Raw genomic sequence first — 57671 nt, 5'->3', positions numbered from 1 at the left:
GTCCGCATCCAACGCGAAGCTGGAAGCGCGCCTGTCCGCGCTGCGCCAGTTGCAGGAACGCGTGCAGACGCAGGGCAAGGTCCAGCCGTGGCTGCAGAAGCACGAACTGGACAAGCTGCCGCGCCTGTGGCAGAAGCTCGACATCGAGACGGGCTGGGAGACGGCGCTGGAATCCGTGCTGCGCGAGCGCACGGGCGCGCTGGAAGTGTCGAACCTCGACTGGGCGCGCGGCTTCTTCGGCGATGCGCCGCCGGCCCGCCTCGCGCTGTATTCGCCGGCCACGGGCAGCGGCGCGGCGGTCGACCACCACGGCCTGAAGCCGTTCGCGAGCCTGCTGAAACTGAACGACCCGGGCCTGCGCGGCCTGCTGGACGACTGGCTGTTCGGCGTCTACGCGGCCGACGATCCCGGCACCGCGCTCGCCCAGCGCGGCAAGCTGCCGGCGGGCGGTTGCTTCGTCACGCCGCAAGGCCACATGGTCACGAGCGGCAGCGTGCGCTTCTACGCGGCCGACGCCGAGCAGGACGGCGTGCTCGCGCGCCAGCACGAGATCGACAACATCGGCAAACAGCTGCGCGCCCAGGTGCTGCTGCTGGACGAGGCCCGCACGCGCGCCACCCGCGCCGACGCTGCCGTGAGCGACCTGCAGCGCCGCCTGCAGGACGGCCGCCAGAAGGTCGCGACGTTGCAGCGCGAAGTGCATGCGCTGCAGATCGAGGTGGTGAAACAGGCCGAGGTCGAGGCGCGCTTCAACCAGCGCAGCGGCCAGATCGCGGCGGACCTCGACGAGATCGCCGCGCAGGAAGCGGAGCAGCGCCAGGCCAAGGCCGAAGCGGAAGCGCAGTTCGAAGAGCTGGACATGGAACTGGCCGAGCTGCAGGGCGCCCACGAGGATGGCCAGGTCGAGTTCCAGGAACAGGAGCGCGTGCTGGCCGAAGCGCGCCAGCGCCTGCGCGACCTGGAGCGCGCCGCGCAGGAAGCCGTGTTCGCGGAAAAGACGCAGCGCACGCGCATCGAGGAACTGCGCCGCACGATCGCCACGGCGCAGCAGCAGGCCGCGCAGGTCCTGGAGAGCATCGGCGCCGGCAAGCTGGAACTGGAAGCGCTGGAATCCGGCGCGGCCGCCGAAGGCCTGCAGGACCTGCTGGCGCGCCGCACCGAACAGGAAAAGGCCCTGGCCGATGCGCGCCACGAACTGGACCAGCTCACGCAGCAACTGCGCGCGGCGGAAGAAGCCCGCATGCAGGCGGAGCGCGGCCTGCAGCCGCAGCGCGAGCGCATCACCGAGATGCAGCTCAAGGAGCAGGCCGCGCGCCTGAACCAGGAACAGTTCGCGGAAGCGCTGTCCGCCACCGGCGCCGACGAGGCGGTGCTGGCGGAAAAGCTCGATCCCGACATGAAGCCGTCGTACCTGCAGGGCGAGGTGACGCGCCTGACGAACGCCATCGCGGCGCTGGGCGCGGTCAACCTGGCCGCGGTCGAGGAACTGGCGCAGGCGACGGAGCGGAAACGCTTCCTCGACGCCCAGAACAACGACCTGCAGGAGGCGATCGCCACGCTGGAAGGCGCGATCGGCCGCATCGACCGCGAATCGCGCGACCTGCTGCAGGATACGTTCGACCGCGTCAACGCGAACTTCTCCGAACTGTTCCCGATCCTGTTCGGCGGCGGCACGGCGAAGCTCGTGATGACGGGCGAAGAGATCCTCGACGCCGGCGTGCAGGTGATGGCCCAGCCGCCGGGCAAGAAGAACGCGACGATCCACCTGCTGTCCGGCGGCGAAAAGGCGCTGACGGCGACCGCGCTCGTGTTCTCGATGTTCCGCCTGAACCCGGCGCCGTTCTGCCTCCTCGACGAGGTCGACGCGCCGCTGGACGACGCCAATACCGAGCGCTTCTGCCGCATGGTCAAGCGCATGTCGGACCATACCCAATTCCTCTTCATCTCGCACAACAAGATCGCGATGGAGATGGCCAACCAACTGATCGGTGTGACGATGCAGGAGCAGGGCGTGTCGCGCATCGTGGCGGTGGACATGGAGTCCGCCGCGAATTTCGCTACTGAGGCACAAGCAGCATGACAGACTTTCAAATGAGCCTGATCGCGGCCGGCGGCGTCTTCGTCGTCGGCGTCATTAGTTACAACAAGTGGCAGGAATACAAGGCCCGCAAGAGTGTCGAGCGCGCGTTCGCGCACGACCACGACGACGTGCTGATGAAAGGCGGCGCCGCGCCCGAGCGCGATTTTTCGCCGGACGCCCTGCGCCAGGAGCCTGTGCTGGACGGCGCGCCGGAACCGAGTCACGACGTGCTGACCGAACCGGCGATTTACGCGGAGCCGCTGCAGCACGCGGCGCCGGGCCCCGCGCCGGCCGCCGCGCCGGTGCCGGCGGCCGCCGCCGCGCTGGACCCCGTCGCCGAGCTGCCGGCCGTGAAGCCGGACACGCCGCCCGCGCAACTGGCCGAGAACCTCGTCGATCCGCTGATCGATTGCCTCATCCCGCTGAACTCGGAAGGCCCGCTGCGCGGCGACCGCATCCTGCCGGCGCTGCTGCAACTGCGCCGCGTGGGCAACAAGCCGGTGCACTTCGTCGGCCTGGCCGTGAACGGCGACTGGGAACCGATCGTGCACGGCGGCGTGTACACGAAGCTGCAGGCCGGCGTCCAGCTGGCCACGCGCACGACGGCCTTGAACGAACTGGAATACTCGGAAATGGTCACGCGCCTGCGCGCCGTCGCCGACGAGATTGGCGCCGAGCCGGAAGTGCCGGACATGATCGAAGTGATGAGCGAGGCGAAGACGCTGCACCGCTTCGTCGCCGGTCACGACGCCCAGCTGGGCGTGAACCTGGCGTCGAAAGGCGCGCCGTGGGCGATGGCGACCCTCATCGGCGCGCTGGAAAACGCGGGCTTCGACGTGCGCCCGGACGGCAAGTTCGTCATGGCGGACAAGGAGGAGGGCAGCGGCACCCTGTTCACGCTGTCGACCAACGTGACGCTGGGCGCCGACACGACCTCGCGCCTCACCCTGCTGCTGGACGTGCCGTGCGTGGCCCCGGCCCGCGACGGCTTCGGCAAGATGGTCGCCTGTGCGAAAGACCTCGTGCAGCGCCTGGACGCCGCCGTCGTCGACGATTTCGACCAGCCGCTGACGGACGAGGCGCTGGAAGAGATCGCGGGCCAGGTGCGCGAGTTCTACCAGGAGATGGACGCGGCCGACATCGCGGCCGGTTCCACGCGCGCGCTGCGCCTGTTCAGCTGAGGTGACGATGGGCGATTTGGACAATGCGCTGGAACGGATGGCGTGGCTGGTCAAGGAACTGAACCACCACATCTACAACTACCACGTGCTGGACGCGCCGACGATCCCGGACGCCGAGTACGACCGCCTGTTCCGCGAGCTGCAGGAGCTGGAAGCGCAGCATCCGCAGGCCGTGTCCGTGGACTCGCCGACGTCGCGCGTGGGCGCCGCGCCGATCCCGGAATTCAAGCAGGTCACGCACGCCGTGCCGATGCTCTCGCTGAACAACGGCTTCAGCGACGACGACATCGACAACTTCGACCGCCGCGTGCGCGACGGCCTGGGCCACGCGCACGTCGCCTATGCGGCCGAACTGAAATTCGATGGTCTCGCGATGAGCCTGCGGTACGAGAACGGCGTGTTCGTGCAGGCCGCCACGCGCGGCGACGGCTACACGGGCGAGGACGTCACGGCGAACATCCGCACGGTGCGCGTGATCCCGCTGCGCTTGCGTGGCGAGGAGGTGCCGGACGTGCTGGAAGTGCGCGGCGAGGTCCTGATGTTCAAGGAAGACTTCGAACGCCTGAACCAGCGCCAGCGCGACGCTGGCCAGAAGGAATTCGCGAACCCGCGCAACGCGGCCGCGGGCAGCCTGCGCCAACTCGACGCGCGCATCACGGCGCAGCGCCGGCTGCGCTTCTTCGCCTACGGCATCGGCCTGCTGGAGGGCGCGGCGCTGCCCGAGTCGCATTCGAAGGCGCTCGACTGGCTGGACAGGCTCGGCCTGCCCGTGTCGAAGGAACGGGCCGTGGTGACCGGGTGCGAAGGCATGCTGGGTTATTTCCGCGACATCGGCGCGCGCCGCAAATCGCTGCCGTACGAAATCGACGGCGTCGTCTACAAGGTCGACCGCCTCGCGGACCAGCGCGAACTTGGGTTCGTGTCGCGCGCGCCGCGCTTCGCGCTGGCCCATAAATTCCCGGCCGAGGAAGCGCTGACGACGGTGTCCGCCATCGACGTGCAGGTGGGCCGCACGGGTGCGATCACGCCGGTGGCGCGCCTCGTGCCCGTCTCCGTCGGCGGCGTCACCGTCACGAATGCGACCCTGCACAACGAGGACGAAGTGCGCCGCAAGGACGTGCGCGTGGGCGACACGGTGGTCGTGCGCCGCGCCGGCGACGTGATCCCGGAAGTGCTGTCCGTCGTGCTGGAACGCCGTCCGGCGCCGGAACCCGCCATGTACGTGCTGCCGAAGACGTGTCCGGTGTGCGGCTCGCACGTGGTGCGCGAAGAGGGCGAGGCCATCGCGCGCTGCTCCGGCGGCCTGACATGCGCCGCGCAGCGCAAGGAAGCGATCCGCCACTTCGCGGGCCGCCGCATGATGGACATCGAAGGCCTGGGCGACCGCTACATCGACAGCCTCGTCGAATGCGACCTGATTCACGGCGTGGCCGACCTGTACCGCCTCACGCTGGACGACCTTCTCAAGATGAAACGCCTGGCGGATGAACGCGACGGCACGACCCCGGAGACGGTCAAGCAGGGCAAGGTCGCGACCAAGTGGGCCGACAACCTGCTCGCCGCCATCGCCGCGAGCAAGAACCCGCCGCTGGAACGCCTGCTGTTCGCACTGGGCATCCGCCACGTGGGCGAATCGACGGCGAAGACGCTGGCCGACTGGCTCGGCAGCCTGGCCCTCGTGCGCCGCGCGCCGGCCGCGCTGCTGCGCGTGCTGCCCGACATCGGCGGCACGGTCGCGGAAGCCATCGCAGAGTTCTTCGCGGAGCCGAAGAACCAGCAGGCGTTGAACGACCTGCTGGCGGCCGGCGTCGCGCCGCAGGGAGAACACGCGCCGCGCGCGCAACTGCGCGAAAAACTCGACGACGTGGGCCTGTTGACGGCACTCGCGATTCCGAAACTGACGGAGCCGCGCGCGCGCCAGCTGCTGGCCGACGGCCGCACCCTGGACGACCTCGCGCACCTGAAGATCTTCAGCGTGTTCGGCCTGCCGGACACCGTGGTGACGGCGCTCGAACAATGGATGGCGCTGCCCGCCAACCGCGACCTGCTGGCCGCGATAGCCAGCCTGCGCACCGAGCTGCTCGCGCTGCTGCCGCAGGACGCGCTCGACGCCGCCGGGCCGCTGGCAGGCAAGACGTTCGTGCTGACGGGGACGCTGCCGACGATGTCGCGCGACGCGGCGGGCGCGCTGATCGAACAGGCGGGCGGCAAGGTGTCCGGTTCGGTGTCGAAGAAGACGTCGTACGTCGTCGCGGGCGCGGAGGCGGGCAGCAAGCTGGAAAAGGCCGAGGCGCTCGGGGTGACCGTGCTGGACGAAGCCGGATTGCTCGCGCTGCTGGGCGGCGCACAGAATTCAACCCAATCAATTTGACGGAGCACGAATGACCGTAATCAAGAAAGCCGTATTCCCGGTCGCAGGCCTCGGCAGCCGCTTCCTGCCGGCCACCAAGGCGCAGCCGAAGGAAATGCTGCCCATCGTCGACAAGCCGCTGATCCAGTACGCGGTCGAGGAGGCGGTCGCCGCCGGCGTCACGGAACTGGTGTTCATCACGGGCCGGAACAAGCGCGCCATCGAAGACCATTTCGACAAGGCCTACGAACTGGAATCCGAGCTGGAAGCGGCCGGCAAGAATGAATTGCTGAAGCTCGTGCAGCAGGTGATCCCGAAGAACGTCAACTGCATCTACATCCGCCAGCCGGCCGCGCTGGGCCTGGGCCACGCCGTGCTGTGCGCGCGTCCCGTGATCGGCAACGAGCCGTTCGCCGTGCTGCTGGCCGACGACTTCATGGACACGGCCGAGGGCCACAAGCCCGTGCTGGCGCAGATGACGGACCTGTACGGCTACGAGAAATGCAGCGTGCTCGCGGTGCAGGACGTACCGCGCGCGCACACCCGCCAGTACGGCGTCGTCAGCGCGAGCGCCTACCGGCCGGACCTGGAGCTCGTCTCCGGCATCGTCGAGAAGCCGAAGCCCGAGGACGCGCCGTCGACCCTGGCCGTCGTGGGCCGCTACGTGCTGTCGGGCGCGATCTTCGAGCACCTGGAAAACCTGGGCACGGGGGCGGGCGGCGAGATCCAGCTGACCGACGGCATCGCCTCCTTGATGACGCGCGAACGCGTACTCGCGTACCGCTATGCCGGCACCCGCTACGACTGCGGCTCCAAGCTCGGCTACCTGAAGGCCACGGCCGCCATCGGCATGAAGCACCCGGAGACGGCCGAAGGCTACCGCGAATTCCTGACGCAGTTGTGCGCGGGCCTGCCGACATGACGATCCGCGATATCCTCAAGATGGGCGACCCGCGCCTGCTGCGCGTGGCCGAACCCGTGCGCGACTTCGACACGCCCGAGCTGCACGCGCTCGTCGCCGACATGTTCGAGACGATGCACGCCGTGAACGGCGCGGGCCTCGCCGCGCCGCAGATCGGCGTCAACCTGCAGCTCGTGATCTTCGGCTTCGGCAAGAACCAGCGCTATCCGGACGCGCCGGCCGTGCCGGAGACGGTGCTGATCAACCCTGTGCTGAAGCCCTTGTCGGACGAGATGGAAGAGGGCTTCGAAGGCTGCCTGTCGGTGCCGGGCCTGCGCGGCAGCGTGCCGCGCTACACGCGCCTGCACTACGAGGGCGTCGACCAGTACGGCCGGCCGATCAGCCGCGACGTCGACGGTTTCCATGCGCGCGTCGTGCAGCACGAGGTCGACCATCTGCTCGGCATCCTGTACCCCATGCGCATCCGCGATTTTTCCCGCTTCGGCTTCACCGAAGTGATGTTCCCCGATCTCGACCCGAAGGCCGACGATTGAAGCCGCACCGCCTCATCGCCGTGCTGACACTGGCTTGCGCCGGCGCGGGCGCGCACGCCGACGACCTGTTCACGAAGATCCCGGCCGACCCGCAGCGCGAGCTGTGGGTCGACAGCGGCTTCGCCACGTATCACTTCGACCGGGACAAGAACCTCAACGGCGGCAATCGCGGCATCGGCGTCGAATACCGGTTTTCCGACACGATGGCGGCCGCCGCCGGGCGCTTCGTCAACAGCGACCGCTTTTATTCGAATTACGCGGGCGTGTTGTGGCAGCCGTACGCGCTGGGTCCCGTGCGCCTGGGCGCGGCCATCGCGGCGTTCGACGGCTATCCGAAGATGCGCGACCGCGGCTGGTTTCCGGCCGTCGTGCCGACGTTCACGTACGAGTACCGGCGCGTTGGTGTGAACGTCGGCGTGATCCCCAGCTACAAGGACCGTCTGTACGGCGGGATTTCCGTGCAGCTGAAGGTCAGGTTATTCTGACGATCGCGTGTCGGCCGGATACGGCGACTTCCCGCCTTCCGCGATGAACGTATCGATCCGCGCCTGCAACACCGGCAACGGCACGGAGCCCAGCTGCAGCACCGTGTCGTGGAAGGCGCGGATGTCGAATTTTTCGCCCAGCGCCGCCTCGGCTTTCCTGCGCGCTTCCATGATCGCCATCTCCCCCAGGTAGTACGACAGCGCCTGTCCCGGCCAGGAGATGTAGCGGTCCACCTCCGTCTCGATCTCGTGGTCGGACAGCGCTGTGTTGTCGTGCAAATAGGCCTGCGCCTGCGCGCGCGTCCAGCCCATCGCGTGGATGCCCGTGTCGACGACGAGGCGGGCGGCGCGCCAGGCCTGGTAGCTCAGCATGCCGAACGTTTCGTACGGCGTTTCGTACATCCCCATCTCGCTGCCCAGGCGTTCGCAGTACAGGGCCCAGCCTTCGCCGTACGCCGAGATGTACGCGCGGCGGAACGGCGGCACGCCGTGCTGTTCCAGCGCCACCGGCATCTGGAACGCGTGGCCCGGCGCCGATTCGTGCAGGGTCAGCGCGGGAAGGCTGTACAGCGCGCGCGCCGGCAGGTCGTACGTGTTGACGAGGTAGATGCCCGGCCCGCCGCGCGCCGACGTGTAATAGGGCGCCTGGTCCGGCGGCACGGGCACGATGGAAAAGCGGCGGCGCGGCAGGTAGCCGAAGTACTGGTCGGCCTTGCCGTCGAATTTCTTGGCGATCCAGGCGGCGCGCATCAGCAATTCCTGCGGCGTCTTCGCGTAGAACTGCGGGTCGCTGCGCAGGAAGGCGAGGAACGCGGGCAGGTCGCCCTTGAAGCCGGCTTGCTCCATCGTGTGCTGCATCTCGGCGCGGATCTTCGCCATCTCGCTCAGGCCGATGGCGTGGATCCGCTGCGCGCTCAGCGACGTCGTCGTGTACTCGACGATCTTCGACTGGTAATACGCTTTCCCGTCCGGCAGGCTCTCGGCCGCGAGGGTCGTGCGGGCCTTGGGGACGTACTCGTCGCGGAAGAATGCGAGGGCCTGGGCATAGGCCGGTTTGACGGCGCTCTCGATCAGCGCGACGCCCTGCGCGCGCAGGCGCGCCTGTTCGTCCGCGGGGATTGTCGCCGGCATCGCCTTGAATGGCGTGTACCACACCGTGTCCTCCGGGTTCTTCGCGTTCACGATGTTCAGCAGCGGCGCGTCGCGGCCGGCCAGGGTGACCTGCGGCGGCGTGAAGCCGCGCGCGAGGCCGGCCCGCAAATTGTCCAGTTCCTCGCCGAAGTAGCGGGGCAGGTCGCCCAACTGGCCCAGATAGGCGCGGTATTCCGCCGCGGTCTTGAGCGGGCGGCGCGCGATGTAGGCGATGTCGGACCAGAACGCGCTGTCCGCGTTCACGGGCTGTTCGAATTCGCGGAAGCGCTGGGCCTCCACGAACGCGGCGATCTGCGCGCGGTACACCGCGTAGTTGATGCGTTCAAGCGGCGCCAGGTCTGCCGCGCGGACGCCGTCCAGCCGCCGCAGCACGCCTTGCCACTGCGCGAGGCGCGCGGCCTGCGTGCGCGCGTCGACCCAGGGCAGTTCGGCGCCGGCGTCGCGCGGCTCGTCCTCGTCCCACGCGAGCCGCTGCTTGACGCGCCATTGCCACTCGGCCCGGTAGATGGCCTGGAACTGCTTGTCGGCGCGGGTCGCCGCTTTCGCGGAAGCGGGCGCCGGCGCGGCGAGTGCCGGCGGCGCGATCGGGGGCGAGAGGGCGAGCAAAAGGGTGGCGGCAAGCAAGGTCTGCTTCATGGATGTCCTGTGGTCGAGGTCGTGTGCGAGGCATGGTATTGCCTCATCACACGATATTACCCGGCCGGCCCGGCCGCCGCCAGTCTTGCTCATCGTTTGGCGCACTGCGGCCGCTCAACCGCGGCCCGCGCACCGCATGCCAAGATGGCGCGTCCCAATCCGCGTCCGAACGATCGCCGCCGTCGCCATGCGCGAACCGACCAGGCCCTTGCCCCCTTTGATCCCCACGCCCGATGGCGGCTGGCGGACCACCACTGTCCTGACGCCCGTCTCGTTCACGACACGCGGCCTGGCGTTGATGCCGCCGAGCAGTGTTATCCCCGTCATCGTGGTTCCGGGGATCATGGGCACGAATCTCAGGGCGAAGGCGCAGCCGCGCACGCGGGATGAAGTGAATCGGGAGGTCGAGCCCGGCAAGGCCGTCTGGCGCCCGCCGAATACGATCCCCGGCGGGCTGTGGGACGCGTTTGCGTGGGACAACTGCACACCCAAGCAACGCCAGCGCCTGTTCGATGTGGACACGATCGAGGTCGACGACGGCGGCCCGGCGCACATCCCGCACGGGGACGGGCGCCTGCACGTCCATCCCGCCCTGGCGCGCGAGCGCGGCTGGGGCGAGGTGCACGCCGATTCCTACATCGGCCTGCTGTGCGCGCTGCAGACGCGCCTGAACCAGACGTTCCTGCACGACGACCCCGACGGCGAGCGCCAGATCCGGCCGCACTGGCAGGCAGTGATGGCGTGCGATCCGGCCAGGTGGGGCATGCCGCGTATGAAGCCGCTGACCGAGGCCGACCTCGACAAGCACGCGCGCCACCATTACCCGGTCTATGCGGTGGGCTACAACTGGCTCGAGTGCTGCGACAAGGCGGCGCGCCGGCTGGAGCGGCGCATCGTCGAGATCATCGAGGCATGGCGCGGCATGCAGCGCCAATGCGACCGGGTCATCGTCGTCACGCACTCGATGGGCGGGCTGGTCGCACGCGCGTGCGCGAAGCGCATTCCGGACCGGATCGCCGGCGTGATCCACGGCGTGATGCCCGCGCTGGGCGCGCCCGCCGCCTACCGCCGCATGACGTGCGGCACGGAGGCCCAGGACATCGTGGGCAAGTTCACGGCCATGATCCTCGGGAAGACCACGTACGACACCACGCCGGTGCTGGCCACGTCGCCGGGCGCGCTGGAATTGCTGCCGACTCATTCGTATCCGGGGCCGTGGCTGCATGTGGGCGTGGCGCAGCCGTCGGGGCGTGGGGATGGGGGTGAGACCGTGCATGATTTCCTGCATTTGCCGAATGAGGCGGTGCCGAATCCATACGATATTTATCGGAATACGCGGACGTGGTATCGATTGGTCGATCCTGCGTTGGCTGATCCGGCAGGCAAATTTCTGGCAAGGAAAGGGGGCATTACAAAAGCGATTAAAGATGCGATAAGTACTGCGGAATGGTTCCATAAGGGCGTTCTTGGCGACTATTACCATCCCAATACTTACGCTTTTTACGGTGCCGATTCGAGCCAGCTCGCTTTTGCACACGTACGTTGGATTGGACGAGAGGAATCGGGAGCGCACACGGTTCTGACCGCAGCAAACGTTACCAAGGCCCGATTCGCCGGCAATGCTTCTGAAGGAGGCCGGCGCGTCGAGATCGAACCGGGCAGCACGATGTTCTTCCGGCCCGAGCCTCCGGATGCATGTGGTGACCGCACGGTGCCCTACCAGTCCGGCGCCGGGCCGGCGGGCAAGGTCGAGCACCTGTTCGAGACGCGCGGCTACGACCACCAAGGCTCGTACAAGAACGACGACATGCTGATGCTGACGCTTCGGTTGGTCGTCAGGATCGTCCAGGGAATGCCATGAACAGAGATTTCAAACGGAAATGGATTCGGGCCGTCGCCGCCGTGGTTGCAGCCCTGGCAGCCACGTGGGCCACCGGCGCCGTGTGGGACACGTACAAGGTGATGAAAATGACCGGAGAGATGAAAACGGTGTGCGTCGGCAGGATCTTGATCGATTTGCCGAAAGAAGCGCAGGTGGAACTGTACGGGCAATGGATCGAGGGCTTCGACATCGATGCGTTTGCCGAAAGCGAGGAAGCGTTCACCAAGCGGGTGGCAGCGCGCGAAGCGGAAATTCGCGCCAAGCCCGACCGGCTGGGCGGGAATAAGAATATGGAGGCGGTCAGCGAGGTCAAGACGGAGAGCGGTCTGGCAGGAAAGATTTTCGTGCATAGCCGAAACGTCTCCGAAGGAACGGAATCGGACGGTTTAACAATCGAGCGCTACCACTACGAAGGCGTCGCCCTCGAAGCCCACGTCCACGGCAACGGCGTCAGCATCGACCTCACGGCAAAGGACTACGATCCCGATCTCGCGGCGAACCTGCCCAGGCTCGTGTCCCAGCTCGTCCCCAACCCCGCCAACCGTATCCCCACCGACCCCGGCTTCTGCCTCGACCGCGCCTACGTCCGGGAACCCCTCACCGCGAAGCAGGGCGAGCGCATCACGATGGCCGTCGGCCTGCCCGGCCACCCGGACATCGGGATCAACGTCGACACCATCGCCGGCACCAGGCCCGATCCCCGTACGCTGCTCGAACGTAACGCCGTATCGCGCGCGCGGCGCCCGGCCGCGTTGAACCTGCTCGCCACGGAACTGCGCGCCGCGCCGCGCACCATCGCCGGTTTCGCCGGCGACGAGCTCGTGCGGCAGGTGATCGAGTCGAACGGCGTGTTCGTCTACGGCTTCGAATGGGAGCTGAACGGCACCGAAGACAACGTGCTCGTGCCGGACATCAGGCTGGCCATGGTGACGGGGCGGGGCGACGGCGGGCCGGCCCCGTCGTCGCTGTCGGCGCCCGCCGCGATGGCGTTGTGGGACCGGATCGCGTCCAGCCTGCGCGTGCGGCCGGCGGCACGGCCGCACTGACGTCAGCGTTTGACCTTGCCGTACGCCTCGCCTGCCTTCCACGCCGGCATCGACGGCGCATTGGCCACCGCATAGCCGAGGTTCAGCGTGAATTGCGCCTGCTGCACCATGCCCGACAAGTCCCACGCCGGGTCGTACTGGTCGCTGACCTGGTGGTAGTCCTTCGTGAAGGCGCGCATCTTCGCGCCTCCCGCCGCCTGGTCGTGCTCGAACTCGAAACGGCCGTCGCCGGAAAACACGGCGGAGCCGACGTTGAAGGCGGGGACGCCGGCCTTGGCGAAGCTGAAGTGGTCGGCACGGAAATAGGCGCCGCCGAGGTCCGGCACGGGCGCGGCCAGGTGCAGGCCCATCGCCCTGGCCACCCGTTCCGACGTCGCATACAGCGAGCTGCGCTCGGCGCCGGCCACGCCCATGTCGCGCGTGCGGCCGACGAAGTTCATGCTGTCCAGGTTCAGGTCGGCGGCTGTCCTGGCCAGCGCCCACACCGGATTGCGGACGTAGGCGAGGCTGCCCAGCAGGCCTTGCTCTTCCGCGCAGGGCCACAGGAAGATCTGGGTGCGCTTCGCCGGATGCCGGACGGCGGCCTGGGCCATCGCGAGCAGGGCGGCCGTGCCGGAGGCGTTGTCGATGGCGCCGTTCCAGATGTGATCCGGCTTGCCGTTGTCCGGGTCGATGCCCAGGTGGTCCCAGTGCGCGGAATAGATGACGGCCTGGTCGCGCAGCTTCGGATCGCTGCCGGGCACGATGCCGGCCACGTTGTACTCGACGATCGTGCGCACGGCGCTCTGTACGTCGGCGTCGATGCGGGCGTCGAGCGGCACCGGCCTGAAGCCGCGCACCTCGGCGCGGGCACGCAGCGTGTCGAGGTCCTGGCCGGCCTGCGCGAACAGCGTGCGCGCCATGTCTTCGCTGATCCAGCCCTGCAGCGCGTTGCCGGGGCCCGCCAGGTGGAATTGCTCGTGCGAGAAGCTGTTCACAGGCACGCTCCACGGGTAGGAAGCGGATGCGGTCGTGTGGATCAGCAGGATGCCCGCAGCGCCCTGGCGCACGGCTTCCTCGAATTTATACGCCCAGCGCCCGTACCACGTGAGCGACTTGCCGCCGAAGCGGTCGGGCTCCGCGGCCGTGGGCTGCGGATCGTTGACCATCGCGACGAGCAGCTTGCCCTTCACGTCGGCGCCGTCGAAATCGTTCCAGTGCTCGCCGGGCGCGTCGATGCCGTAGCCGACGAAGACGAGGGGCACCGTCACGTGCGTGGCCGTGGTGCCGGCGGCGTTGGCGTACACGACGTCCTTGCCGAACGTCGCGGGCAGGGTCTTGCCGCCGGCCTCGAAGCGCAGCGTGCTGGCGGGCAGGGTCTTCTGGCCGACCAGTTCGACCTTCTGGCGGTAGCCGCCGTCGGCCAGCGGGCGCAGGCCCAGCACGGCGGCCTGGGTCTCGAGGTAGCGCACGGTGAGCGCGCCGCCGCGCTGGCCCGTGCCGCGGCCTTCCAGCAGGTCGTCGGCGAGGAAGGACAGGTGGGCACGCAGCGGGGCCTCGGCCACGGGCGGCGCGGATTGCGCCCGGGCGCCCGCGCTCGCGGCGCCCAGCAGGAGCGCGGCGGCAAGGGGGGCGGCGCAGGTACGGAAGAGGGAAGCGGGCATCGTGGACGGCTCCTGAGTGGTACGAGGGTGCGATGGTAGCACCGCCCGCCGCGCGGCGGAAAGTGGGCGCGACGACGGGATGTGCTGGCAGTATTGACAACAATTTAAAGAATTTAACGTTGCGTCTCACGTTATAATCCCGGTGACGCGCGTGCCAGCCGAGGCCACGCCGCATGGCATGAGAACCCCGACATCACCCTGCATGGATAAAGACGAAAACAGAGCGCAGCCGGTTGCCGCCGATACGACGTCCGGCAGGAAGGCCGACATCGCGCGTCCCGGCCATGCCCAGGCGCTCATCCGACCCTGGTCGAGGCTGGGCCGGCAACTGGTGCCGCTGATCGGCGAAGGCGGGTTCGTCGCGTTGTTCACCCGCTCGGCGCGGCTGCTGGCGCCGCCCCGGCCGTGGCTCAGCGTCGACCTCGGGCGCCGGACGAGCACGCTGCTGCTGACCGCCCTCGAGAACGACCTGGCGGGCGCCGACCCTGCCGAGGCGGCCGCGACACACGAGGAATTGATGGGCATTTTCGTGCGGCAGCTGGGGGCCCTCATCGGCCCGGCATTGACGACACGGTTGCTGACCGAAACCGGGGCGGTCGGTACGCCGCAGAAGAATCAAGAGGAGCAGAAGCAATGAGCGGAAAAGTAACCCTGGAGAAATTGTGCACAGGTGTGCCAGGGCTCGATGTTCTTCTCGGCGGCGGCCTGACCGAGTTTTCGTTCACGCTGATCGCCGGCGCACCCGGCAGCGGCAAGACGACACTCGCGCACCAGATCATGTTTTCGCTCGCGACCCCGGAGCGGCGCGCCCTGTTCTTCACCGTGCTGGGCGAGCCGCCGCTGAAGATGCTGCGCTACCAGCAGCAGTTCTCGTTCTTCGACATGGACAAGGTCGGCTCCGCCATCCGCTACGTCAACCTGGCCGACGACCTGCGCGCGGGCGATTTCAGCGGGGTGCTGGAACGCATCATGCGCGAAGTGGAGGATTTCGCGCCGAGCCTCGTGTTCGTCGATTCGTTCCGCTCCGTCGTGCAGACTGCCCGCAGCGGCAACGAAGGCCTGTGGGACCTGCAGCACTTCGTGCAGGAACTCGGTTCGCGCATGGCGACGTGGCAGGCGACGACGTTCCTGATCGGCGAATACACCCAGGCCGACGTCGAGGCCAACCCGATCATCACCGTCGCCGACGGCATGATCGCGCTGTCGCACAACCTGGACGAGGATTCGGTGGTGCGCAAGATCCGCATCATCAAGATGCGCGGGCAGGCCCACATGTCCGGCGCGCACACGCTGCGCATCACGGACGACGGCATCCGCGTCTATCCGCGCCAGCTGACGCCCGGCAGCGGCGCCTACCGGACCGTCGCCACCTCGGCGCGCCCTGTCCCCACCGGCGTGGCCGGGCTGGACGACATGCTCCACGGCGGCCTGCCGCAGGGCCACACGATGCTGGTGTCCGGGCCCACCGGGATCGGCAAGACGATCCTCGGCACGCGCTTCCTGCAGGCCGGCGCGGCCCAGGGCGAGAAGGGCGTCGCCGTGTTCTTCGAAAAGCATACGGCGCGCCTGCACAACGCGGCCCTCATCGAGCTGGTGCAGGACGGCCAGGTGACGGTGCTGGAATCGCTGTCGCTGTCGCTCACCGTCGAGGAACTGCTCGACCAGTTGACGGAAGCGATCGAACGCACCGGCGCGACGCGCGTCGTGATCGACTCGCTGTCCGAGATCGGCCTGTACCTCGCGCCGGAATTCCGCTACGACCTGCGCCTGGCCGTGTTCCGCACGCTGTCGCTGCTGTCGCGGCGCGGCGTGACCGCCCTCGTCACGGTCGGCTTCGAAGACAACGCGCCGAACTGGCGCTTCTCGATCGACAACCTGTGCTTCCTGGCGGACGCCGTGCTGTCGATGCGCTTCGCCGAAGTGGAAGGGCATGTCTGCAAGTTCATGACCGTCATTAAGGTGCGCGGCACCGGCCACAGCAACGAGCTGCGCGAATACCGCATCACCGATGCGGGCATCGAGGTCTCGCCGCACGTGACGAACCTCGATGCCCTGATGACGGGCTACCCCACGCGGCGCGAGCCGCACAAGTAAAGGACGACGATGGGAACGTACCGACAAGAGCCGCCCGCCGCGGCACCACGTTCCCGGGAGGATGTCGTGCGCGACGGCCTGGACGACGCGCGGTCCGACGCACACCTGCTGCGCCGCATCCGCGCGCTGGAGGCCGAGGTGGACGCCGCGCAGCTGCTCGCGCGGCGCGAGGCCGAGGAACGGCTGGCGCTGGAATCCGCCCTGGCCCGGCTGCGCGAGGCCAACGAAAATCTGGTCCTCGCCACCGTCAACGCCGAATACCAGCGCGAGGATGCCGAAGCCGTCAACCGGCGCCAGAACGAATTCCTCGCCATGCTGGCGCACGAACTGCGCAACCCGCTGTCGCCGCTGGCGATGGCGGCGTCGCTGCTGGAGCGCGACCCGGGCGCCGCGCCGCAGCAGCTCAAGCTGGCGCGCGTGATCGGCCGCCAGGTCGACCACATGGCGCGCCTGCTCGACGACCTGCTCGACGCGGCCCGCATCAGCAGCGGCAAGATCACGCTGGACGTCGAATCGCTGGCGCTGGCCGACGTGCTGCGCCACGCCGTCGAGACGGTGCAGCCGCGCATCGCGGAGCGCGGCCAGGCGCTCGACGTCGCGCTGCCGTCCGCGGACGTCGCCGTGGCCGGCGACAAGGTCCGCCTCGCCCAGGTGTTCACGAATTTGCTCGGCAACGCCTCGAAGTACACGGGCGACGGCGGGCGCCTGCGGCTCGCGGCGCAGGCCGGGCCCGACGACGTCGTGGTGACGATCGCCGACAACGGCACCGGCATCGCGCCCGACGTGCTGCCGTATATCTTCGACCTGTTCACGCAGGGGCCGCGCTCGCTGGCGCGCTCGGAGGGCGGGCTCGGCGTGGGCCTGAACGTCGTGCGCAACCTCGTCGGCATGCACCGCGGCGTCGTGGAGGCGCACAGCGACGGTCCCGGATGCGGCAGCCGCTTCACGGTGCGCCTGCCGCGCGCCGCCGGCCTGCCCGTCGCGCCCGTCCGGTCCGAGCCGGCCCAGGCCACGCGCCGCCGCCGTATCCTGCTCGTGGAAGACAATGCGGACGCCTGCGCCACCCTGGCCGACATCCTGGCCGTCGAAGGGCATGACGTGGTGTGCGCGGCGGACGGCCGCGCGGGCCTGGCGCACGCGCTCGGCGAGCGCTGGGACGTGATCGTGTGCGACATCGGCCTGCCCGAACTCGACGGCCTCGCGCTGATGCAGGCGCTGCGCGCACAGCAGGACGGCGCGCGTCCGTACGCCATCGCGCTGACGGGCTACGGCCAGCCGGCCGACGCGGCGCGCGGACTGGCGGCCGGCTTCGACCGCTATCTCGTCAAGCCGGTCGGCGCCAGCGCGCTGCTGGCCGTCGTCGCCGACGCGCCCGCGCCGGACGCAACCTTCAGCGCCTGAGCAGGCGCGCCAGGCGGTCGACCGCCTGTTCGATCCGTTCGTATTTCGTGGCGTAGGAAAAGCGCACGTGCCGCTTCGGGGCGGCGAAGCCGAAGTCGTCGCCCGGCACGATCGCCACCAGCGCATCGCGCAGCACGGCCATGCCGAACGCGCTGCTGTCGTGCGCGTCGCGGTGGGCGACCTGCCCGATGTCGGCATACACGTAGAACGCGCCGTCCGGCAGCACGGGCACCTGGAAGCCGAGGTCGCGCAGCGCGGGCACGAGGAAATCGCGGCGGCGCCGGAATTCCTGGCGCCGTTCCTCGAACACGCCGATGGCTTCGGGGTCGAACGCGGCCAGCGCCGCATGCTGGGCGATCGCGGGCGCGCAGATGAACAGGTTCTGCGCCAGCTTTTCGACGGCCGGTACGAGCGCTTCCGGCAGCACGAGCCAGCCCAGGCGCCAGCCGGTCATGCTGAAGTACTTCGAGAAGCTGTTGACGGTGATGACGTCGTCGCCGAACGACAGGGCGCTGGTCGCGCGGTCGCCCGGCTGCGCGCCATAGTAGAGGCCCTGGTAGATCTCGTCGACGATGGAAAAGCCGCCGCGCGCGCGCACGGCCGCGACGAGGTCGCGCGTCTGGTCCGGTGTCATCGAGGTGCCGGTCGGGTTCGAAGGCGACGCGACGATCACGCCGCGCGTACGTTCGGTCCAGCGCCCGGCCACCTGGGCGGCCGTCAGCTGGTAGCGCTCGGCCGGACCGGACGGCACGAGCACGGCCCGGCCGCCGAACGCGCTGACGAAATGGCGGTTGCACGGGTAGCTCGGGTCCGGCATCAAGACCTCGTCGCCTTCGGCCACGAGCGCCGCGCAGGCCAGCAGCAGGCCGGCCGACGCGCCGGCCGTCACGACGATGCGCTGCGGCGCCACGTCCAGGCCATGGGCGCGGGCGTAGTGGGCGGAGATGGCGTCGCGCAGGGCCGGGAGGCCGAGCGATTCCGTGTATTGCGTGGCGCCGCGCTGGATGGCGTCCACGGCGGCGCGCGCGACGATGTCGGGCGCCGTGAAGTCCGGTTCGCCGACGCTCATGCTGATGACGTCCTGGCCGGCGCGCGCCATCGCGGCCGCGGCCTTGACCATTTCCATCACGCGGAAGGGTTCGATGGCGTCGACGCGGCGCGCCACCTGGATTCGATTTTCTGGCATACCGCTATCTTAGCCGATTCACGCCGCCGCCACCGCTGCCCCGGCCAGCAGCGCCGCGCACCCCTGGGCCGGCAGCGGGCGGCTGACGTAATAGCCCTGGATCTCGTCGCAACCGTATTGCTCCAGTGCGCGCAGCTGCGCCACGTTCTCGACGCCCTCGGCCACGACCTTCAGGCTCAGGGTGTGCGCCAGCCGGATCACCGCATTCGTGATCGCCGCATCGTCCGCATCGTCCGGCAGGTCGCGCACGAAGGTGCGGTCGATCTTGAGCGCGTCCAGCGGGAAGCGTTTCAGGTAGGCCAGGCTCGAATAGCCGGTGCCGAAATCGTCCACCGACAGGCGTATGCCGAGCGTCTTGATGCGGGTGAGGATCTCGACGGCCGCTTCCGGGTTCGCCATCAGCATCGACTCGGTCAGTTCGAATTCCAGCAGCGCGGGGTCGACGCCGGCGCGGACGACGATGCGCTCGACGGCCCCGGCCAAGTCGGCCTGCTGCAACTGGCGCGCGGACAGGTTGATCGCCACCGGCCGCACCGCCATGCCCTGCGCCTGCCACGCCTTGAGCTGGCGGCAGGCCTCGCCGATCACCCATTCGCCGACGGGCAGGATCAGGCCCGTGTCTTCGAGGATGGCGATGAATTCCAGCGGCGGCACGAGGCCGCGCTGCGGATGGTTCCAGCGCAGCAGCGCCTCGAAACCGCTGATGATGCCGGTGGCCAGGTCGAGCTTGGGCTGGTAGTGCAGCAGGAATTCGCCGCGCTCGAGCGCCTGGCGCAGCTGGGCTTCGGTCTGCAGGCGCTGCGTGGCATTCTCGTGCATCTCGGCGACGTAGAACTGGTAGTTGTTGCGGCCGCCGTTCTTGGCGCCGTACATGGCCGTGTCGGCGTTCTTGAGCAGGCACTCGGCGTCGCGCCCGTTCTCGGGATACGTGGCGATGCCCACGCTGGCCGACACGAACAGCGGCTGGCCCTCGAGATAGAAGGGCTGCGCGAGCGCCTCGATGACGCGCGCGGCGACGGCCGCGGCGTCGCCGTCGCTGGCCAGCGCGGGCAGCACGAGCGCGAACTCGTCGCCGCCCAGCCGCGCCACGACGTCGGCGTCGCGCGCGCAGCCCAGGAGGCGCTTCGCGGCCTGCACGAGCAACTGGTCGCCCACGCCGTGCCCCAGCATGTCGTTGACGTTCTTGAAGCGGTCCAGGTCGATGAACATGACGGCCGCGCGGCCGCCGTCGTTCCCGGCCCGGGCGATGGCTTCCTCGAGGCAGTGGGCGAGGCGGCGCCGGTTCGGCAGGTTCGTCAGGGGATCGTACTGGGCCAGCCAGGTCAGGCGGTTGCGCGCCTCGTGGCGTTCCACGGCCGTCGCCAGGATGTTCGCGACGCCGTGCAGGAAGTTGGCGTCGTCGGTGCCGAAGCGGCGCGTGCCGTCGGCATAGACGCCGAGCACGCCGAACATCCGCTCGCCGCACACGATCGCGGTGTCGATGCCGGCCGCGATGTTGTGCACGGCCGCCAGCGGCGCGAACCACTTGCGGCGCGCGGCGCGCTCGCCCGCGGCGAGCGGTTCGCCCGGCACGTCGCCCAGCTGCAGGCCCGCGGCCGGCGCCAGCCAGCCGGCGCCGGCGCGCAGCAGCATCCCGTTCGCCGTGATCTCGAACAGGCCGGCGCAGGGCGCGCACAGGCCGCGCGCGGCGGCGGCGGCGGCGTCCGCGAACAGTTCCTCGAGGCCGTTGGCCGCCAGCGCCTTGCGCCCGAGTTCCGCGATCAGGGTCTGGCGCTGCGCGTTCTCGACGATCGTGCGCTCGAATTCCTTGCGCTCCGTGATGTCGATGTCGATGCAGATGTAGCGCTCGACGCCGCCGGCCGCGTCGAACATCGGCACGATGGTGCGATACCAGTGGCGCCGGCCATGGCGCCCGGCGATCACGACTTCGCCGTTCCAGACGCGGTCCGACGGCTGCCACGGCAGGCGCGCGCCGGCCGGGCGGCCGACGTCGGCCAGGCGCTGGCCCACGACCTCGGGGCGGGTGAAGCCGCTGCTCGTCACGAACAGGTCATTCACGCCGTCGATGACGCCGGCCGCGTCGGCCTCGCACACGATCGCGGCCTGGTCCATCGCGCTCTTGTGCTGCATGAGCGAGTTCATCAGCGAGTCGATGCGCTGGCCGAACTGGTCGCGCAGGCTGGCGGCGCCGCGATTGACGGCGCGGATCGCTTCCTGGATTTCCGTCGGCGCGTCGGCCAGCAGCGCGGCTTCGGCGGTGACCCGGCCGGCTGCCACGTCGTTCTCGAACGAGCGCAGGCGGCCCAGGCTGTCGAGCCAGCTGCGCACGAGCGTGCGCATCAGCGCGAGGCTGGCCATGAACACGACGAGCGCCACGCCCGCCGTGTCGAGCACGAGGCTCCACAGCTGGGCCGCGAGCTTCTCCTCGTCGAACTGCAGGCGCACGACCCCGTAATCCTTGCCGCCCACGTTGGCGATCCGGTTGACGTCGTACAGCTTGTCGGCGATGAGGGCCGTCAGCCAGCGCGGGGCCAGGGCGCGCGTCACGCGCGGCGCGTCGACGCGGATCGTGCTGCCGGCCACGTCGATGAATTCGGCGCGCTTGAACGGCGACTGGAACAGCATCTTGCCGAGCGTGCGCTTGACCGTGTCGTAGTCGCCGATCACGACGCTGTCCTCGATCGTCTGCGTGGCCACCTCGACCAGGGTCAGCGCGGTGTCCTGCGTTTCTTCGACGTGCTGCAGGAACTGGTAGCGGTAGAACAGGCCCAGGCCCGTGCCCATCGACAGCAGCAGGGTGAGGCTGAAGACGGTGAACACGCGGCCGACGAGGGAGCGCGGCAGCAGGCGCGCCAGCAGTTCCTGGACCGGACGCAGCCGGCGCGGGAGCGGGGATGGACGGGGCAGGTTCATCGTACGTCGAGCGGCGCGTTCGTGTAGAACGCGCGGTAGGCCGCGTAGTCGGCGTCGCTGGCGGCGACGAACGAGAGGGGTGTCTGCGAGTGCACGAGCTCGGTCGCGGCGGCGAGGATGCGACGGCCTTCCGGATCCTTGTCCATGCCGAAAAAGGCCTGGGCGACGGCGCGTACCTGGTCGGCCGGCACCCGTGGCGAGGCCATCAGCGCCAGGTCGTTGAACGGCTCGGAACTCCACAGCACGCGGAACGATTTGTGCTCGCGGCCGTAGTAATTCTGCACGAGCTGGGAATTCGCGCCGGCGGCCTGTGTCTTGCCGGCGACCAGCTGGGCGAAGGCGGCGTCCATATTGCCGGCGAAGACGACGTCGACGGCGATGTTCCGGCGCAGCAGCTGGGCGTACGACACCCGGTACGCGAGCAGCGCTTCCGGACCCGGAAAGACGACGGTGGTGCGGGCCAGCTCGTCCAGGCGCCTGATGGGCGAATCGGCGGGCACGACGATCTGCGCCTGCACGGGCGGCGCGTTGCGGCGGCCGAACACGGTCCAGCCCATCCTCGTGCGTTCCGGGCTGAACAAGTGGTTCGTGAACGCGAAGTCGACCTCGCGCGCCAGCACGTAGCTCGTCGTGTCGGCCGACGTGCGTCCCAGCTTGAGGTTCAGGTGCACGCCGCTTTTCTGCGACACGTAGCGGATGACCGGATTCCAGAAGCGGGCCGACACCTGCAGGTTGTACTGATTTACGGGCGAAAAATTATAGGCCGGCGCGTCCGCGCGCGCGGCGCCGGCCGCGAGCAGGGCGGCGACGACGGCCAGAACGGGACGTATGGAAAAAAGTCGGTGCATGGGTCGTTGACGTAGCGCCGGCGGGACGTCCGGCCGGACGGGTGGACTATAACATATTACTAGTTTGCAATAATACGAAACTTTTTGCCAATGTTATTGCTGCACTGTCCGTACGACGCGCATGGCATGAAAATCCGGTAATGCCGTGTAAGCGGGCTGTGCTGTCGTGCCGAAGGCGCAATCGCGCGCCGGGCATCGGCCGGACGCCGCCGCGCCGGGATGCCCCATCCGGAACGGCGGGCGCCACCCGGCCTCCCGCGGCGGCTTGCCGCGCCGTTCAGGCCGGCATGCGGCACACCGGGCGGGCGCGCTTCAGCACGCCCACCAGGCCCAGGCCGAGGGCGAGCATGGCCCAGCTGCCGGGCTCCGGCACGGCCGAGATGAGATCGAGGCGCACGGCGCGGCAGTCGCCGAAGACGCCGCCGTAGCAGGCCGTCGCCGCGATCTGCTGGGCGTCGTTGATGCCGTTGGCGCTCGTGATGACCCAGCCCGACGCCGGATCGATCAGCGTGTTCAGGTCGACGAGGCCGGCGCCCGTCCACAGGAAGCCGTGGTAGCCGTAATGGTCGGGGTCGATCGTCACGGCGGCGCTGCCCACGATCTGCTTGAGGTTGTTGATGTCCCAGGCGATGCTGTCATCCTGCGCCGGATCGAGGATGCCGAGGTCGGTGATCGTGCCGTGGTCGTACAGGAAGGCGTGGGAGGCGTGGATCATCGTGGACATCGGGATGCCGCCGACGGCCAGGCCGTCGTCGTTCAGGCCGTAGATCGCGCTGTCGCCCAGGTCCGACGCGCCGATCGAGTGGGCGGTGCCGCCGCTGAACGTGACGGCGTGAAACGGATATTCCGGCACGGTGAACGGCCCCTCGAACGACGAGCCGCCGATCATGCCCTTGTTGTTGATGGCATAGGCGGTGCTGCCCAGTCCGCCGGGCAGGGTGCCCAGGTCGGTCATCGTGCCGCCCGAGTAGCGGAAGGCCTGCGCGAAGCCCATCGTCGCCGGGTCGCCGTTCAGGGCGTCGCCGACGATCACGCCGTGGTTGTTGATGCCGAATGCCTCGCTGCGGTCGCCGCCCAGCGTGCCGAGGTCGCTCATCTTGCCGACGGCGTAGGAGAACGCGTGGAACTGGCCCGCGCCGTTGTCGGACCCGCCGACGATCTGGCCGTAGTCGTTGATGGCGTTCGCGCTGCTGTTGGTGCCGCCCAGCGTGCCGAGATCGGTGTACGTGCCGCCGGCGTTGACGAAGCCGTGGGTGACGCCGGCACTGGTGATGCTGCCGACGACGTCGCCCCAGCGGTTGATGTCGCTGGCGGAACTGCCCGTGCCGCCCAGCAGGGTCAGGGCGTACAGCGGGTCCGCCAGGGCCGCCGCGCCGGGCAGAGCCAGGGCCGCGGACAGGATCAGCCGGGAAATTTTTGATGACGTGCGCATGCTAGCCTCCGGGATGGGTTGTTGGATTCCGAGGCCAGCTTAGGGGAGTCGCAGCATCGCTCCCTGATGAGAATCAGAGGTATGCGTGATGGGTATGTGGCGTGTGCCCCACAGGATGCGTCAAACGCACGCCGCGCGCCAGTCCGCGCGCGCCAGTTCGTGCACGGGGACCAGTGCGCCATCCCATTCTTCGATGCCGGTAAAACGCATGCCCAGCTTGTCCATCACACGCAGCGAGGCCGTGTTGTCCGGGTGGCGCACGGCGCATAGGCGGGGAGCGTCCAGCACCGTGAAGGCGTAATCGGCCAGCGTGCGCGCCGCTTCCGTCGCCAGGCCCAGCCCCCAGCTCGCACGGCGCAGGCGCCAGCCGATCTCGTGCGGGTTGGCGCGGTCGCGGCCCAGGTGCTGGATGCCGCCGGCGCCGACCAGCTCGCCGCTTGCGCCGTCGATCAGCGCCCACCACGAATAGCCCCACTCGGCCCAGCGCGTGCGCACGCGGGCGATCATGGCGCGCGTCTCGTCGGGCGTCTCCGGCCGGCCGAGGAGATAGCGCATCACGTCGGCATCGCGGTTCATCGCATGCAGCCCGTCGAAGTGCCGGTCGGCGATGGGCTCGTAGCGCAGCCGGCCGCTCGTGAGGATCGTCATGGCGGCCGGCGCTCAGTTGTGCGCGTGGTGCGTCGCCGACAGGCGGCGCATCAGCGGCAGGACGGCCAGCGCGATGCCGGTGCACACCAGCGCGCCGACGCCCAGGTGGTTGAACAGGCTCGTGTAGATCGGCAAGGTCTGCACCGGGTTCGTCACGTCGCTGGGCACGCTGGCCAGGTTGGCGACGACGCCGCCCAGGTATTGCGAGATGCCGGTGGCGACGTAGTAGGCGCCCATCATGAAGCCGCTCATGCGCACGGGCACGTAGCGCGCCACCATCGCCAGGCCGAGGCCCGACACGAGCAGTTCGCCCAGCGAATACAGGCCGTAGCCCGCGACCATCACCCACGACGAGGTCTTGCCGTCGACGGCGAACAGGCCGGCCACGCCGTAGGCGAAGAAGCCCAGCGCCACGGCGAAGAAGCCGAGTGCGAACTTGCCGGCGATCGACAGGTCCTTGCCGCTGCGGCCGGCGGCCGAATACGCCCACGCGAGCACGGGCGACAGCACCATGATCCAGATGGCGTTCAGCGCCTGGAACTGGGCTGGCGCCCAGTCGAACAGGTGCGCGCCGAACAGCGAGAATTCGAGGTCGACGTTGCGCAGCGCGAACAGCGACAGCGACGTCGACATCTGCTGGTAGAAGATGAAGAAGAACACGGACTGCAAGGTCAGCACGAGGGCCGCCGTGAGGCCGGCGCGCTCGTTCGGCGCGCTCTTGCGGATCAGGTGGATGAAGATGCCCAGCACGACGAAGCCGGCCAGGTAGACGAAGATGCGGGCCAGGGTCTGGTACTCCAGGATCACGGCCGACATGCCGACCATGACCACGCCGCCCGCCAGCACGGCGCCGAGCTTGCCGACGTCGAGCGGACGCTCGTCCGGCAGCGAGCCCACGTGGGAAATGGTGGCGCGCATGATGAAGACGTTGAACAGGCCGACGACGAGGCCCACGCTGCAGGCGCCGAACGCGATGTGCCAGCCGAGCTCGCCGCCGTAGGTGGCGTTCACGTAGTCCTTGATCCAGGGCGTGGCCAGCATCGAGATCGTCGAGCCGACGTTGACGGCCATGTAGTACAGGGTGAAGGCGCTGTCGATCTTGGAATCGTCGCCCTCGTAGATCCGGCGCACGAGGTTCGCCGTGTTCGGCTTGAACAGGCCGTTGCCGACGACGACCACGCCCAGGGCGCAGAACAGGAACCACGTGTTTTCTGTAGGCACGGCCATCAGCGCGTAGCCGACCGTCAGCACGAGGGCGCCCAGCACCATCGAGCGCTTGGTGCCCAGGACCTTGTCGCCGATCCAGCCGCCGATCGCGGGCGACACGTAGATCAGCGCCGCCGCGGCGCTCCAGACGAGGTTGGCGCGGCTGTCGTCGAAGCCGAGGCGCTGGACCATGAAATACACGATCAGCGCCTGCATGCCGTAGTAGCCGAAGCGTTCCCACATCTCGATCAGAGCGATGGTGAGGAACGAACGGGATTGGGTGGGGAGGGGTGGGATTTCGGGTTTCATGACTTTCCTGAGGGGCTGCCGACGGCCTCGTGAGCCCGGCAAAGCGTGGATGCTACGCCAGAGAAAGGGATCGTGCAACAAGGGAAAAGCCTGTACTGACAGGGCGTATGCAATTATTTCAATTCCCATGATCCAATCAGATCTTGCTGAATATACAATCGGAAGATTCGGATTTCCGACATCGGACACCATGAGAGTGCGTACGCATCTGGCCCTGCTGGCCGCCGCCGTCTTCCTGCCCGTGATCCTCGGGTCGGCGATCGCCATCCGGCTGCTGCTCGATGCGGAACGCCAGGCGGTGTTGCGCAGCATGCAGGAACTGGCGCGCGCCACCGCGTTGACGATGGACCGGGAGCTCACGGCCGCGCTGGCCAGCGGCCAGGCGTTGACGACGTCGCTGACCTTGTTCCGCGGCGATTTCGCGACGTTCTACAGCCAGGCCAGGAGCGCCAACGCGGGCACCGGCCGCGATACGGCCCTGCTGCGCGCGGACGGCGAGCAGGTGTTCAACACCGCCCGTCCGTACGGCGCGCCGTCCGCCGCACCGTCGGCCGCCACGCGCCTGCGGGTGCGCACGGTGCTCGAGGGCGGCGTGCCGGTCGTGTCGGACCTGATCGTCGGCAGCACGGCGCGCCGCTTCGCCGTGGCGGCCCAGATCCCCGTGACGCTGGGCGACGGCCGCGCCATGGTGCTCGGCCAGCGGATCGACGCGCGCCGCCTGAACGCCATGCTGCCCCGCGACGTGCCGGGTTCGTGGCTGATCTCGGTATTCGACCGCGCGGGCCGCACCATCGCGCGCAACCGCGGCTGGGAGGCGTACGTGGCGGGGCAGCCGCGTCCCGCGGTGCTGGCTGCCCTGCGCGCCGGCACGGCGATCGTGCGCAGCGAAAGCCGCGAAGGCACGCCGATGTACGCGGCGCTGGTCCGCTCGCCCTTGTCCGGCTGGACGGCCGCCGTCGGCGTGCCGGTCGCGGAACTGGAGGCGACGGCCGCGCACGCCGTCTCGCTCACGGCCGGCACGCTGTTGTGCGCGGTGGCGCTGGCGTGCCTGGGCGCGCTGCTGTTCGCGCGGCGCCTGCTGGCCGCCACGGAATACCTGGGCGCGGCGACGGAGGGCATGGTCGATGGCCGGCTGCCGCCGCCGGCCGACCTGCGCATCACGGAGCTGAACGCCCTGCAGAAGGTATTGCACGCCGTGTCCACCCGCCTGATCCGGCTCGAGAGCGCGCGCCAGCGCCACCTGGCGGAGGCGCAGGCGGCGCGCAGCCTCGCCGAGGCGCAGAACCGCGCGAAGGACGAATTCCTCGCCATGCTGGGCCACGAGCTGCGCAATCCGCTGGGCGCGATCAGTTCCGCGATCGCGCTGATCCAGATGGGCGCCAGCGGCCAGGCGGCCGAGCGGGCGCATCAGATCATCGGGCGCCAGAGCCGGCACCTGGGCCACCTCGTCGACGAACTGCTGGACGCGAACCGCGTGCTGAGCGGCCGCGTGACCCTGGCGCCCGTGCCGCTCGACCTGGCCGCGGCGGTGCGCGACGTGGCCTCGACGTTGCAGACGCAGGGCACGACGGCCGAGCACACGGTCGAACTGGACCTGGAGCCGGTGTGGGTCCATTGCGATCCGACGCGGCTGCAGCAGGTGATCGGCAACCTGATCGAGAACGCGGCCAAGTACACGCAGGCCGGCGGCCGGATCCGCGTGTCGGTCCGCGGCGCGGGCGGCATGGCGGAGCTGGCGGTGGCCGACGACGGCAAGGGCATCGACGCCGACCTGCTGCCGCGCATCTGGGACGTGTTCGTGCAGGGCAAGGTGCTCAGCCGCGCGAAGGGTGGCCTCGGGATCGGCCTGGCCGTCGTCAAGTCGCTCGTCGAGCAGCACGACGGCAGCGTGGCCGTCGCCAGCGGCGGGGCGCAGCAGGGCAGCACGTTCACGATCCGCCTGCCGCTGGCCGGCGCCGCGCTTCCCGGCACCGGCGCCGGCGACACGACCGTTCCCGCGCCGCCGCCGGGCCGGCGCGTGCTGCTGGTGGAGGACAACGACGACCTGCGCGACATGACCTGCGCCCTGCTGCAGGCGCGCGGCTGCACGGTGCTGACGGCGGCCGGCGGCAAGGCCGCGCTCGCTCTGGCCGCGCGCCACCGGCCCGACGTGGCGTTCGTCGACATCGACCTGCCGGACATCTCCGGCTATGACGTCGCGCGCTCGCTGGCGCGCCAGGGCGGCATCCGGCTCGTGGCCGTGACCGGCTACGGCCAGCCCGACGACGTGCGGCGCGCGCTGGACGCCGGGTTCGACCTGCACCTGAAAAAACCCGTGCGCCTGGACGAGCTGGAGCGCGCGCTGGGCGAGGCCGATCCCGTGCGCTGAACGCCGGCTCTTTTGATTATGACCGCCATGTGATCGCGCGACGCGGTTGTTATCGCTATCTGTTTTGTAACGGTGAAATGGAACGCTGGTCACGCGGCCAGGGCTATTTGGCGGCTTCGCCACAATTCCGACGGGCGCCGGCGCCGAATTCTTTAAATTTTGTTAAACATGGCGAACACGATTGAAATTCGATTGGCGGTGATCGGATTGTCAAGTAATCTGGGGTTGCAGAGCGCAGGCAACCAATAATCGACAACCATGGCCGACTCGACACCCGACGCACCGACCGGAGCCCGCGACGACGGGATCGTGGACGCCGTCCTGCGCGAACGCACCGCACACCTGCCCGCGCACGACGGGGCGGAGGAAGCCGGTGCGCTGGCCGGGTTGGCCCAGGCGCTGGCCGACGACCCCGCGCACGCCATGCAGCGCCTGGCCGATGCCGTGCGCGCGCTGTGCGGCGCCGATGCCGTCGTCGTCGCGGTGCGCGATGCGGCGCCGGACGGGGCGGACACGGTGCGCTGGTGCGTCGTGTCCGGCGCGCTCGCCGGGCGCCAGGGCGAACGCTGGCCGCTGGATGTCTGCGCCTGCGGCGCGGCCATCCTGGCCGACGGCGCCGTCCTGTTCGCGCACCCGGCCGACCGGTTCCCCTCGCTGCGCGCCGCGGGCCCGGTGCCGGGCGAATTCCTCGGCGTGCCGTGGCGCGTCCACGGGGACGTCGTGGGCGCGCTGGGCGTCGTGCTGGGCGAGGACGGCGGCGCGCATTTCGACGCCGACGACCTGCGCCTGCTGCGGGCCTGCGCCGCCTTCGCCGCGGCCGCCCACCAGGCCGGCGGCAGCAAGGCCGTCGACGGCGTCGAGATCGAACGCAAGGTGGAGGAGCGCCTGCGTCCCGTCCTCGAAAGCAAGGAACACCTGGAGCGCGAGGTCGAGGAGCACCGCGCGGCCGAGCGGCTGCTGCGCGAGCACAAGGCCCTCATCGACGCCACCCTCAGCATCAGCACCGTCGGCGTGCTGTACTTCGACATCGACGGCACCGTCCGCGACGTCAACGCCGCGTTCGAACGGATGACCGGCTACACCTGCGCCGAGCTGCGCACGATGCCGAACTGGCGCGACATGACGCCGCCCGAATTCCGGGACGCGTCGGCGCGTGCGCTGCGCGACCTCATCGAGCACGGCGTCACGCTGCCGTACACCAAGCAGATGACGCGCAAGGACGGCAGCCGCTGGTGGGGCCTGTTCGCGCCCGCGCGCATCTCGGGCGAGGGCGCGCAGGGGCGCTGCGTGCTGTTCGTGATCGACGTCACGGCCAACAAGGAGACCGAGGCGCGCCTGGCCGAGAGCGAGGAGCGCTTCCGCGCGATGGTCGAGGGCTTCGCGCAGACCGTGTGGGAGACGGATGCGCACGGCCGCCTCAACATGGGCTCGCCCAGCTGGACGACCTACACGGGGCAGTCGGAGCCCGCGTCGCTGGGCGTCGGCTGGATCGACGCCGTGCATCCGGACGACCGCGCCTACGTGCTGCGCGAATGGCGCGCGGCCGTCGGCACGCGGCGCATATTCAACGCCGAGTTCCGCGTACAGGCGGCGTCCGGCGGGTGGCGCTGGAGCAATGCGCGCGCGGCGCCGCTGTTCAACCCCGACGGCAGCGTGCGCAAATGGGTCGGCATGCACATCGACGTCGACGAGCGCCGCCGCACCCAGGCCGCGCTGGCCGAGAGCGAACGGCGCTACCGCATGCTGTTCGAGGCGATGGACGAGGGCTTCCTGCTGGCGACGGTGCGCTTCGACGACGCGGGCAAGCCCGTCGGCCTCGATTACGCCGAAGCGAATCCGGCCGCCGTGCGCATGGCCAACATCGCCTACGTGGGCCCGGGCCAGTTGCGCATGCGTCCCGAGCACGAGCCGTGCTGGCTGGACGCCTGCGCGCAGGTCGTGCGCACGGGCGTGTCCAGCCGCTCGCAATGCTTCTCGCAGCCGCTGGCCAGCTGGTACGACTTCTTCGTCTACCCGGTCGGCGGGCGCCAGGTGCCGCGGGTGGCGATCCTGTTCCACGACATCACCGTGCGCAAGCGTGCCGAGGATGCCCTGCGCGAGAGCGAAGGCCGGTTCCGCGCGCTGGCCGACGCGTCGCCCGCCCTCGTGTACCAGTTCGACGTGGACGGCAACGTCATCTACCTGAACCAGCGCTGCGTGATGCACGAGACGGCGGCCGGGGAAGACAAGGGCGGCTGGAAGGACATCGCCCGCCCGGACGACATGGATGCGTATCTGCGCGCCGTGTACGACGGCATCCGTACGCGCGGCGCCTTTACCCAGCGGCTCCACACGATGGTCAGGGACGGCAGCTGGCACTGGTTCGAATCCCATGCGTCGCCCTGGCATTCGGGCGACGGCGAACACCGTGGCTACGTCGGCATTTCGCTCGACATCACGGGGGCCGTGCAGGCCGAGGAGGCCCTAAAGGAGGCCGATCGTCGCAAGGACGAGTTCCTTGCGACGCTGGCCCACGAACTGCGCAATCCCCTGGCCCCGATCAGCAACGCGGTGCAGCTGATGCGCCGTCCGGACGGGCGGCGCCAGTCCGACCGCGTCGTCGAGATGGTGGGGCGCCAGGTGCGCCAGATGGCGCGCCTCGTCGACGACCTGATGGAGGTGTCGCGCATCACGCGGGGCAAGATCGACCTCAAGCTGGAGCGCGTGCCGTTCGCCGAGATCGTGGCCAGCGCCATCGAGACGAGCCAGCCGATGATCGACCGGGCCGGCCACCAGCTCGCCGTGGCCCTGCCGGAGCAGCCCCTGTTCCTCGACGCCGACCGCGTGCGCCTGACGCAGGTGTTCTCCAACCTGCTCAACAACGCCGCCAAGTACACGGACACGGGCGGCCGCATCTGGTTCGACGTGCGGCGCGAGGACGGCCAGGTCGTGGCCACCGTGCGCGACACGGGCATCGGCATTCCGGCTGACGCGCTGCCGGGCGTGTTCGACATGTTCACCCAGGCGCACCGCTCCGCCGGGCGCGGGCAGGGCGGGCTCGGCATCGGCCTGACGATGGTGCGCAGCCTCGTCGAGATGCATCACGGCACCGTCGAGGCGCGCAGCGCCGGGGCGGGCCAGGGCAGCGAATTCATCGTGCGGCTGCCGCTCGCGTCCGACCACGACATCGGGAACGACGTGCCGCAACTGGGCCAGGCGCGCCCGTCCGCGCCGTTTCACGGCCAGCGCATCCTCGTCGTGGACGATAACCGCGACGCCGCGGATACGCTCGGGCTGCTGCTGGAAGCGGACGGGGCCGAGGTGCGGGTCGTGTACGACGGCCGCGCTGCGCTCGCGATGGCGGAAAGTTTCCTGCCGACCAGCGTCCTGCTCGATATCGGCATGCCGGGCATGGATGGCTACGAGGTCGCCCGCCGGCTGCGCCAGGACGAGCGCTTTGCCGGCCTGCGCATTGCGGCACTGACGGGCTGGGGCCAGGACGCGGACCGGCGCCAGACCCGCAACCGGGGCTTTTCGCACCATCTCACCAAACCCGTCAGCATCGAGGAGCTGCACAATATTCTTGTCTGAAACTGTTGGCATGAGATTGCCGAAACAATCGGTTACAAATTTGTGACATATGCGCCCTGCATTTTGTTCCGCTCTGTGCGTTAGCGAACGTCAATACCAACATCGCCTGAGTAGACTGAACTCAACGTCAACCGATGTTGGGAGGCAGCGATGGCGTGGATTTCACAATTTGTCAGATACCTGGGCGTCTTTGGCGACCCACAGTCACACCCGGAAACGATTTCGGACCTCCCACCATTCGCGTTGCGCCAGACACTCGAGGCGTTATTGCGTACCGGCTGGATGAAGACGTTCGAATACGATGCGGACGATGCCTGGGTCGACTACGCGCGGGTGGACTTGCGCAGGGGCCGATCGAAGCTGAGGCTGGAGTGGGACCAGGACAGCGGCGGCACCGTCGAAGGGCCGCGCGCCGTGCTGGATGGGCTGCGGGTGCTCGACCCGTGGACGCAGATGCGGCACGCGCATTGACGGTCAGAACTGCTCGTCCGCCCCGAGGTAGCGCCACTGTCCCGGGGGCAATTCACCGAGCTTCACGCGCCCGATGCGCACGCGCTTGAGGCCGATGACCTTGAGGCCCACCATGTCGCACATGCGGCGGATCTGGCGCTTGCGGCCTTCCTTCAGGGTGAAGCTGAGCTGGTCGTCGTTCTGCCAGCGCACCTTCGCGGGCAGCAGCGGCTTGCCGTCCATCCACAGGCCGTGGTTCAGTTTCCTGAGGTCGGCGTCCGGCAGGCGGCCCGGCTTCGTGTACTGCACGCGCACGAGGTATTCCTTCTCGATGGACGTGGCCTCGCCGATCAGCTGCTTGGCGATGCGGCCGTCCTGCGTCAGCACCAGCAGGCCGACGGAATCGATGTCCAGGCGGCCGGCCGGCACGAGCGATTTCAACTGGGTCGGGTGGAACTGTTCGGGCGACGGATCGTCGGCCCAGCGGTTTTCCGGCTTCACGAGCACCACGGCCGGCTTGTAGCCATCCTCGGCCTGGCCGCTGACGAAGCCGACCGGCTTGTTCAGCAGCACCGTCACGCGCTTCGCCTGCTGGGCGGCGGCCTGGCGCTCGACCGTGATCTTTTGGTGCGGCAAGACTTTGCTGCCGAGTTCGGACACCACCTGGCCGTCGACGCGCACCCAGCCTTTCGCGATCCATTCATCGGCCTCGCGGCGGGACGAGAGGCCAAGTTCGGACATGCGTTTGGAGAGGCGTACGGGGTCGGTCATGATACTGATTCTGAAATAATGAACCGTCGTCCCCGCGGCGGCGGGGATCCAGTTTTGCTCGCGTTATCGCAACGCGGAAGACCTGGGCCCCCGCCTGCGCGGGGGCGACGTTGGTTTAGGTTATCGATATTAAATCTTTACGGCATCCAGCAGCTCGGTCTCCAGCTGCACCTGCACGCGCTGGTTGTTCAGCGCCTGGCCGTCGATGAGGAACACGTCCTCGACGCGCTCGCCGAGGGTCATGATCTTCGCGGTGTGCAGGTTGATGCGGTAGCGCGCGAGCACGCTCGCGATTGTGTACAGCAGGCCGTTGCGGTCGTTCGCGCCGATGGACAGCACCCAGAACTGGCCGCGCTCGTCCGGGCGCATGTCGACCGTCGGCGTGATGGGAAAGTGGCGCGACATGCGCGACAGCCGGCCCCGCAGCGGCGGCGACAGCGGCTCCTGGTGCACGAGCACTTCGCACAGCTCGTGCTCGATCAGGTTGATGATGTCGCGGTAGCTGTTGGCGAAATGCTCGTCCGTGATGAGGAAGGTGTCGAGCGCATAGCCGTCCTTCGTCGTGTGGATCTTGGCGTCGAGGATGGAAAAGTTCTTGCGGTCGAAATAGCTGCAGATGCGCGCGAACAGGTCGGGCTGGTCCTTCACGTACACCGTCACCTGCAGGCCTTCGCCGATCGGCGCCAGGCGCGATTTCACGACGGGTTTGTCGCGCCCCAGCTTGTCGACCAGGCAGCGGGTCTGCCAGGCGATGTCGGAGGCGTCGTGGCGCAGGAAATACGCCATGTCGAGCTGCTTCCACAAGGCCTCGTGCGCATCGGCCGGGAGGCCGAACAGGCGCAGCGTCGCCAGCGCTTCCTGCTGGCGCGCGCGCAGTTCGCGGTCGGCCGACGGCGGCTCGCCGCCGAGCACGCGCAGGGTCATCTTGTACAGGTCTTCCAGCAGCTTCGCCTTCCACGCGTTCCATACCTTCGGGCTCGTGCCGCGGATGTCGGCCACCGTCAGCAGGTACAGCGCGGTCAGGTGGCGCTCGTCGCGCACGAGGCGGGCGAAGGCCTGGATCACGTCCGGGTCCGACAGGTCCTGCTTCTGCGCGACCACCGACATCGTCAGGTGGTGCTCGACGAGGAACACGACCAGTTCCGTGTCTTCCTCGGACAGGGCGTGGTCGCGGCAGAATTCGCGCGCGTCCGTCTTGCCCAGTGCCGAGTGGTCGCCGCCGCGGCCCTTGGCGATGTCGTGGAACAGCGCGGCCACGTACAGCAGCCAGCGGTCGCGGAAATTGGCGATCAGCTGGCTGCAGAACGGGTATTCGTGCGCATGCTCCGTCATCGTGAAGCGCCGCATGTTCCGCACCACCATCATGATGTGCTGGTCGACCGTGTAGACGTGGAACAGGTCGTGCTGCATCTGGCCGATGATGCGGCGGAAGTTCGGCAGGTAGCGGCCGAGGATCCCCATGTCGTTCATGCGGCGCAGCGCGTGCACGAGGCCGGCGGGCGCCTGCAGCACGCGCAGGAACAGGGCGCGGTGCCGCGGGTCGGTGCGGAAGGCGTCGTCGATGAGGGTGCGCGCATGCCACAGCGCGCGCATCGTGCGGGCCGTCATGCCCTTGATGTCGGGGCGTTCCGTCATCAGCACGAAGATTTCCAGCACGGCGGCCGGCGTGGCCTCGAACGTGTCGTCGGCGGCGATGTCGATGAAGCCGCCCACCTCGTTGAAGCGCGGGTTGATCGCGACCGGCTGCGACGGCGTGGGGAACAGTTGGGCCTCGATGTTCTGCAGCAGGATCGTGTTCAGCTGGGTGACCGTCTTCGCGGCCCAGTAATAGCGCTGCATCAGGAATTCGCTGGCGCGGCGCGCTTCCAGGCCTTCGCCCGTCGACGTGAGGCCGAACGTTTCCGCGATCGCGGTCTGGACGTCGAACACGAGGCGGTCTTCGCGCCGGTTCGTCTGCAGGTGCAGGCGGATGCGGATGTCCTTGAAGGCGCGCTCCTTTTCCATCAGCTGGCGCGCTTCCTCGCGCGTGATCAGGCCGCGGATCGCGAGCTGGCTCCACGAATTCGCGAGGCCCGCCGCCTTGGCCACCCACAGGATCACCTGCAGGTCGCGCAGCGCGCCCGGGCTTTCCTTGACGTTCGGCTCCAGCGAGAACGGCGTGAATTCGTACTTGGCGTGGCGCAGCCGCATCTCGGCCGTCTTGGCGTGGAAGAACGCCTGCGCATCCATCGCGGCGTCGTAGCGGTGCAGCAGCGCGTTGAACACCGCCTCGCTGCCCGTCACGAGGCGCGCTTCCAGCAGGCTCGTCTGGACCGTGATGTCGGCGGCGGACTCCGTCATGCACTCGTCCACCGTGCGGATGCTGTGGCCGATTTCCAGGCCCAGGTCCCACAGGAGCTGCACGAAGTTTTCCAGCTTTGCCTGCACGATCGCGTCCGGCGCGCTGCCCAGCAGGATCAGCAGGTCGACGTCGGAATGGGGGAACAGTTCGCCGCGGCCGTAGCCGCCCACGCCCACGAGGGCGGCGTTCTGCGGCAGCCCGCCCGCGTGCCAGGCATCCGTCAGCACGCCGTCCACGCTGTGGCGCAGACCGCGCAACAGTTTTTCCGGCTTGCCGTTCTCGCGGAAATCGGCGATGACGAGCTGGCGCTCGGCCTTCAGGCGCTGCTTGAGTTGCAGCGGCTGCAGGGGCTGGGGCGGGGCGATGGTGGCGGTCGACATGGCGGCGCGGGCTGGCGGTTCGCGGTCAGGCCGCGACGGTGTCTTTCGGCCGCACGATGGCCGGCGGCGGCGGGGTCCCGGCCGACGTCGTCAGCACTTCATAGCCGGTCTCCGTCACCAGGATCATGTGTTCCCACTGGGCCGACAGGCTGCGGTCCTTCGTCTTGATGGTCCAGCCGTCCGGCATTTCGCGGATCTCGCGGCGGCCCGCGTTGATCATCGGCTCGATCGTGAAGATCATGCCCGCCTTCAGCTCCTCGCCGGTGCCGGGGCGGCCGTAGTGCAGGACCTGCGGCTCTTCGTGGAAGACCTTGCCGATGCCGTGGCCGCAGAATTCGCGCACGACCGAATAACCCGCGTTTTCCGCATGCTGCTGGATCACGTGGCCGATGTCGCCCAGGTGCGCGCCCGGTTTCACTTTCGAAATACCCAGCCACATGCATTCGTAGGTGATGTCGGCCAGGCGGCGCGCCAGCTTCGACGGTTCGCCGATGAAGAACATCCGGCTGTTGTCGCCGTGATAACCATCCTTCGTGATGACGGTGACGTCGATGTTGACCACGTCGCCGTTCTTGAGGACCTTGTCGCCCGGAATGCCGTGGCAGATGACGTCGTTGACGGAGGTGCAGACGGCTTTCGGGAACGGCGGGTAGCCCGGCGGCGCGTAGTTCAGCGGGGCGGGGACGGTGCCTTGCACGTTGACCATGTATTCATGGCAAAGGCGATCCAGCTCGCCCGTCGTGACGCCCGGTTTGACGAAGGGGGTGATGTAGTCGAGCACCTCGGCACCGAGGCGGCCGGCGATGCGCATGCCTTCGATGTCTTCCTGGGTCTTGATGGAGATGGTCATGGTGATCCGTTCTGCAATATGTTCTGTATCGGCCATTATATGTGATTCGGAAGCCGGTCGGGCCGTGGGGCGGCCGGGCCGTGGCCGCCCCATGGCGTGCGGCCGGAGAAGCGCACGCGTGCGCAAGCTTGAAATCCGCGTCGAATCCCGCTAGAATCTCGGGTTGCTCGTGTTCGTATCGGGCAAGCTTGAGAAATTACGCTTTTTTTAAATCGCGAATGCGGCCGACAAGGGTGCCCGGAAGGGTGGCTGGCCGTCGTTCAAGAACCAACCCTGGAGAATTACAATGTCTGTCACTATGCGCGAAATGCTGGAAGCCGGTGTTCACTTCGGCCACCAGACCCGTTTCTGGAACCCGAAAATGGCCCCGTTCATCTTCGGTCATCGCAACAAGATCCACATCATCAACCTGGAAAAGACCATGGCGATGTATCAGGATGCGATGAAGACCATCAAGCAGATCGCCGCCAACCGCGGCACGATCCTGCTGGTGGGCACCAAGCGCCAGGCCCGTGACATCATCGCCGCCGAAGCGCAGCGCGCCGGCGTGCCGTACGTCGACCAGCGCTGGCTGGGCGGCATGCTGACCAACTTCAAGACCATCAAGACCTCGATCAAGCGCCTGAAGGACATGGAAGCGCAGATCGAATCGGGTGAAGTCGAGAAGATGAGCAAGAAAGAAGCGCTGATGTTCTCGCGCGAACTGGAAAAGCTGCAGAAGTCGATCGGCGGCATCAAGGACCTGCAGGGCGTGCCGGACGCGATCTTCGTCGTCGACGTCGGCTACCACAAGGGCGCCATCACCGAAGCCGGCAAGCTGGGCATCCCGGTCATCGGCGTGGTCGACACCAACCACTCGCCGGAAGGCGTGACCCACGTCATCCCGGGTAACGACGATTCGTCGAAAGCCATCACCCTGTACGCACGCGGCGTCGCCGATGCGATCCTGGAAGGCCGTGCGAACGCCACCAACGAAATCGTCGAGATGGTCAAGTCGGCCGACGACTTCGTCGAAGTTTCCGAGCAAGCTTAAGGTCCGGCGGGCGCTGGCCCGCCGAGCAGCAAAGGGGCGCCGAGCCTAAGTCGAGCGCCCCTTTTTGCAAGCAATTCCTGGATAGATTAACAATATGCAAGACGTCGCAACCGACGGCTTGTTCCGCTTTTAGGAGAAATGACATGGCAGCGATTACTGCAGCGATGGTTGGCGAACTGCGCGCCAAGACCGACGCCCCGATGATGGAATGCAAGAAGGCACTGAACGAAGCCGAAGGCGACATGGCACGTGCCGAAGAGATCCTGCGCGTCAAGCTGGGCGGCAAGGCCTCGAAAGCCGCGTCGCGCATCACCGCCGAAGGCGTGGTGTCCGCTTACGTCGCCGGCAACATCGGCGCGCTGGTCGAAGTCAACAGCGAAACCGACTTCGTCGCCAAGAACGACGACTTCCTGGCCATGTGCAACCTGGCCGCCAAGCTGGTCGCCGAGAACAACCCGGCCGACGTCGCCGCCCTGGCCGCCCTGCCGGTCGACGGCAAGACCTTCGACGACGTGCGTACGGCGCTGATCGGTAAAATCGGCGAGAATATGACCGTGCGTCGTTTCCAGCGCTTCGAAACCACCGGCAAGCTGGCGTCGTACCTGCACGGCACCCGCATCGGCGTCATCGTCGACTACGACGGCGCCGACGAGCAGGTCGGTAAAGACGTGGCCATGCACATCGCCGCGATGAAGCCGGTCGCCCTGTCGTCCGAGCAAGTGCCGGCCGAGCTGATCGAGAAAGAGCGTTCGGTTGCTCAGCTGAAAGCCCAGGAAGACGCCGACAAGGCCGTCGCCGAAGGCAAGCAGCCGCAATCGGCCGAGATCGTCGCCAAGCGTATCGACGGTTCGGTGCAGAAGTACCTGAAAGAAGTGTCGCTGCTGAACCAGGCGTTCGTGAAGAACGACAAGCAGAGCATCGAGCAGATGCTGAAGGCCGCCAACACCACCGTGAAGGCATTCACGATGTACGTGGTCGGCGAAGGCATCGAGAAGAAGGTCGACGACTTCGCAGCGGAAGTGGCAGCACAGATGGCTGCTGTCAAGCAGTAATAAAGAGAACGGGCCGCAAGGCCCGTTTTCACAACCGGCGGTATCCCGGCCGGCGTAGTACCGAATTCGAAACATCCAATGACCTCAGGAGCCCCATTCATGACAAAACCAGCCTACCAACGAGTCCTTCTCAAACTGTCTGGCGAAGCGCTGATGGGCGACGATCCGTTCGGCATCAACCGCGCCACCATCGAACGCATGGTCGCCGACGTCGCGGAGGTGTCGAAGCTGGGTGTGGAACTGGCAGTGGTGATTGGCGGCGGCAACATCTTCCGCGGCGTGGCGCCTGGTGCGCAGGGCATGGACCGCGCGACGGCCGACTACATGGGCATGCTGGCCACCGTGATGAATGCGCTCGCGCTGGCCGACGCCATGCGCCAGCAGGGCATCACCGCGCGCGTGATGTCGGCCATCGGCATCGAGCAGGTGGTCGAGCCGTACGTGCGTCCCAAGGCGCTGCAATACCTGGAAGAGGGCAAGGTCGTCGTGTTCGCCGCGGGCACGGGCAACCCGTTCTTTACCACCGACACGGCCGCCGCGCTGCGCGGTTCGGAAATCTCGGCGCAGATCGTGTTGAAGGCAACCAAGGTCGATGGCGTATATACTGCCGATCCCAAGAAGGACCCGCACGCGACCCGCTACGAGTCGATCTCGTTCGACGAAGCGATCGCCAAGCACCTGCAGGTGATGGACGCCACCGCGTTCGCCCTGTGCCGCGACCAGAAGCTGCCGATCAAGGTGTTCTCGATCGTCAAGCCGGGCGCGCTCATGCGCGTGATCATGGGCGAGGACGAGGGTACACTGGTACACGTTTAACTCAATATTCAGAAACACAGGAGAGCAGCATGTCCGTCGCTGACGTTAAAAAAAGTGCCCAGGACAAGATGGCGAAGTCCATCGAAACCCTGAGAGGCAACCTGGCCAAGGTTCGCACCGGCCGCGCCCACACCGGCATCCTGGACCACGTGATGGTCGATTACTATGGCTCGCCCACCGCGCTGCCGATGGTCGCCAACCTGACCCTCATCGACGCCCGCACCATCGGCGTTCAGCCCTACGAAAAGAAGATGCTGAACGTCATCGAAAAGGCGATCCGCGAATCCGACCTGGGCCTGAACCCGTCGACGTTCGGCGAGCTGGTCCGCGTGCCGACCCCGGCCCTGACGGAAGAGCGCCGCAAGGAAATGGTCAAGCTGTGCAAGTCGGAAGCGGAAGATGCGAAAATCGCGGTGCGTAACGTGCGCCGCGATGCCAACGAACAGTTGAAGAAACTGGTCAAGGACAAGGCGATCTCGGAAGACGACGAGCGCCGCGCCCAGGACGATGTCCAGAAGATGACCGACAAGGCCGTCGTCGACATCGACAAGCTGGTTGCCGAAAAAGAAAAAGAAGTCATGACCGTGTGATCCGTATTGCGGCGCCCGTTGCGGCCGCGTATCGTTGTGGACGTCGGACCGGCAGGCAAGGCCTGACCGGTCCGTTCCACCTTTTGTCGCAGTTCATTTGCAGTCCGTTAGACCACCGCCGCCATTTGGCCAGATTTATGATTTTCAAAAGTTCGACCACCGCAGTCCCGGAAGCGCCCAAGGTGCCGCGTCACATCGCCATCATCATGGACGGCAATGGCCGCTGGGCGACCAAGCGCCTGCTGCCCCGCGTGGCCGGCCACGTCAAGGGCGTGGACGCCGTGCGCAAGATCGTCGAAGCCTGCGTGGATCGTGGCGTTGAATACCTGACGCTGTTCGCGTTTTCGTCGGAAAACTGGCGCCGTCCGGCCGACGAAGTGTCCTACCTGATGGGCCTGTTCGTCACGGCGCTCGAGCGCGAAGTGTCGAAGATGCACGCGAATAACATCCGCCTGAAGGTCGTGGGCGACCTGGCGCGCTTCGATGCGAAATTGCGCGACATGATCGCCAACGCCGAGCGCCGCACCGCCAACAACACGCGCCTGACCGTCACCGTGTGCGCCAACTACGGCGGCCGCTGGGACATCATGCAGGCGACCGGCAAGATGGTCGCCGCCAACCCGGGCACGACCGACTACACCGAAGAGATGCTGGCCCCGCACCTGGCCATGGCCTATGCGCCCGAGCCGGACCTGTTCATCCGCACCGGCGGCGAGGAACGCATCTCCAACTTCCTCCTGTGGCAGCTCGCGTATTCCGAGCTGTACTTCACCGACACCTTCTGGCCGGACTTTTCGCCCCAGTCGCTCGACACGGCGATCGCGTCCTACCAGAGCCGCGAGCGCCGTTTCGGCCGCACCGGCGAGCAGGTCGCAAACAAGGCCAAGACAAACTGATGCTCAAGACCCGCGTCATTACCGCCGTCGTGCTGCTGGCAGTGTTGCTGCCAGTCCTTTACTTCAACAACTACACGGCGTTCGCGGTCGTGGCGACGGCGTTCTTCGGCGCCGCCATCTGGGAATGCTTCCGGCTGTTCAATCCGGACACGCACAATGCCCACGTGATCGCCATCGTCTGGGCCAGCGTGTTCGCCATCTCCGTGTTCACGGGGCACACGAACCTGTCGTTCTGGGCCGCCCTCAGCGTGGCCTTGTGGATCGCCCGGTTCGCGCCGTCGCTCAAGACCGGCCTCCCGCCGCTGGGCACGCCGGCCAACACGCTGCTGTCGCTCGTGTACGCGTTCGCGGTGGTCGGCTGCTTTGCCGCCATCGTCGATCTGTACTCGCACTCGCCGCTGTTCCTGCTGTCCGTGCTCGCGATCGTGTGGGTGGCCGACATCGGCGCCTATTTCTCCGGCAAGGCATTCGGCAAGCGCAAGCTGGCACCGTCCATCTCGCCAGGCAAATCGTGGGAAGGCGCGATCGGCGGCGGCATCGCCGTGCTCGTGCTGGCCGGCCTCTCGGTCCAGTTCGGCGGCGACGCCTTTGCGAACACCTTCGCCGCGCGCGTCCAGCACCACTACGGCTGGCCGGCGCTGGTCGTGGTGCTCGTGCTGATGGTTGCCGCCAGCATCGTCGGCGACCTGTTCGAATCCCAGCTCAAGCGCCGCGCCGGCATGAAGGACAGCAGCAACCTGCTGCCCGGTCACGGCGGCGTGCTGGACCGGATCGACGCGCTGGTCCCCGTGCTGCCCCTCGCGGCCCTGATCGGCTCGCGCCTCTGATAAAGCTGGACAACGGGTCGTTCGACGCGGGCGGGCGCCGTCGCGGCACGCGCCGTGCAAGAATGCCATCATGCCGGCGGCCAGCGCCGCGCCAGCCCATGTTGGAACGACCTTGACAATGGAACGCAACATGCAACGCATCACTATTCTGGGCGCCACCGGTTCGATCGGCGTCTCGACCCTCGACGTGCTCGCCCGTCATCCCGGCCAATACCGTGTCCATGCGCTGAGCGCGCACGAACGCGTGGACGCGCTCGCCGCGCAATGCCGCGTCTTCCTGCCGCAGCGCGCCGTCGTCGGCACGCCGGAAGCGGCCGCGCGCCTGCGCGACCTGCTGGCCGGCCTGCCCATCGACGTCGCCCACGGCGAAGCGGCGCTGTGCGAGATCGCGTCCAGCCCGGAGACGGATACGGTGATGGCCGCCATCGTCGGCGCCGCCGGCCTCGCGCCCACGCTCGCGGCCGCGCGCGCGGGCAAGAAAGTCCTGCTGGCCAACAAGGAAGCGCTCGTCATGTCCGGCCAGCTGTTCATGGACGCCGTCAAGGAGCACAAGGCGACCCTGCTGCCCATCGACAGCGAACACAACGCCATCTTCCAGTCGCTGCCCGGCACGTACGGCCGGTCGCCCGACGCGGCCGGCGTGGCGAAGATCCTGCTGACCGCATCGGGCGGCCCGTTCCTCAACCGCGCCGTCGAGACGCTGGAGGCCGTCACGCCGGAAGAGGCGTGCAAGCATCCGAACTGGTCGATGGGCCGCAAGATCTCGGTCGACTCGGCCACGATGATGAACAAGGGCCTCGAAGTGATCGAGGCGCACTGGCTGTTCGGCGCGCCGGCCGACCGGATCGAAGTCGTGATCCACCCGCAAAGCGTGATCCACTCGATGGTGTCGTACGTCGACGGCTCCGTGCTGGCCCAGCTGGGGAACCCGGACATGCGCACGCCCATCGCCCACGCGCTGGCCTACCCGGAGCGCATCGCGTCCGGCGTCGAGCAGCTCGACCTGACGCAGTGGGCCGCGCTGCAATTCCACAAGCCCGATTTCGACCGCTTCCCGTGCCTCGCGCTCGCGTTCGACGCCTTGCGCGCGGGCGGCACGGCGCCCGCATTGCTGAACGCGGCGAACGAAATCGCGGTCCAAGCCTTCCTGGAGCGCCGCATCGGGTTCCGCGCCATCGACCTGGTCGTGCGCCGCGTGATGGACGAGAACCCGCACGGTGCGGCCAGCAGCATCGAGGCCGTGATGGCCCAGGACGCGCGTGCCCGCGCCGCGGCCGAACGCATCGTGCATGCGCTGTAATCCGATCTTGAGCGGGCCCTGACGGGAGAAAGTCATGAACCTGATCCACACCCTGCTGGCGTTCATCCTGGCGCTGGGCCCCCTGATCATCTTCCACGAACTGGGCCACTACGCCGTCGCGCGCCTGTGCGGCGTGAAGGTGCTGCGCTTCTCGATCGGCATGGGGCGCATCGTGTGGTCGCGCCGCTTCGGTCCGGACCAGACGGAATGGGCGATCTCCATGCTGCCCATCGGCGGCTACGTCAAGATGCTCGACGCGCGCGACCCGTCGACCGCGCCCACCGACGACCGCGACCTGCCGCGCGAATTCACGCGCCAGAACGTGTGGAAGCGCATCGCCATCGTCGCGGCCGGCCCCATCGCCAACTTCATCCTCGCCATCGTCCTGATGGCGGGCCTGTTCATGCACGGGAAAGAGGAGCCGGGCACGCGCCTTCGCGCGATGGCGCCGACGTCCGCCGTGTACGTGGCCGGCGTGCGCGGCGGCGACGTCGTCACGGCCGTCAACGGCCGTCCGGTGCAGTCGTGGACGGAGCTGCGCTGGGAGATCGTGCGCGCCGCCATCGACAAGCGCGCGGCCGAGCTGACGCTGCACGGCCCCGGCGCGACCAGCGGCGCCGCCTACCGCGCCGTGCTGCCGGCCGACCGCATGGCCGGCCTCGACGTCGACGGCGACGTGCTGGGCGTGCTCGGCATGCAGATGTGGCGCCCGCGGGCGACCATCGACAAGGTCCTGCCGGGCGGCGCCGCCGCGCGCGCGGGCCTGCGCCAGGGCGACCTCGTGACGTCCATCGACGGCAAGCCCATTCTCGACGGCATCGCCTTCATCGACGCCGTGCGCGGCGCGGCCGGCAGGACGCTGCAGGTCGGCGTGCAGCGGGGAGCGGAGCAGCTCGTGCTGCCCCTCACGCCGGAGCGCGAGCCGCAGTCGGGCAGGGGCCTCGTGAAGCTGATGATCGCCCAGGCGCCCGAGTTGGTGACGGTGCAGGCGGGCCCGCTGGCCGCCTTTGCGAAGGGCGCGCAGCGCACGTGGGAGACGAGCGCGCTGACCGTCAAGATGATCGCCAAGATGATCGTCGGCGAGGTCTCGCTGAAAAACGTGACGGGCCCGATCACGATCGCCGACGTGGCCGGACAGACCGCGCGCTCGGGCCTCGAGCCCTTCCTCGAGTTCATCGCCTTCATCTCGATCAGCCTGGGTGTAATGAATCTGTTACCAATTCCCGTTCTGGACGGTGGCCATTTGCTGTATTATTCGCTGGAAGTTTTGACCGGGCGACCCTTGCCCGCGCGGATCGGCGAGATCGCGCAGCGTGCCGGGGTGGGCCTGCTGTTCATGCTGATGGCGCTTGCCGTCTTCAACGACCTGGTGCGACTGCTCTGAACACACGGCACTCCGATACGTACGCTGCGCCTGCGGCGGGCGCCGGAGTGTCCGGCCAAGCGGTACAAGCCCGGGCGACGATACGTAACGTTGTCCTATGACTGACCCATTGATCTAACCGATGAATCTACAACCCGAACGTTTTGCCCAATCGCGTTTTGCCTTGCCCTCCCGTCGCAGCATGATCGGCGCAGCCGTGCTGGCCCTGTGCGCGGGCCACGCCGCCGCCGTCACTCCCTTCGTCGTGAAGGACATCCGGGTCGAAGGCATCCAGCGGACCGAGGCAGGCACGGTGTTCAGCTACCTGCCGGTGCGCGTGGGCGAGACCTTCGACGATGAAAAGGGCACCGCGGCGATCAAGGCGCTGTATGCCACCGGCTTCTTCAAGGACATCCGCCTGGAAGAGGAAAACGGCGTGCTCGTGGTGCTGGTCGAGGAACGTCCTGCCATCGCCGCGGTCGACTTTACCGGCACGAAGGAATTCGAAAAGGACATGCTCGTCAAGGCGCTGAAGGAAATCGGCGTCGGCGAGACCAAGATCTTCGACAAGGCATCCGTCGACCGCGCCGAGCAGGAGCTCAAGCGCCAGTACCTGTCGCACGGCCTGTACGGCGTCAAGATCACGACCACCGTCACCCCGATCGAGCGTAACCGCGTGAACATCATGTTCAACGTGGACGAGGGCGACGTCGCGAAGATCAAGCAGATCAACATCGTCGGCAACAAGGCGTTCTCGGACAAGGAACTGCGCGCGCTGCTGCAGCTGAACACGTCGGGCTGGTTCACCTGGTATTCGAAGGCCGACCAGTACTCGAAGCAGAAGCTGACGGGCGACCTGGAATCGATCAAGTCGTGGTACCTGAATCACGGCTACCTGGAGGTGAACGTCGAGTCCACGCAGGTCTCGATCACCCCGGACAAGAAGGACATCTACCTCACCATCAACATCACGGAAGGCGAGAAGTACACCGTCTCCGGCATCAAGATGGACGGCGAGATGTTCGGCCGCGAGCAGGAACTCAAGAACCTGATCCTGCTGAAGCCGGGCCAGACCTATTCCGGCGACCTGCAGGAAGCGTCGAACAAGCGCATCGCCGACCGCCTCGCGAGCTTCGGCTACGCGTTCGCGAACGTTACCGCGAACCCCGAGATCAACCGCGAGAAGCGCGAAGTCGCCTTCACGTTCTTCGTCGATCCGGGCAAGCGCGCCTACGTGCGCCACATGACCATCTCGGGCAACACGATCACGCGCGACGAAGTGATCCGCCGCGAATTCCGCCAGTTCGAAAGCTCGTGGTACGACCCGAACCGGGTCAAGCTGTCGCGCGACCGCGTCGACCGCCTCGGCTACTTCAAGGACGTGACGGTCGAGACGCCGGAAGCGCAGGGCACCAACGATGCCGTGGACGTGAACATCGCCGTCGTCGAAAAACCGACCGGCAACTTCATGGTCGGCGGCGCGTTCTCGCAGGCGGAAAAATTCACCTTCACGGCGTCGGTCACGCAGGCCAACTTCGCCGGCAGCGGCAACACCGTCGGCGTGGAACTGAACACGAGCCGCTACAACCGCACGATCTCGTTCGCCCAGACCAACCCGTACTTCACGGACGACGGCATCCAGCGCGCGTTCCAGCTGTACCTGCGCACGTCGCGCCCGCCGGCGCTGAACATCGGTTCGTACACCGTGCGCCAGCAGGGCGGCAACCTGACGTTCGGCGTGCCGTTCTCGGAAATCGACACCGTCTACTTCGGCGCCGGCCTGGAACGCACGAGGCTCGAGACGGACGAGAGCTCGCCGACCCTGTACAAGCAGTTCGTGATGCAGAACTCGAAGGACGCGGTCGCGAAGAGCACCGGCGTGGGCACGGCGACGACCAACGCGATCCCGCTGACCGTGGCATGGGGCCGCGATTCGCGCGACTCCGCCATCACCCCGACCCGCGGCCGCTACCAGCGCGCCAACTTCGAGATCGATGCCGTCGGCGACGCCAAGTACTACCGCATCATCTACGAACACCAGTGGTATCGTCCGATCACGCGCTGGATGACCCTGGCGCTCAAGGGTGAGCTGGACTACGGCGCGGGCCTCGGCGGCCACTCGTACCCGGTCTTCAAGAACTTCTACGGCGGCGGCATCGGCTCGGTGCGTGGCTACGAGAGCTCGTCGCTGGGCATCGTCGACCCGTTCACGTACGACGCCCTGGGCGGCGCCAAGCGCGTGATCGGCAACGCCGAGCTGCAGTTCCCGTTCCCGGGCAGCGGCCAGGATCGTTCGCTGCGCTGGTTCACCTTCGCCGACGGCGGCCAGGTCTACCAGGAACATGAGCCGATCCGCACGTCGCAGCTGCGCTACTCGGCGGGTATCGGCCTGTCGTGGATTTCCCCGGTGGGGCCGCTGAAGTTGAGTTATGCTAAGCCCTTGAACGCGAAGCCGGGCGATCGCCTGGAGCGCTTCCAGTTCCAGATGGGTACCGGTTTCTGATACGGCCCATCGCCGAGACAAGGATTGCGAAGAATGATGTTGAAAAAATCGTTAGCCTCGCTGCCGCGTAGCCTGGTGCTGGCGCTGCTCTGCGCCGGTGCGATGGCGCAGGCGTCCGCGCAGACCGCGGTGCCGAGCCGCATCGGCTTCGTCTACACGGAACGCCTGATGACCGAGTCCAAGCTGGCCAAGGCGGCGGACGCGAAGCTGCAGGCGGAATTCTCCAAGCGCCAGAAACAGGTCGACGACATGCTGGCGCGCTACAAGCAGAGCCGCGAGAAGTTCGACGAGGAAGCGCCGAAACTGTCCGACGTCGACCGCACCAAGCGCACGCGCGAGCTGCTCGACATGGAAAAGGACGTGCAGCGCATGCAGCGCGAGTACAACGAGGACCTGTTCCAGCGCAAGAACGAGGAGCGCGCCGCCATCGCGCAGAAAGCCTATAAACTGATCGAACAGGTGGCCGAGCAGGACCATCTCGACGTCGTGCTGCAGGAAGCCATCTGGACCAGTCCGCGCATCGACATCACCGATCGCATCCTCAAACTGCTCGACAAGTAAGCCGCCAACGGCTTGCTGGATGCCGGCCGGCTTGATGAGCGGCCGGCAGTTTTCAATTCTTTTACGGAACGACCACGATGGGCACTCGACTGGGTGATTTGGTCGAACGCTTCGGTGGGCAGCTGGTGGGTGACCCGAACCTCGAGGTTCAGGGCATCGCACCGCTCGACAGCGCCGACGCTTCGCACATCAGCTTTCTCAGCAACAGCAAATTGCGCGCGCTGGCCGCACAGAGCGGCGCCGCGGCGCTCATCGTCTCGCCGCTCGACGACGCCACCGTCGCCACGACGTATGCCGGCGCACGCATCATCACCACCAACCCGTACGCCTACTTCGCCCGCGCCGCCCAGTATTTCGTGGCGCTGGACGAGATCGTCCCGCCGGCCGGCATCCATCCCAGCGCCGTCGTGCACGAGACGGCGCGCATCGACCCGTCCGCGCACATCGGCCCGAACGTGACGGTGGAAGCGGGCGCCGTGATTGCAGGGGGCGTCCGCGTCGACGCCGGCTGCTTCGTCGGCCGCGACGCCGAGATCGGGGAAGAGACGCACCTGTTCGCGAACGTCACGTTCCACGCGCGCTGCAAGGTCGGCAAGCGCGGCATCCTGCACTCGGGCGCCGTGATCGGCACCGACGGATTCGGCTTCGCGCGCGAGAACGGCGTGTACATCAAGATCCCGCAGACGGGCCGCGTGCTGCTGGGCGACGACGTCGACGTCGGCGCCAACACGACCATCGACCGCGGCGCGCTGGCCGACACCGTGATCGAGGACGGCGTGAAGCTCGACAACCAGATCCAGATCGGCCACAACTGCCACATCGGCGCGAACACGGCGATGGCCGGCTGCGTGGGGGTAGCCGGCAGCGCGAAGATCGGCAAGAATTGCACGTTCGGCGGCGCGGCCATGGTGCTGGGGCACCTGGAAATCGCGGACAACGTCCATATCTCCTCCGGCAGCATGGTGTCGCGCTCCGTGCTGGAGCCGGGGCAGTACACGGGCTTTTATCCGCTGGCCAAGAACGCCGAATGGGAAAAGAGCGCAGCCATCGTGCGCAACCTGTCCGCGCTGCGCGAGAAGATGCGCAACCTGGAAAAACAGATCAAACAACTGACCGAACCTACAGAACAAAAATGACGACCGAAGCCACGACGAATAAAACCCTGGGGATCAACGAGATCAAGGAATACCTGCCGCACCGCTATCCGCTGCTGCTGGTGGATCGCGTGGTCGACTACGAAATCGGCAAGACCATCACCGCCATCAAGAACGTGACCGTCAACGAGGAATTCTTCAACGGCCACTTCCCGCACAAGCCGGTGATGCCGGGCGTCCTGATGATCGAGGCGCTGGCGCAGACGGCCGCGATCCTGTCGTTCATGACCATGAACGTCAAGCCGGACGAGAACTCGGTCGTGTACTTCGTCGGCATCGACAACGCGCGCTTCAAGCGCCCCGTCGAGCCGGGCGACCAGCTCAAGATGGACGTCGAGATCCTGCGCACGTCGCGCGGCATCTGGAAGTACAAGGCTGTCGCCAGCGTCGACGGCAAGGTCGCCGTCGAGGCGGAACTGATGTGCACCATCAGGGCAAACGAATCGACGCAACCGCGCGCGGGGGAGTGATGAGCAAGGTCCACCCGAGCGCGATCGTCGACCCGAAGGCGGAGCTGGATTCCACCGTCGAAGTCGGCCCGTATTCGATCATCGGCCCCGATGTGCGTATCGGCGCCGGCACCGTGGTGGGGCCGCACGTGGTCATCGAGGGCCATACGACGATCGGCCGCGACAACCGCATCTTCCAGTTCGCGTCGCTGGGCGCCGCGCCGCAGGACAAGAAGTGGGCCGGCGAGCCGACCCGCCTGGAAATCGGCGACCGCAACACGATCCGCGAATTCTGCACGTTCAACCTCGGCACGGCGCAGGACGCGGGCGTGACGCGCCTGGGCAGCGACAACTGGATGTCGGCATACACGCACCTGGCGCACGACTGCCAGGTCGGCAGCAACACGATCTTCTCGAACAATGCGCAGCTCGCGGGCCACGTGCACGTGGGCGACTGGGCGATCCTGTCCGGCTACTGCGGCGTGCACCAGTTCTGCAAGATCGGCGCGCACGCCTTCATCGGCATGTACACGAGCCTCACGCAGGACGTGCCGCCGTTCGTGCTCGTCTCCGGCAACCCGGCCGAGGCGCATGGCGTGAACATCGAGGGCCTCAAGCGCCGCGGCTTCACGCGCGAGCAGATCAACGCGATCCGCGCCGCGTACAAGCACATCTACCGCTCCGGCCTCACGCTGGAAGAAGCCAAGGCCAAACTGGCGGAAGAGGAAAGCGCCGCCGGCGACGCGGCGCCGCACATCCGCGCGATGCGCGACTTCCTCGACACCACGAGCCGTGGCATCGTCCGCTGATCCGACGGCGGCCCCGGTGTCGCTCGCCCTCGTGGCCGGCGAACTGTCGGGCGACCTGCTGGCGGCGCGCCTGATGGCGGGTCTCAAGCCGCACCTGCCGGGCGTTGCCTTTTCCGGCATCGGCGGTCCGCGCATGCTGGAGCAGGGCCTGGCTTCCGACGTGCCGATGGACACGCTCACCGTGCGCGGCCTGCTGCCCGTGCTGCTGCGCTACCGCGAACTGAAGGGCATCCAGAACCGCCTGCGCGACCGCCTGCTGGCGCAGCAGCCGGCCGCGTTCATCGGCGCCGACTACCCCGGCTTCAACCTCGGCCTCGAAGAGCAGCTGCGCGCGGCCGGCATCCCGACCGTGCACTTCGTCGGCCCGCAGATCTGGGCGTGGCGGGGCGGCCGCATCAAGAAGATCCAGCGCGCCGTGTCGCACATGCTCGTGATCTTCCCGTTCGAGGAAGCGATCTACCAGAAGGCCGGCGTGCCCGTCACGTACATCGGCCATCCGCTGGCGGAGACGATCCCGCTCGTGCCGGACGTGCGTGCCGCGCGGCGCACCCTCGGGCTGCCGGAGGATGCGCGGGTCGTCACCGTCATGCCGGGCAGCCGGATGTCGGAAATCAAATACCTGACGGAGCCGTACGTCCGCACGGTGAAACTGCTGGCCGCGCGCGACCCGTCCGTCCGCTTCATCGCGCCGATGGCGGGAGAACGCCAGAAGGCGTATTTTATGGAGCTGATGGCGAAAGCCGGTCTGCAGGACGTGCCGCTGCAGCTCGTCGACGGCGAGTCGCACGCGTGCATCGCGGCGGCCGACGCCGTGCTGGCGGCATCCGGCACCGCCACGCTGGAAGTGGCGCTGTTCAAGAAGCCGATGGTGATCGCGTACAAGGTCTTGCAGGCCGAGTGGCTGCTCATCCGGAACATGGGCTACCTGCCGTGGATCGGGCTGCCGAACATCCTGGCGCGCGAGTCCGTCGTGCCGGAATTCCTGCAGCACGCGGCGACGCCCGAGGCGCTGGCGGATGCCGTCTGGTTCCAGCTGACGGACGAGAACAACCGGGTGCGGCTGCGCGAGCGCTTCACCGAAATGCATCACAGCCTGCTGCGCGACAGCGCGCGCGAAAGCGCCCGCGCCGTGCTGCAGGTGATAGGCAAAGCATGAGAAAAAAGAAGTTCGATTTCTACCCCGGCCTGCCGCCGAAGAACCGCCCGTTCACGCTGGACGACATCGTCTGCGGCGTCGACGAGGCCGGCCGCGGCCCGCTGGCCGGCCCGGTGTACGCGGCGGCCGTGATCCTCGATCCGGCGCGCCCGATCGACGGCCTGCGCGACTCGAAAAAACTGACGGAAGCGCGGCGCGACGAGCTGGCCCCGCTCATCAAGGAACATGCGCTGGCCTGGGCCATCGCCGAGTGCTCGCACACGGAAATCGACACGCTGAACATCCTGCAGGCGACGATGCTGGCGATGCGCCGCGCGGTCGAGCTGCTCGCGACCGTGCCGACCATCGCGCTCATCGACGGCAACCGCTGCCCGCAGTTCGCGCCGCACATCCGCGCGCATGCCGTGGTGGAGGGCGACGACAAGGTGCATGCGATTTCGGCTGCGTCGATCCTTGCCAAGACGGCGCGCGACGCCGCCCTGGTCGCGCTGCACGCAACGTATCCGCAATACGCCTTCGACCAGCACAAGGGCTATTCGACGGCGCTGCACCTCGCGCGCCTGCGCGAGCACGGTCCGAGCCCCGTGCACCGGCGCAGCTTCGCGCCCGTGCGCGCGCTGATCGAGCCGGACCTGTTCGGGGAGCCCGCATGACGAGCGCGATCAAGAGCGTCACGTCGCGCGACAACCCGTTCTACAAGGAGCTCAAGCACCTCGCGGGCAGCAGCCAGGCACTGCGCAAGGCGCGGCGTTCGCTGCTGGACGGCGTCCACCTGTGCCAGGCCTACCTCGACCTCGTGGGGCAGCCGGTGCATTGCGTCGTGTCCGAAGGCGCGCTGGCGAACCCGGAAGTGGCCGCCATCGTCGACCGCGTGCAAGGTCCCGCCACGGCGCTGCCGGATGCGCTGTTCGGGGCGCTGAGCCAGGTCGAACACGGCATCCACCTGCTGTTCCTGGTCGACACGCCACGGCCCGCGCGGCCCGCAGCGTTGGCCGAATCGGCCGTGCTGCTGGACGGGGTGCAGGACCCGGGCAATGCCGGCTCGATCCTGCGCAGCGCCGGCGCGGCCGGCATCCGGCAGGTGTATTGCAGCCCCGGCACGGCGTCGATGTGGTCGCCCAAGGTGCTGCGCGCCGCGATGGGCGCCCATTTCGTGCTGGAGATCTTCGAGAACGTCGACCTGGAGGCGCTCGTGCGCGCGGCGCGCGTGCCCGTGCTGGCGACGAGCGGCTATGCGAGCGAACGGATCTACGACGTCGACCTGTCCCGCCCGGCCGCCTGGCTGCTGGGCCATGAAGGGCAGGGCGTGTCGGCCGCGCTGCTGGACCTGGCCACGCACCGCGTCGCCATCCCCCATGCGGGCGCGGTGGAATCGCTGAACGTGGCCGCCTGCGCGGCCGTGTGCTTCTTCGAACAGCTGCGCCAGCAACAGCGGCAGCGCAAGGCATAGACGCGACAGGCCCGTTCGGTTACGCTTCGTGCAGGTAACGACGGAGTCATGATGGACATGGGGCAATCGCAGTTGCAGTCTTTGCACTTTCTGGTGGCGGAAGCGGACCCGGTGCAGCGCCGCGCGCTGATCGAGGCGCTGGCGCAGGTGGGCGCCACGCGCGTCACCGACGTGCCGGACGGCCCGATGGCCCTGCGCACGCTGCAGGCCAGCTTCACGCCCAGGGTGGACGTGGCCGTCATCGACCTCGACCTGGGCGGCATGGACGGCCTGGAACTGCTGCGCGCCATCGCGGCGCTGAAGTCGAGCGTGCGCCTGATCGTCGTCGGCGCCCAGCCGTCCAGCGTGCTGTTTTCCGTCGAGAGCCTCGCGCAGGCCCACGGCGTGGACCTGCTCGGGACGATCGCCAAGCCCGTCACGAGCACCAAGCTGCGCGCCCTGCTGGACAATTACCAGCCGCCGAAGCCCGCGCGCGCCGCCACGCCGGGGCCGAGCTTTTCGTTCGCCGAGGTGGGCGTCGGCCTGCAGAAGCGCCAGTTCGAACCCTTCTTCCAGCCCAAGATCGAGCTCGCGACGGGCCAGGTGAAAGGCCTCGAGACCTTCGCCCGCTGGCGCCATCCCGAGCACGGCATGCTCGGACCGTCATCCTTCATCGGCGCGCTGGAGCAGAACAACCGCATCGACTTCCTCGACTGGACGATGCTGGAGATGTCGGTGGAGCGCTGCCGCCGCTACCACGACCAGGGCATCCCGATCTCGATCTCGCTGAACCTGGCGCCCGAGACGCTGGCGCATCCGAACTTCATCCGCCAGGTGGCGTCGACGATGAAGCGCCACGGCGTGCTGCCCGACTACCTGACGTTCGAGATGACGGAATCGGCGATCCTCAGCTTCGACGCCGACTTCATCGAACGCCTCGTGCGCCTGCGCATGATGGGCTTCGGCCTCGCGATCGACGACTACGGCACGGGGCGCTCGAACCTGCAGATCCTGGCCCGCATCCCGTTCTCCGAACTCAAGATCGACCGCTCGTTCGTGGATGGCGCGTCGAAGAAACGCCCGCTGGGCACCGTGCTGAAATCCTGCCTGGGACTCGCGCACAGCCTGGACCGCATGTCGGTGGCCGTGGGCGTGGAGACCCGGCAGGACTGGGATTTCCTTCAGGGCCTCGGGTGCACGTATGCGCAGGGCTACCACATCGCCAATCCGATGGCGGCGGACGAGTTTCCGGGGTGGCTGGAAGACTGGCGGCATTTCTTTTGAGATTCCCCGATCGGGCGGCGGACCGGCTGGCGGTATCGTAGGGTGGGCTCCCCGAGCCCGCCAAACGCGTCCCGGCCGGAACATCAATACTCGCGCCGGTCCGGCTTGATCTCCTGGAGGATCGTCGTCGAAATCTCCTCGATCGACTTGGTCGTCGACGACAACCACCGGATTCCTTCGCGCCGCATCAGCTGCTCGGCCTCGTTCACCTCGTAGCGGCAATTCTCCAGCGACGCATACTTGCTCCCCGCGCGCCGCTCGTTGCGGATCTCGGACAGGCGCTCCGGCGTGATGGTCAGGCCGAAGATCTTGTGCTTGAACGGCGGCAGCGCCGACGGCAGCTTGTTGCGTTCGAAATCGTCCGGGATCAGCGGGTAGTTCGCCGCCTTGATCCCGTATTGCATGGCCAGGTACAGGCTCGTGGGCGTCTTGCCCGAGCGCGACACGCCCACCAGGATCACGTCCGCATCCGCCAGGTTCTTGTGCGACTGGCCGTCGTCGTGCGCCAGCGAGAAGTTGATGGCCTCGATGCGGTTCTTGTACTCCTCGGTATCGACGACGTTGTGGATGCGGCCGATCGTGTGCGTCGACTTCACCCGCAATTCCTGCTCGAGCGGGGCGACGAAGGTCTGGAACAGGTCCATGTGCATGCCCTGCGCGGCGCGGATCACCGCGGACAGGTCGTGCTTGACGAGGGTGGAGAACACGATCGGGCGCTGGTTGTCGGCGATGGCGACGTCGTTGATGCGGCGCGCGGCCTCGTAGGCTTTTTCGATCGTATCGATGAACGGCAGGCGGATCTGCCGGAAGCGCATTTCGAACTGGCTCAGCACCGCGTGGCCGAAGGTTTCCGCCGTGATGCCGGTGCCGTCGGACACGAAGAAGACGGTGCGCGCGGCGTCTGGACTCGCTGGAGTGCTCGGGAGGGACATGATGTTTTTTTGGACAGATAATGACAAAGTTGCAGCCCCAGGGCTGTGAAACCCAGTCGCACGGGGTAAAATGTTGGGCAACGGGTTGTGAGATTGTGCTGTACGACGCCAAGAATAACAAGAAATCCCCCGGAAACCGACCAGCCTGCCGCGCGAAGCCGGCCAGGAGCACGCGTGTGTTTCATGCGCAGTGCCCGGCCCGCCGCCGCTGCCCCGCCAGGCTCGTCCGTCATCCGGCCGTCGGCCGATCCGCCGTGCAGATTTCCATCATCACAAAGGTGTTTTACCATGACTAACCTGTCGAATGCAGTACTGAAGGCGCCCGACCCAACAGCGTCCGCGGAAAGTGTGTACGTCGCGTCGTTCGAGAACCTGCGCATGACCGACGTCGAGTCGGTCGGCGGCAAGAACGCGTCCCTGGGCGAGATGATCAGCCAGCTGGCCGAAGCCGGCGTGCGCGTGCCGGGCGGCTTCGCCACGACGGCGCAAGCCTTCCGCGACTTCCTGAACCACGGCATCGACGGCGGCCCGTCGTTGGGCGACCGCATCGCGACCCGCCTGGAAGGCCTGGACATCGACGACGTCCGGTCGCTGGCCGCCGCCGGTGCCGAGATCCGCCAATGGATCGTCGACACCCCGTTCCAGCCGCGCCTGCAGCAGGAAATCGAAGCCTTCTACGACCGCCTCGTCGCCGACTCCGGCACCGAAGTGTCGTTCGCCGTGCGCTCGTCCGCCACGGCGGAAGACCTGCCGGACGCCTCGTTCGCGGGCCAGCAGGAGACGTTCCTGAACGTGGTCGGCATCGACAACGTGCTGGAAGCGATGAAGCACGTGTTCGCGTCGCTGTACAACGACCGCGCCATCTCCTATCGCGTGCACAAGGGCTTCACGCACGCCGAAGTGGCCCTGTCGGCCGGCGTGCAGCGCATGGTCCGTTCCGACACCGGCGCGGCCGGCGTCATGTTCACCATCGACACGGAATCCGGCTTCAAGGACGTCGTGTTCGTCACGTCGAGCTACGGCCTGGGCGAGACCGTCGTGCAGGGCGCCGTGAACCCGGACGAGTTCTACGTGCACAAGCCGATGCTGGAGCAGGGCAAGAAGCCCGTCATCCGCAAGAACATCGGCTCGAAACTGATCAAGATGGAATTCACGGCCGAGGCCAAGGCGGGCCGCTCGGTGCAGACCGTCGACGTGCCGATCGAAATGCGCAACCGCTACTCGCTGCTGGACGAGGAAGTCGTCGAGCTGGCCAAGTACGCCGTCATCATCGAGAAGCACTACGGCCGTCCGATGGACATCGAGTGGGGCAAGGACGGCCGCGACGGCAAGCTGTACATCCTGCAGGCGCGCCCGGAAACCGTGAAGTCGCAGCAGAAGGCGACCGACTCCCAGCAGCGCTTCAAGCTGAAGGGCACGGGCACCGTGCTGACGTCGGGCCGCGCGATCGGCCAGAAGATCGGCGCCGGCCCGGTCCGCGTGATCCACGATCCGTCGGAAATGGAGCGCGTGCAGCCGGGCGACGTCCTCGTTGCCGACATGACGGACCCGAACTGGGAACCGGTCATGAAGCGCGCCTCCGCGATCGTGACGAACCGCGGCGGCCGCACCTGCCACGCGGCGATCATCGCCCGCGAACTGGGTGTGCCGGCGGTCGTCGGCTGCGGCGACGCGACCGACACGCTGAAGGACGGCACGTTCGTCACGGTCTCCTGCGCCGAAGGCGACGAAGGCCGCATCTACGACGGCCTGCTGGAAACGGAAGTGACGGAATCCGTGCGCGGCGAGCTGCCGAAGATCCCGACCAAGATCATGATGAACGTCGGTAACCCGCAACTGGCGTTCGACTTCCAGGCGATCCCGAACAACGGCGTGGGCCTGGCCCGCCTGGAGTTCATCATCAACAACAACATCGGCGTGCACCCGAAGGCGATCCTCGAGTACCCGAACATCGACAACGACCTGAAAAAGGCCGTGGAATCGGTCGCACGCGGCCACGCGTCGCCGCGCGCGTTCTACGTCGACAAGCTGGCCGAAGGCGTGGCGACGATCGCCGCCGCGTTCTGGCCGAAGCCGGTCATCGTGCGCCTGTCCGACTTCAAGTCGAACGAGTACAAGAAGCTGATCGGCGGTTCGCGCTACGAGCCGGACGAGGAAAACCCGATGCTGGGCTTCCGCGGCGCCGCGCGCTACCTGGCCGACGACTTCGCCGAGTCGTTCGAAATGGAATGCATGGCCATGAAGCGCGTGCGCGAAGAGATGGGCCTCACGAACGTCGAGATCATGATCCCGTTCGTGCGCACCCTGGGCCAGGCCGAGAAGGTCATCGCGCTGCTGGGCAAGTATGGCCTGAAGCGCGGCGAGAACGGCCTGCGCGTCATCATGATGTGCGAGGTCCCGTCGAACGCCATCCTGGCCGAGCAGTTCCTGCAGTACTTCGACGGCTTCTCGATCGGTTCGAACGACCTCACGCAGCTCACGCTGGGCCTGGACCGCGACTCCGGCATGGAGCTGCTGGCCAAGGACTTCGACGAGCGCGACCCGGCCGTGAAGGCGATGCTGTCGCTGGCGATCAAGGCCTGCCGCGCGCAGGGCAAGTACATCGGCATCTGCGGCCAGGGGCCGTCCGACAATCCGGACTTCGCCGTGTGGCTGGTGGAGCAGGGCATCGAGTCGATGTCGCTGAATCCGGACTCGGTGATCGATACGTGGCAGAAGCTGGCGGCGCTGTAAGCGGCTGAACGCCCGATGAAAAACCGCTGCGGGGTCGATGGCCCCGCAGCGGTTTTTTTATGCGCGCGCGATACGTTCGCATGCTCCGGGACGCATCGGCCTTGGGC

The 57671-nt window shown here is 67.6% G+C and carries 44 protein-coding genes (1 of these 44 running past the window's edge); 32 read left to right on the top strand and 12 right to left on the bottom strand.

Features of this window, described 5'->3' with window-relative positions; translation table 11 throughout:
* The 6 genes in view from smc to ASC93_RS00980 are tightly spaced (at most 10 nt apart) and all read left to right on the top strand, a layout consistent with a single transcriptional unit that may run on beyond the window.
* A protein-coding gene (smc, locus tag ASC93_RS01005) for a chromosome segregation protein SMC (protein ID WP_082547682.1) crosses the window boundary here: on the top strand, window positions 1-2080 show its 3' portion. It extends 1445 nt beyond the left edge of the window; the window shows 2080 of its 3525 coding nt (coding positions 1446-3525); its start codon lies off the left edge, out of view; the stop codon is at window positions 2078-2080.
* On the top strand, window positions 2077-3261 hold the full coding sequence (locus ASC93_RS01000; protein WP_056435636.1) for a cell division protein ZipA C-terminal FtsZ-binding domain-containing protein: 1185 nt from the start codon (window positions 2077-2079) through the stop codon (window positions 3259-3261). Before smc ends, ASC93_RS01000 begins: the two co-directional genes overlap by 4 nt.
* A gap of 7 nt (window positions 3262-3268) precedes the next feature.
* A complete protein-coding gene (gene ligA, locus ASC93_RS00995; protein ID WP_056435633.1) occupies window positions 3269-5632 on the top strand; it encodes an NAD-dependent DNA ligase LigA in 2364 nt (787 codons plus the stop codon).
* 10 nt (window positions 5633-5642) lie between these two features.
* Window positions 5643-6533 carry a UTP--glucose-1-phosphate uridylyltransferase GalU gene (gene galU / locus ASC93_RS00990; protein ID WP_056435630.1) on the top strand — a complete coding sequence of 297 codons (891 nt, stop codon included), beginning with the start codon at window positions 5643-5645 and terminating at the stop codon, window positions 6531-6533.
* Window positions 6530-7066, top strand: coding sequence for a peptide deformylase (def, locus tag ASC93_RS00985; RefSeq protein ID WP_056435627.1), 537 nt, complete (start codon window positions 6530-6532; stop codon window positions 7064-7066). The genes galU and def overlap by 4 nt, the downstream gene beginning before the upstream one ends.
* A complete protein-coding gene (locus tag ASC93_RS00980) occupies window positions 7063-7551 on the top strand; it encodes a hypothetical protein (protein WP_229412526.1) in 489 nt (162 codons plus the stop codon). Before def ends, ASC93_RS00980 begins: the two co-directional genes overlap by 4 nt.
* Here ASC93_RS00980 and ASC93_RS00975 read toward each other — a convergent pair.
* Window positions 7543-9339 carry a DUF885 family protein gene (locus ASC93_RS00975; RefSeq protein WP_056435625.1) on the bottom strand — a complete coding sequence of 599 codons (1797 nt, stop codon included), beginning with the start codon at window positions 9337-9339 and terminating at the stop codon, window positions 7543-7545. The genes ASC93_RS00980 and ASC93_RS00975 overlap by 9 nt on opposite strands.
* Window positions 9340-9526: 187 nt before the next feature.
* Here ASC93_RS00975 and ASC93_RS00970 point away from each other — a divergent pair, with 187 nt between their 5' ends.
* Both ASC93_RS00970 and ASC93_RS00965 read left to right on the top strand, forming a co-directional pair.
* The gene (locus ASC93_RS00970) at window positions 9527-11200 is read left to right on the top strand and encodes a triacylglycerol lipase (RefSeq protein ID WP_056435622.1); all 1674 of its coding nucleotides are present in this window, start codon (window positions 9527-9529) and stop codon (window positions 11198-11200) included.
* Complete coding sequence (locus ASC93_RS00965; protein WP_056435619.1) at window positions 11197-12267, top strand: T6SS immunity protein Tli4 family protein; 1071 nt, start codon at window positions 11197-11199, stop codon at window positions 12265-12267. The genes ASC93_RS00970 and ASC93_RS00965 overlap by 4 nt, the downstream gene beginning before the upstream one ends.
* Before the next feature lie 2 nt (window positions 12268-12269).
* Here ASC93_RS00965 and ASC93_RS00960 read toward each other — a convergent pair whose 3' ends face one another.
* The gene (locus ASC93_RS00960; RefSeq protein WP_056435616.1) at window positions 12270-13910 is read right to left on the bottom strand and encodes a M28 family peptidase; all 1641 of its coding nucleotides are present in this window, start codon (window positions 13908-13910) and stop codon (window positions 12270-12272) included.
* 202 nt (window positions 13911-14112) lie between these two features.
* On the opposite strand from ASC93_RS00960, the gene ASC93_RS00955 reads away from it, so the two are divergent.
* The 3 genes from ASC93_RS00955 (at window position 14113) to ASC93_RS00945 (ending at window position 17405) form a co-directional block, all read left to right on the top strand.
* A complete protein-coding gene (locus ASC93_RS00955; RefSeq protein ID WP_056435613.1) occupies window positions 14113-14547 on the top strand; it encodes a hypothetical protein in 435 nt (144 codons plus the stop codon).
* Window positions 14544-16004, top strand: coding sequence for an ATPase domain-containing protein (locus ASC93_RS00950; RefSeq protein WP_056435610.1), 1461 nt, complete (start codon window positions 14544-14546; stop codon window positions 16002-16004). The genes ASC93_RS00955 and ASC93_RS00950 overlap by 4 nt, the downstream gene beginning before the upstream one ends.
* Before the next feature lie 66 nt (window positions 16005-16070).
* Window positions 16071-17405: a hybrid sensor histidine kinase/response regulator gene (locus ASC93_RS00945; RefSeq protein WP_229412524.1), complete on the top strand. Its 1335-nt coding sequence runs from the start codon at window positions 16071-16073 to the stop codon at window positions 17403-17405.
* Here the strand turns inward: ASC93_RS00945 and ASC93_RS00940 are convergent.
* The 6 genes from ASC93_RS00940 to ASC93_RS00915 all read right to left on the bottom strand — a co-directional run bounded on the left by ASC93_RS00940 (window position 17395) and on the right by ASC93_RS00915 (window position 25947).
* Window positions 17395-18591: a pyridoxal phosphate-dependent aminotransferase gene (locus ASC93_RS00940; RefSeq protein WP_056435604.1), complete on the bottom strand. Its 1197-nt coding sequence runs from the start codon at window positions 18589-18591 to the stop codon at window positions 17395-17397. The two genes, ASC93_RS00945 and ASC93_RS00940, sit on opposite strands and share 11 nt — an antisense overlap.
* An 18-nt stretch (window positions 18592-18609) precedes the next feature.
* Window positions 18610-21504 carry an EAL domain-containing protein gene (locus ASC93_RS00935; protein WP_082547681.1) on the bottom strand — a complete coding sequence of 965 codons (2895 nt, stop codon included), beginning with the start codon at window positions 21502-21504 and terminating at the stop codon, window positions 18610-18612.
* Window positions 21501-22352: a phosphate/phosphite/phosphonate ABC transporter substrate-binding protein gene (locus ASC93_RS00930; RefSeq protein WP_056435600.1), complete on the bottom strand. Its 852-nt coding sequence runs from the start codon at window positions 22350-22352 to the stop codon at window positions 21501-21503. Before ASC93_RS00930 ends, ASC93_RS00935 begins: the two co-directional genes overlap by 4 nt.
* A gap of 277 nt (window positions 22353-22629) precedes the next feature.
* Window positions 22630-23784, bottom strand: a complete 1155-nt coding sequence (locus tag ASC93_RS00925; protein ID WP_056435597.1) for an HAF repeat-containing PEP-CTERM protein — start codon at window positions 23782-23784, stop codon at window positions 22630-22632.
* Window positions 23785-23904: 120 nt separating this feature from the next.
* Window positions 23905-24432 carry a GNAT family N-acetyltransferase gene (locus tag ASC93_RS00920; protein WP_056435594.1) on the bottom strand — a complete coding sequence of 176 codons (528 nt, stop codon included), beginning with the start codon at window positions 24430-24432 and terminating at the stop codon, window positions 23905-23907.
* A 12-nt stretch (window positions 24433-24444) separates the two neighbouring features.
* Window positions 24445-25947, bottom strand: a complete 1503-nt coding sequence (locus ASC93_RS00915; protein ID WP_056435591.1) for a peptide MFS transporter — start codon at window positions 25945-25947, stop codon at window positions 24445-24447.
* Between the two features lie 190 nt (window positions 25948-26137).
* Here ASC93_RS00915 and ASC93_RS00910 point away from each other — a divergent pair, with 190 nt between their 5' ends.
* The 3 genes from ASC93_RS00910 (at window position 26138) to ASC93_RS00900 (ending at window position 32356) form a co-directional block, all read left to right on the top strand.
* On the top strand, window positions 26138-28315 hold the full coding sequence (locus ASC93_RS00910; RefSeq protein ID WP_162251780.1) for an ATP-binding protein: 2178 nt from the start codon (window positions 26138-26140) through the stop codon (window positions 28313-28315).
* Window positions 28316-28573: 258 nt separating this feature from the next.
* Window positions 28574-31885, top strand: a complete 3312-nt coding sequence (locus ASC93_RS00905) for a PAS domain S-box protein (RefSeq protein ID WP_056435585.1) — start codon at window positions 28574-28576, stop codon at window positions 31883-31885.
* A 243-nt stretch (window positions 31886-32128) separates the two neighbouring features.
* Window positions 32129-32356 (top strand): hypothetical protein, encoded by a 228-nt coding sequence (locus ASC93_RS00900; RefSeq protein ID WP_157201696.1) that lies wholly within the window; start codon window positions 32129-32131, stop codon window positions 32354-32356.
* Between the two features lie 3 nt (window positions 32357-32359).
* Here the strand turns inward: ASC93_RS00900 and ASC93_RS00895 are convergent, their stop codons facing one another.
* The 3 genes from ASC93_RS00895 to map all read right to left on the bottom strand — a co-directional run bounded on the left by ASC93_RS00895 (window position 32360) and on the right by map (window position 36677).
* Window positions 32360-33106, bottom strand: a complete 747-nt coding sequence (locus ASC93_RS00895; RefSeq protein ID WP_082547680.1) for a pseudouridine synthase — start codon at window positions 33104-33106, stop codon at window positions 32360-32362.
* A 129-nt stretch (window positions 33107-33235) separates the two neighbouring features.
* Window positions 33236-35827, bottom strand: coding sequence for a [protein-PII] uridylyltransferase (locus tag ASC93_RS00890; protein ID WP_056435577.1), 2592 nt, complete (start codon window positions 35825-35827; stop codon window positions 33236-33238).
* A 25-nt stretch (window positions 35828-35852) separates the two neighbouring features.
* On the bottom strand, window positions 35853-36677 hold the full coding sequence (gene map / locus ASC93_RS00885; RefSeq protein WP_056435573.1) for a type I methionyl aminopeptidase: 825 nt from the start codon (window positions 36675-36677) through the stop codon (window positions 35853-35855).
* 286 nt (window positions 36678-36963) lie between these two features.
* Here map and rpsB point away from each other — a divergent pair, with 286 nt between their 5' ends.
* From rpsB to ASC93_RS00800, 17 genes are all read left to right on the top strand, one after another.
* On the top strand, window positions 36964-37710 hold the full coding sequence (rpsB, locus tag ASC93_RS00880; protein ID WP_056435570.1) for a 30S ribosomal protein S2: 747 nt from the start codon (window positions 36964-36966) through the stop codon (window positions 37708-37710).
* Window positions 37711-37853: 143 nt separating this feature from the next.
* The gene (gene tsf / locus ASC93_RS00875; protein ID WP_056435568.1) at window positions 37854-38762 is read left to right on the top strand and encodes a translation elongation factor Ts; all 909 of its coding nucleotides are present in this window, start codon (window positions 37854-37856) and stop codon (window positions 38760-38762) included.
* Window positions 38763-38861: 99 nt separating this feature from the next.
* A complete protein-coding gene (gene pyrH / locus ASC93_RS00870) occupies window positions 38862-39578 on the top strand; it encodes a UMP kinase (RefSeq protein ID WP_056435563.1) in 717 nt (238 codons plus the stop codon).
* A 29-nt stretch (window positions 39579-39607) separates the two neighbouring features.
* Entirely contained in the window at window positions 39608-40168 is a 561-nt protein-coding gene (frr, locus tag ASC93_RS00865; RefSeq protein WP_036228560.1) for a ribosome recycling factor, read from the top strand.
* Between the two features lie 137 nt (window positions 40169-40305).
* Window positions 40306-41064: a polyprenyl diphosphate synthase gene (gene uppS, locus ASC93_RS00860; protein WP_056435560.1), complete on the top strand. Its 759-nt coding sequence runs from the start codon at window positions 40306-40308 to the stop codon at window positions 41062-41064.
* On the top strand, window positions 41064-41891 hold the full coding sequence (locus ASC93_RS00855) for a phosphatidate cytidylyltransferase (RefSeq protein ID WP_056435556.1): 828 nt from the start codon (window positions 41064-41066) through the stop codon (window positions 41889-41891). The genes uppS and ASC93_RS00855 overlap by 1 nt, the downstream gene beginning before the upstream one ends.
* Before the next feature lie 130 nt (window positions 41892-42021).
* On the top strand, window positions 42022-43191 hold the full coding sequence (gene ispC, locus ASC93_RS00850) for a 1-deoxy-D-xylulose-5-phosphate reductoisomerase (protein WP_056436815.1): 1170 nt from the start codon (window positions 42022-42024) through the stop codon (window positions 43189-43191).
* 34 nt (window positions 43192-43225) lie between these two features.
* Complete coding sequence (gene rseP / locus ASC93_RS00845; RefSeq protein WP_056435552.1) at window positions 43226-44575, top strand: RIP metalloprotease RseP; 1350 nt, start codon at window positions 43226-43228, stop codon at window positions 44573-44575.
* A 181-nt stretch (window positions 44576-44756) separates the two neighbouring features.
* Window positions 44757-47057: an outer membrane protein assembly factor BamA gene (bamA, locus tag ASC93_RS00840; protein WP_157201695.1), complete on the top strand. Its 2301-nt coding sequence runs from the start codon at window positions 44757-44759 to the stop codon at window positions 47055-47057.
* Window positions 47058-47090: 33 nt separating this feature from the next.
* Window positions 47091-47618: an OmpH family outer membrane protein gene (locus ASC93_RS00835; protein ID WP_082547679.1), complete on the top strand. Its 528-nt coding sequence runs from the start codon at window positions 47091-47093 to the stop codon at window positions 47616-47618.
* Window positions 47619-47695: 77 nt separating this feature from the next.
* Window positions 47696-48754: a UDP-3-O-(3-hydroxymyristoyl)glucosamine N-acyltransferase gene (gene lpxD, locus ASC93_RS00830; protein ID WP_056435546.1), complete on the top strand. Its 1059-nt coding sequence runs from the start codon at window positions 47696-47698 to the stop codon at window positions 48752-48754.
* Complete coding sequence (gene fabZ / locus ASC93_RS00825) at window positions 48751-49242, top strand: 3-hydroxyacyl-ACP dehydratase FabZ (RefSeq protein ID WP_056435543.1); 492 nt, start codon at window positions 48751-48753, stop codon at window positions 49240-49242. The genes lpxD and fabZ overlap by 4 nt, the downstream gene beginning before the upstream one ends.
* Window positions 49242-50030: an acyl-ACP--UDP-N-acetylglucosamine O-acyltransferase gene (lpxA, locus tag ASC93_RS00820; protein WP_056435541.1), complete on the top strand. Its 789-nt coding sequence runs from the start codon at window positions 49242-49244 to the stop codon at window positions 50028-50030. Before fabZ ends, lpxA begins: the two co-directional genes overlap by 1 nt.
* Complete coding sequence (gene lpxB, locus ASC93_RS00815; RefSeq protein WP_056435538.1) at window positions 50014-51186, top strand: lipid-A-disaccharide synthase; 1173 nt, start codon at window positions 50014-50016, stop codon at window positions 51184-51186. Before lpxA ends, lpxB begins: the two co-directional genes overlap by 17 nt.
* Complete coding sequence (gene rnhB, locus ASC93_RS00810; RefSeq protein ID WP_056435535.1) at window positions 51183-51839, top strand: ribonuclease HII; 657 nt, start codon at window positions 51183-51185, stop codon at window positions 51837-51839. The genes lpxB and rnhB overlap by 4 nt, the downstream gene beginning before the upstream one ends.
* A gap of 8 nt (window positions 51840-51847) precedes the next feature.
* Window positions 51848-52636: an RNA methyltransferase gene (locus tag ASC93_RS00805; RefSeq protein WP_056436809.1), complete on the top strand. Its 789-nt coding sequence runs from the start codon at window positions 51848-51850 to the stop codon at window positions 52634-52636.
* A 48-nt stretch (window positions 52637-52684) separates the two neighbouring features.
* Window positions 52685-53899, top strand: a complete 1215-nt coding sequence (locus ASC93_RS00800) for an EAL domain-containing protein (protein WP_229412522.1) — start codon at window positions 52685-52687, stop codon at window positions 53897-53899.
* A gap of 83 nt (window positions 53900-53982) precedes the next feature.
* Here the strand turns inward: ASC93_RS00800 and ASC93_RS00795 are convergent, their stop codons facing one another.
* Entirely contained in the window at window positions 53983-54831 is an 849-nt protein-coding gene (locus ASC93_RS00795) for a pyruvate, water dikinase regulatory protein (RefSeq protein WP_056435532.1), read from the bottom strand.
* 378 nt (window positions 54832-55209) lie between these two features.
* On the opposite strand from ASC93_RS00795, the gene ppsA reads away from it, so the two are divergent.
* A complete protein-coding gene (gene ppsA / locus ASC93_RS00790; RefSeq protein WP_056436802.1) occupies window positions 55210-57564 on the top strand; it encodes a phosphoenolpyruvate synthase in 2355 nt (784 codons plus the stop codon).
* Window positions 57565-57671 lie beyond the last annotated feature (107 nt).

The organism is Massilia sp. Root335, from assembly GCF_001425685.1.
Classification (GTDB): Bacteria; Pseudomonadota; Gammaproteobacteria; order Burkholderiales; family Burkholderiaceae_D; genus Telluria; species Telluria luteola.
Note: the sequence above shows the minus strand (reverse complement) of the source record. Positions and strands in the feature narration are given on the sequence as shown.

What these genes read in the sequence shown, in the direction of transcription:
- ASC93_RS01000 (WP_056435636.1), top strand. Translation starts at nt 2,077, where the DNA reads ATGACAGACTTTCAAATGAGCCTGATCGCGGCCGGCGGCGTCTTCGTC.
- ligA (WP_056435633.1), top strand. Translation starts at nt 3,269, where the DNA reads ATGGGCGATTTGGACAATGCGCTGGAACGGATGGCGTGGCTGGTCAAG.
- galU (WP_056435630.1), top strand. Translation starts at nt 5,643, where the DNA reads ATGACCGTAATCAAGAAAGCCGTATTCCCGGTCGCAGGCCTCGGCAGC.
- def (WP_056435627.1), top strand. Translation starts at nt 6,530, where the DNA reads ATGACGATCCGCGATATCCTCAAGATGGGCGACCCGCGCCTGCTGCGC.
- ASC93_RS00975 (WP_056435625.1), bottom strand. Translation starts at nt 9,339, where the DNA reads ATGAAGCAGACCTTGCTTGCCGCCACCCTTTTGCTCGCCCTCTCGCCC.
- ASC93_RS00970 (WP_056435622.1), top strand. Translation starts at nt 9,527, where the DNA reads ATGCGCGAACCGACCAGGCCCTTGCCCCCTTTGATCCCCACGCCCGAT.
- ASC93_RS00965 (WP_056435619.1), top strand. Translation starts at nt 11,197, where the DNA reads ATGAACAGAGATTTCAAACGGAAATGGATTCGGGCCGTCGCCGCCGTG.
- ASC93_RS00960 (WP_056435616.1), bottom strand. Translation starts at nt 13,910, where the DNA reads ATGCCCGCTTCCCTCTTCCGTACCTGCGCCGCCCCCCTTGCCGCCGCG.
- ASC93_RS00955 (WP_056435613.1), top strand. Translation starts at nt 14,113, where the DNA reads ATGGATAAAGACGAAAACAGAGCGCAGCCGGTTGCCGCCGATACGACG.
- ASC93_RS00950 (WP_056435610.1), top strand. Translation starts at nt 14,544, where the DNA reads ATGAGCGGAAAAGTAACCCTGGAGAAATTGTGCACAGGTGTGCCAGGG.
- ASC93_RS00940 (WP_056435604.1), bottom strand. Translation starts at nt 18,591, where the DNA reads ATGCCAGAAAATCGAATCCAGGTGGCGCGCCGCGTCGACGCCATCGAA.
- ASC93_RS00935 (WP_082547681.1), bottom strand. Translation starts at nt 21,504, where the DNA reads ATGAACCTGCCCCGTCCATCCCCGCTCCCGCGCCGGCTGCGTCCGGTC.
- ASC93_RS00930 (WP_056435600.1), bottom strand. Translation starts at nt 22,352, where the DNA reads ATGCACCGACTTTTTTCCATACGTCCCGTTCTGGCCGTCGTCGCCGCC.
- ASC93_RS00925 (WP_056435597.1), bottom strand. Translation starts at nt 23,784, where the DNA reads ATGCGCACGTCATCAAAAATTTCCCGGCTGATCCTGTCCGCGGCCCTG.
- ASC93_RS00920 (WP_056435594.1), bottom strand. Translation starts at nt 24,432, where the DNA reads ATGACGATCCTCACGAGCGGCCGGCTGCGCTACGAGCCCATCGCCGAC.
- ASC93_RS00915 (WP_056435591.1), bottom strand. Translation starts at nt 25,947, where the DNA reads ATGAAACCCGAAATCCCACCCCTCCCCACCCAATCCCGTTCGTTCCTC.
- ASC93_RS00910 (WP_162251780.1), top strand. Translation starts at nt 26,138, where the DNA reads ATGAGAGTGCGTACGCATCTGGCCCTGCTGGCCGCCGCCGTCTTCCTG.
- ASC93_RS00905 (WP_056435585.1), top strand. Translation starts at nt 28,574, where the DNA reads ATGGCCGACTCGACACCCGACGCACCGACCGGAGCCCGCGACGACGGG.
- ASC93_RS00895 (WP_082547680.1), bottom strand. Translation starts at nt 33,106, where the DNA reads ATGACCGACCCCGTACGCCTCTCCAAACGCATGTCCGAACTTGGCCTC.
- ASC93_RS00890 (WP_056435577.1), bottom strand. Translation starts at nt 35,827, where the DNA reads ATGTCGACCGCCACCATCGCCCCGCCCCAGCCCCTGCAGCCGCTGCAA.
- map (WP_056435573.1), bottom strand. Translation starts at nt 36,677, where the DNA reads ATGACCATCTCCATCAAGACCCAGGAAGACATCGAAGGCATGCGCATC.
- rpsB (WP_056435570.1), top strand. Translation starts at nt 36,964, where the DNA reads ATGTCTGTCACTATGCGCGAAATGCTGGAAGCCGGTGTTCACTTCGGC.
- tsf (WP_056435568.1), top strand. Translation starts at nt 37,854, where the DNA reads ATGGCAGCGATTACTGCAGCGATGGTTGGCGAACTGCGCGCCAAGACC.
- pyrH (WP_056435563.1), top strand. Translation starts at nt 38,862, where the DNA reads ATGACAAAACCAGCCTACCAACGAGTCCTTCTCAAACTGTCTGGCGAA.
- frr (WP_036228560.1), top strand. Translation starts at nt 39,608, where the DNA reads ATGTCCGTCGCTGACGTTAAAAAAAGTGCCCAGGACAAGATGGCGAAG.
- uppS (WP_056435560.1), top strand. Translation starts at nt 40,306, where the DNA reads ATGATTTTCAAAAGTTCGACCACCGCAGTCCCGGAAGCGCCCAAGGTG.
- ASC93_RS00855 (WP_056435556.1), top strand. Translation starts at nt 41,064, where the DNA reads ATGCTCAAGACCCGCGTCATTACCGCCGTCGTGCTGCTGGCAGTGTTG.
- ispC (WP_056436815.1), top strand. Translation starts at nt 42,022, where the DNA reads ATGCAACGCATCACTATTCTGGGCGCCACCGGTTCGATCGGCGTCTCG.
- rseP (WP_056435552.1), top strand. Translation starts at nt 43,226, where the DNA reads ATGAACCTGATCCACACCCTGCTGGCGTTCATCCTGGCGCTGGGCCCC.
- bamA (WP_157201695.1), top strand. Translation starts at nt 44,757, where the DNA reads ATGATCGGCGCAGCCGTGCTGGCCCTGTGCGCGGGCCACGCCGCCGCC.
- ASC93_RS00835 (WP_082547679.1), top strand. Translation starts at nt 47,091, where the DNA reads ATGATGTTGAAAAAATCGTTAGCCTCGCTGCCGCGTAGCCTGGTGCTG.
- lpxD (WP_056435546.1), top strand. Translation starts at nt 47,696, where the DNA reads ATGGGCACTCGACTGGGTGATTTGGTCGAACGCTTCGGTGGGCAGCTG.
- fabZ (WP_056435543.1), top strand. Translation starts at nt 48,751, where the DNA reads ATGACGACCGAAGCCACGACGAATAAAACCCTGGGGATCAACGAGATC.
- lpxA (WP_056435541.1), top strand. Translation starts at nt 49,242, where the DNA reads ATGAGCAAGGTCCACCCGAGCGCGATCGTCGACCCGAAGGCGGAGCTG.
- rnhB (WP_056435535.1), top strand. Translation starts at nt 51,183, where the DNA reads ATGAGAAAAAAGAAGTTCGATTTCTACCCCGGCCTGCCGCCGAAGAAC.
- ASC93_RS00800 (WP_229412522.1), top strand. Translation starts at nt 52,685, where the DNA reads ATGATGGACATGGGGCAATCGCAGTTGCAGTCTTTGCACTTTCTGGTG.
- ASC93_RS00795 (WP_056435532.1), bottom strand. Translation starts at nt 54,831, where the DNA reads ATGTCCCTCCCGAGCACTCCAGCGAGTCCAGACGCCGCGCGCACCGTC.
- ppsA (WP_056436802.1), top strand. Translation starts at nt 55,210, where the DNA reads ATGACCGACGTCGAGTCGGTCGGCGGCAAGAACGCGTCCCTGGGCGAG.